This window comes from Streptomyces sp. DS1-CR2 (assembly GCF_055760475.1).
In genome coordinates, this window is sequence record NZ_CM147085.1 from 6168283 (window position 1) to 6225953 (window position 57671).

Genomic DNA, 57671 nt, shown 5'->3' on the forward strand with positions numbered 1-57671 from the left:
CGACGCGGCCGTGGTGGCCGCGCCGGACCGCAGGGTCGTCGTGAGCACGGACATCCTCCTCGAGGGGCGGCACTTCCGCCGCGACTGGTCCACGGCCTACGACGTCGGGCGCAAGGCGGCCGCGCAGAACCTCGCGGACATCGCCGCCATGGGCGCCGTCCCGACCGCGCTCCTGCTCGGCCTCGTGGTCCCGGCCGAACTCCCCGCCAGCTGGCCGAACGAGCTGATGGACGGCCTGCGCGACGAGTGCCAGGTCGCGGGCGCTGCGGTCGTCGGAGGCGATGTCGTTCGCGGTGACACCATCACCGTCGCGATCACCGCGCTCGGCGACATGCGCAACCACGAGCCGGTCACGCGCGCCGGCGCACAGCCCGGCGACGTCGTCGCGGTGACCGGCTGGCTCGGCTGGTCCGCGGCCGGGCACGCGGTCCTCTCGCGCGGCTTCCGCTCGCCCCGCGCCTTCGTCGAGGCCCACCGCCGGCCCGAACCGCCGTACCACGCGGGCCCCGCGGCCGCCGGGCTCGGCGCCACCGCTATGTGCGACGTCAGCGACGGCCTCATCGCCGACCTGGGGCACATCGCGGAGGCCAGCAAGGTCCGTATCGACATCAAGTCCGGCAAGGTCGACGTGCCTTCGCAGATGAACGACATCGGGCAGGCCGTCGGAGTCGACCCCATCCAGTGGGTGCTCACCGGGGGAGAGGACCACGCGATCGTGGCCACCTTCCCGCCGGACGTGAAGCTGCCCGCACGCTGGAAGGTGATCGGCGAGGTCCTCAACCCGTCGGCGCTGCCCCAGGTGACGGTCGACGGCGCGCCCTGGACGAACAAGGGCGGCTGGGACCACTTCGGGGACATCGAGGCCTGACGGGCTCACCGGCTGCGCACGACGGCGGCCGGTGCGTCCAGCAGGGCCGGGTAGTCCTTCAGGTCGAGTGCGGTCGCGGCCTTCTCCGTCAGGCGCTTGAAGAACCCGGCCATCAGGCGGGAGCTGAGCAGCCGGTACATCCGGTCGCGGCTGCGGATCTTCCGCTCGGTGGGCGGGGCGAAGAAGGGGCCCGCGTTGCCCGAGATCTTCTGGCAGCCCTTCGCGAAGTCCCCGATCTGCGCCTCGTAGGCGGCGAACGCGGTGCGGTGATCACCGCCGGACAGCGCCAGTTCACCGGCCAGGACGTACGCGCCGACGATCGCGACGCCGGTGCCCATGCCGCCCATCGTGGCGCCGTACCCGGCGTCGCCGAGCAGGACCACGCGGCCCTTGGTGAGCCGGTCGACGTGGATCTGCGCGATGGCGTCGAAGTACAGGTCGTCCGCGTCCTCCAGCGCCTTGAGGACCCGCGGCGCCTCCCAGCCCATCCCCGCGAACCGCTCCGCGAGGATCCGCTTCTGCTGGTCCACGTCCCTGCGGTCGTGGTCGAGGGGCTCGGAGCGGAACACCAGGAGCGCGCCCGCACGGTCCGGGTCACCGTCGTAGTTGCTGACGGAGACCGCCCGGCCCGGGTCGCTGTACAGCCAGCCGGTGCGGTCGAGGCCCAGGTGGTTGGGGATGCCGAAGCCGGCCACGTAGTGGTCGAGGAAGCGCAGGTACCGCGACTCGTCGCCGAACACGAGACGGCGGGTGGGGGAGTGCAGTCCGTCGGCCGCCACGACGAGGTCGAAGCGGCGGGGCGCCGCGCGCTCGAAGGTGACGTCGACCCCGTCGTCGTCCTGGGTCAGGGTGGCGATCGAGTCACCGAAGACGTACTCCACAGAGTCCCTGCTGTGCTCGTGCAAGATGCGGGAGAGGTCGCCGCGGAAGATCTCCACGTCGCCGCTCATCAGTTCCGCCGGCAGATCGAGGCGCGGGGTGCCGTCGGCGTCGACGACCGTCTGGCGGCCCATGTGGGTCTGGCGCGCGTGGATGTCGGCGTGAATGCCGAGCGCGGTCAGGACCGTGCGGTGCACCCAGCCGCGGAAGTCGACGGCGAATCCGCCATCGCGCAGGGCGGGGGCCTTCTCGACGACGGTGACACGGGCTCCGTGCAGGGACAGGGCGAGGGCGACGGCGGGACCGGCGACGCTGGCGCCGGAGACCAGGACGTCGAGGTGGGACAGTCGGGTCGATGCGTACGCGGTGTGTGTGGTCTTCATGTCCCCGAGCGTCGCGGGCACCCCTGACCGCCCGCTTACCGTCGGCTGACCGCCGCTGACCGCATCGCCCGGCCCTCTTCGAACGCCTTCTCGTACGTCTCCGTAGTGAGCGCCGCACGGACCCGCGCCTCTACGGGGGCGACGTCCGGGTCCCCGGCGAGCGCGCGGCCGCGCAGGCCCGCACCGGCCCCGAGCAGCACCGCGGCCTCGCGCGGATCCTGCGCCACGGAGGCCAACGCCTCGGCCGTATCCGCGAGTTCGAGTCCACGCGTAGGGCCGTCGCAGAGCGCGAGGCCCTGCTCGAACCAGTCGCGGGCCTCGTCGGGCCGGGACGCGGCGAGGGCGGAGCGGCCCAGACCGATGAGGGTCCGCACGGTCTCGCCGACGCTGAACCAGTTCGCTGCGCACAGTTCGAGAGCCGCCTCGTAGTGCACGCGCGCGTGCTCCGTGTCCCCGCCGATCCGCGCCACATCGCCGAGCCCGCGCCGCGCGCTCGCCACCTTGTCGGGGACGGCCGCCGTACGCGCCATCGCGGCAGAGCGCGTGAAGTGGTCGGCGGCGTCCCGGAGTTGGCCCTGATGCAGCAGCACGTACGCGCGCCGGTGCAGCAGATCGGCGGTCTCCTCAGGGGCTTGAAGCGCGGCCACGTGCGCGAGACCCTCGTCAAGGAGCGCCAGGGCCCGCTCCCGGTCGCCGCGCCAGTCCGCGAACATGCCCAGCGGATCAAGGCAGTTGGCCATGCCCCACCGGTCCCCGGTCGCCCGGAAGCCGTCGAGCGCCCGCTCGAAATGCTCCTGCGACGTGACGGGGCGCCCCGCGAACCACTCCTGGAAGCCCAGGCCGACATCGAGCAGCGCGAGCCCCCAGGGCGCCTCGCCGACCTGCCGGCGCACCCGCTCCTGGACGGCGTGCTGCGGCCCGTACGCCACCGACCACAGGACCACCACGAACGGCCGCCGCAGCGCGTGGTCACGGGATGCGAGCACGGCCTCCGCGCGCGCCAGGCGCTCCGGTTCACGCGGGTCGTTGCCCTCGCCCGTGACCGTGTTGATCACGCACAGGACGTACTCCTCGGCAAGGTCCTGCGGCGGCTCGTCCCCGAGCGCCGCGAGCAGCTCGCGCGCCAGCGGCACATGCGCGCCGTGCAGCCCGCGCAGCCGCCAGAACCAGGACAGGTCCGCCATCAGCCGCAGCGCCGCATGCGGGTCCGCGCACACGAGATGGCGCAGGGCCGCCGACAGGTTGTCCTGCTCGGCCCCGAGCGCGGCCAGCCGCGGCAGCTGCCCGCCGCCGCGCAGATACGGCTCCGTCTGCGCCGCCAGTCCCTGAAAGTACGCGGCGTGCGCGTCCCGCAGCCGCGGCAGCTCCCCCTCGGCGGCCAGGTGCTCCGCGCAGAACGCGCGGATGGTCTGAAGCATCCGGTAGCGCCCGCCGGCCGCCTCCAGGAAGGACTTCTCCGTGAGCGAGGCCAGCAGGTCCTCCGGGTACGGCACCCCGCACACGGCCTCGACCGCGGCGAGCGTCGCGCCCCCGGACGACCCTCCGGCGAACACGGCCATCCGCCGCGCGAGATCCCGCTCCTCCTCGTCGAGCAGCTCCCAGCTCCACTCGACGACCGCGCGCAGCGTGCGATGCCGGGGCGCCTTGGTCCGGTCGCCGCGGGACAGCAGCCGGAAGCGGTCACCGAGGCGGGCTGCGAGTTCGTCCACGGTGAGCGTCCGCAGCCTGGCCGCGGCGAGTTCGATCGCCAGCGGCAGCCCGTCGAGGGCCTCGCAGATCCCGTGAACGGCCTCCACGCGCGCGTGCAGATCGGCATCGGGCCGTACTGCGGCCGCCCGGTCCATGAAAAGGCGCGCGGCGGGACCGGCCGCGAGTGGCGGCACCGGGCACAGTGCCTCACCGGTGATGCCGAGCGCCTCCCGGCTCGTGGCGAGGATCCGCAGCCCTGGGCACGCGCCGAGCAGCACGACCGCGGTGCGGGCCGCGTCGTCGACGAGATGCTCGCAGTTGTCGAGCACGAGCAGCACGTCGCGCCCCTCCAGCGCGTCGATCAGCCGCGCGACCGGATCCCCCTGAGGCCCCCGGAACCCCTCACGCATCCCAAGCGCCGTGAGCAGCGCGTACGGCATCTGCTCCCCGTCGGCGAGGGGCGCCAGCTCGGCCCAGCACACGTCGGCTCGCTCCCGCGCGGCCTCGGCCGCGAGCCGGGTCTTGCCCGCCCCGCCGGGACCCGTCAGCGTCACGAGCCGGGACCCCGCGAGCAGCGCGTCGATCCGGGAGAGTTCGTCCGTCCGCCCGACGAATCGGGTCAGCTGCGCGGGAACGCCCCGCCCGCGCGCGGGTTCCCGCCCCCGAAGGAGTTCCAGATGCAGCGCCGAGAGCTCCGCCGACGGATCGGCGCCCAGCTCGTCGGCGAGGACGCGGCGCACCTCCTCGTACACGGCGAGCGCCTCGGCCGGCCGCCCGTCCGCGTGGAGGGCGCGCATCAACTGACCGTAGAGACGCTCGCTGAGGGGGTGTGCGGCGATCAGGTCCCGCAGCTCAGGGACGAGACCGCCACCCGAGCCGAGCGCGAGTTCCGCCTCGATACGGGTCTGGGCGGCGGTGAGCCTGATCTCGTGGAGACGGCTGCCGAAGGCGGCGGGGAGATCGGCGAGCGCGGATCCGCGCCAGAGCCCGAGCGCCTCCCCGAGGAGTGCGGACGCCAGGGAAGGGTCCCCGGACGAGAGCGACCGCTCGCCCTCGGCGGCCAGCCGCTCGAAGCGGTGCACGTCCACGTCGTCCGGGCGGACGGCCAGCCGGTAGCCCGCCGGGGTCGCCTCGATATCGAGACAGAGCCGCTTGCGCAGCCGTGAGACCTGGGACTGGAGCGCGTTCGCGGCGCCGGCCGGGGGCTCGTCCCCGTACAGGCCGTCGATCAGGCGCGCGGCGGGAACGGTCCGGCCCGCCTCCAGGAGCAGCAGCGTCAGCAGCGCGCGCGGACGCGGACCGCCGGGGTCCAGCGGGGTGCCGTCGGGGGCGCGTACGTCGAGGGGGCCGAGGATGCCGAAGCGCATTGGGCCGATTGTGGCAGCCGGGACACTTCCCGACATGAAGAGCGGGGACTCTTCCCGACATAAAGAGCCCGGACTCTTCACGATAATGAGCCCGGACTCTTCACGGCATAAAAAAGGACCGGTCCCCGAGGGGACCGGTCCTTCAAGCAACCAGCTAGGTGGCCGCGCTACGCGTTACGTCAGCGCGAGACCTTGCCGGCCTTGATGCACGAGGTGCAGACGTTGAGCCGCTTCGGCGTCCGCCCGACCACTGCACGCACACGCTGGATGTTCGGGTTCCAGCGACGGGACGTACGGCGGTGCGAGTGCGAAATGTTGTTGCCGAAGCTCGGCCCCTTGCCGCAGACGTCGCAGTTGGCAGCCACGGGTCACTCCAAGACTTCAGATGCACTTACGGTTGATCCCGGCATGCCGGGATCGGATCGGAGGATCTGAGTGGCGGTGCCAGGGGAAGGCCCGATGGATATCGGGCAACCGGAGCAGCATACAACGGCTGCTTCGGTAGAACGAAACTACCATGGTTGACCCGGTTGCCGTCCCGGGCCCTCTTCCGGAAGAACCCCCTCCGGGGTCTACGCTGCGATGCCAGTTCGGCTGCTCTAGGAGGCGCAGGTGCCGCAGGTGCTCGACGTCCACGCGGTGCGCGCCTGGTGCGCGCTGGCCCTGGAGGCGCTCGGGCGGGACCGCGAGGAGATCGACGCGATCAACGTCTATCCCGTCGCGGACGGGGACACAGGCACCAATCTGTACCTGACCGTCGAGTCCGCCGTACAGGCCGTGGAAGCCGTCTTCACGGGTCTCGAACCCGCACCGCCCGCGCTGCCCGACGTCGTCCACGCGATGGCCCATGGAGCCCTGATAGGGGCCCGCGGAAACTCCGGAACGATCCTCGCTCAGCTCCTCCGTGGCATGGCCCAGGTGCTCGCGGGCGACGTCGACGGTGCGGCGGATCACAGCGAAAGGGCCGACGGGGACGGCCTGCGGCGCGCACTGCGCCGGGCCGCCGAGTCCGCCCGGGAGGCGGTCGCGCACCCCGTGGAGGGCACGGTCCTGACGGTGGCCGCCGCCGCGGCGGACGCCGCCGACATCTCCGGCGGGCCGGGCGGCGACTGCGGTGACGTGGCCCGTGCCGCGTACGACGGTGCCCGCGTGGCGCTCGACGCGACGCCGGGGCAGCTCACGGTCCTGGGGCGCGCGGGTGTCGTGGACGCAGGCGGGCGCGGGCTCGTGGCCGTGCTCGGCGCGCTGACCGAGGCGCTGTCGGGCGATCCGGTGGCGCCTTTGGGTGTCCGGGGCGTGCACCACGCGCGCGTGGCCGCCGACCAGCCCCACGAGTGCGCGGACGGCGAAGGGCCCGCCTTCGAGGTCATCTACCTCCTGGAGGCCGACGACCAGGCCGTGGCGCGGCTGCGGACCCGGCTCGACGGCCTCGGCGACTCCCTCGTCGTCGTCGGCGGCGACGGACTGTGGAACGTCCATGTGCACGTCGACGACGCGGGCGCCGCCGTCGAGGCGGGCGTCGAGGCCGGCCGCCCGTACCGCATCCGCATCACGCACTTCGCCGTCGGCGACGCCCATATGACGCAGCACCCCGCCACCGGCTCCGCGCCCACCGGGGAACCCGTCCAGCGGGCGATCGTCGCCGTGGTCCCGGGAGAGGGGCTCGCCGGCCTGTACAGCGAGGCGGGCGCCACGGTCGTACCCGAGCGGCCCGGCGAGGCGCCCGGCAGCGGGGAACTGGTCGAGGCGATCCGGCGGGCGCACGCGCGCGAGGTGGTGCTCCTGCCGAACGACGCCGAGCTGCGCCACACCGCCGCCGCCGCGGCCGAGCAGGCCCGTACCGAAGGCGTGCGGGTCGCCCTGATCCCCACCCGGTCCGCGATCCAGGGCATCGCCGCGCTCGCCGTCCACGAGAAGGAGCGGCGCTTCGACGAGGACGTCGTCGCGATGACGTCGGCGGCCGGCGCGACCCGCTACGCCGAACTGGCCGTCGCCGAGCGGCAGTCGTGGACGATGGCCGGCATCTGCCAGGCCGGGGATTTCCTCGGCCTCATCGACGGGGACGTCGCCGTGATCGGCGAAGACGTCACGCGGACGGCCCGTACGACCCTCGACCGGATGCTGGCCGCGGGCGGCGAGATGGTCACCCTCGTCCTCGGCGACGACGTGCCCGACGAGGTCGCCGAGCGGCTCGAACGGCACGTACGCGAGACGTATCTGGCCGTCGACACCGTGGTCTACCGGGGCGGGCGGAACTCGGCGCTCATGCTCATCGGCGTGGAGTGAGAGCGCACCTGTCGACCAGCCTGAGCATCAAGATCAGTGGCGTGGTGTGCAGTGACTCCGCCGTCGCGTGGACGCGATGGCTTTTCACTTATGCGCTGATGCGGATGCATGACGGACAAGCCCTGCCCGGTGCCCGAGAGGCATGCCGCGACTCCGGTGCCTTGCCGACGCCCGTACCCCCGGATTGCGGGATCGAGAGCCGCCGATGTCAGAGCCATGGTGTGAAATGAATTCCGTGCCCGCGCTCGAAGAACCGCTGAAGAAAGCGCTCGGTCCCGCCACCGCGAAGGTGATGGCCGAGCACCTAGGCCTGCACACGGTCGGTGACCTGCTCCACCACTATCCGCGCAGATACGCGGAGCGCGGCGAGCTCACCCGCCTCGCCGACCTGCCCCTCGACGAGCACGTCACCGTGGTCGCCCAGGTGGCGAGCGCCCGCATCCTGAAGTTCAACGGCGGCACGGGCCAGCGCCTCGAAGTGACCATCACGGACGGCAGCGGCCAGCTCCAGCTGGTCTTCTTCGGCCGCGGCATCCACAAGCCGCACAAGGACCTCCTGCCCGGCACGCGCGCGATGTTCGCGGGCAAGGCCTCCGTCTTCAACCGCAAGATGCAGCTCGCGCACCCGGCGTACGAGCTGCTGCGGGCCGACACCCTGGACGCAGGCGGGGCCGACGAGGCGATCGGCTCCTGGGCCGGCGCCCTCCTCCCGATCTACCCGGCCACCGCCAAGCTGGAGTCCTGGAAGATCGCCAAGGCCGTCGACATGGTGCTGCCCAGCGCCCAGGAGGCCCTCGACCCCCTGCCGGACTCCCTGCGCGAGGGCCGCGGCCTCGTCCCGCTGCCCGAAGCACTCCTGAAGGTCCACCGGCCCGACACGAAGGCGGACATCGCCGACGCCCGCGCCCGCCTCAAGTGGGACGAGGCGTTCGTCCTCCAAGTCGCCCTCGCCAGGCGGCGGTTCGCCGACGCGCAGCTGCCCGCCGTGGCCCGCGTCCCCCGCCAGGACGGCCTGCTCACGGCGTTCGACGCGAAGCTCCCCTTCACCCTCACCGACGGCCAGCAGAAGGTCTCCAAGGAAATCTTCGACGGCCTCGCCACCGAACACCCGATGCACCGCCTGCTCCAGGGAGAGGTCGGTTCCGGGAAGACCATGGTCGCCCTGCGCGCCATGCTCGCCGTCGTCGACGCGGGCGGACAGGCCGCGATGCTCGCGCCGACCGAGGTCCTCGCCCAGCAGCACCACCGCTCCATCACCGAGATGATGGGCGAGCTCGCCGAGGGCGGGATGCTCGGGGGCGCCGAGCACTCCACCAAGGTGGTCCTGCTCACCGGTTCCATGGGCGTCGCGGCCCGCCGTCAGGCCCTTCTCGACCTCGTCACGGGCGACGCGGGCATCGTCATCGGGACGCACGCCCTGATCGAGGACAAGGTCCAGTTCCACGATCTGGGTCTGGTCGTCGTCGACGAGCAGCACCGCTTCGGCGTCGAGCAGCGCGACGCCCTGCGCGGCAAGGGCAAGCAGCCCCCGCACCTGCTGGTCATGACGGCCACCCCCATTCCCCGTACGGTCGCGATGACGGTCTTCGGCGACCTGGAGACGTCCGTCCTCGACCAGCTGCCCGCGGGGCGCTCGCCGATCGCCACCCATGTCGTGCCCGCCGCCGACAAGCCGCACTTCCTCGCGCGCGCCTGGGAGCGCGTACGCGAGGAGGTGGAGAACGGGCATCAGGCGTACGTCGTCTGCCCCCGCATCGGCGACGAGGAGGAGCAGGGCGGGAAGAAGGGCAAGGGGGCCAAGAAGGAGTCCGCCGAGGACGCGGCCGAGAAGCGGCCTCCGCTCGCCGTTCTGGAGGTGGCCGAGGAGCTGGTCCACGGCGCCCTGCGCGGGCTGAAGGTGGAGGTTCTGCACGGCAGGATGCAGCCCGACGACAAGGACGCGGTGATGCGCCGCTTCGCCGCGGGCGAGACGGATGTCCTGGTCGCGACCACGGTCATCGAGGTCGGGGTGAACGTGCCGAATGCCACAGCCATGGTGATCATGGACGCCGACCGCTTCGGCGTCTCCCAGCTCCATCAGCTGCGCGGCCGTGTCGGCCGTGGCTCGGCGGCGGGCTTGTGCCTTCTCGTCAGCGAGATGCCGGAGGCCAGCCCGGCCCGCGCCCGCCTCGGCGCCGTGGCCGCCACGCTCGACGGTTTCGAGCTCTCCCGTATCGACCTGGAGCAGCGCCGCGAGGGCGACGTCCTCGGGCAGGCCCAGTCCGGGGTGCGCTCGTCCCTGCGCATGCTCGCCGTCATCGAGGACGAGGAGATCATCGCCGAGGCCCGCCAGGAGGCCACGGCCGTCGTCGCCGCCGACCCGGATCTGGAGCACCTGCCGGGCCTGCGTACGGCCCTGGACGCGCTCCTGGACGAGGAGCGCGAGCAGTACCTCGACAAGGGCTGACAAACTGGAGGTCCCCGCACGTCCCCTCAACCCCTTCCCCTTCTCCACTAGGACTCAGATGACCCGCGTGATCGCCGGCCGGGCCGGCGGACGTCGCCTGTCCGTCCCGCCGGGCAACGGCACCCGCCCCACGTCCGACCGGGCGCGCGAAGCCCTCTTCTCCACCTGGCAGTCGCTGCTCGGCGGCGACCCCCTGGACGGCGAGCGCGTGCTCGACCTGTACGGCGGCTCGGGCGCCGTGGGCCTGGAGGCGCTGTCGCGCGGCGCGGGGCACGCGCTCCTGGTGGAGGCCGACGCCCGCGCGGTCCGCACGATCCGCGAGAACGTGAAGTCTCTCGGCCTCCCCGGCGCCGAGGTCAGAGCGGGCAAAGCGGAACAGATCGTTCATGGTCCGGCTCCCGCCACCCCGTACGACCTGGTCTTTCTCGACCCGCCGTACGCCGTCTCCGACGACGATCTTCGGGAGATTCTGCTCACACTCGCCTCCGGGGGCTGGCTCGCGGACGAAGCGCTCGTCACCGTGGAGCGAAGCACCAGGGGCGGCGTTTTCCCATGGCCGGACGGATTTGAGGCACTGAGGTCCCGTCGCTACGGCGAGGGAACGTTTTGGTACGGTCGCGCCGCCCTGAAGAGCACCGTCACGTGCGAGGACGCACCGTGACCGGACCGGAGAGCGAGGGACTCACGTTGCGCCGCGCCGTCTGTCCGGGGTCGTTCGACCCCATCACCAATGGCCACCTCGACATCATCGGCCGAGCTTCCAAGCTGTACGACGTCGTGCACGTCGCGGTGATGATCAACCAGTCGAAGAAGGGCCTCTTCGAGATCGAGGAGCGGATCGAGCTGATCCGCGAGGTCACCGCCGAGTTCGGCAACGTAGAGGTCGAGTCCTTCCACGGACTGCTCGTCGACTTCTGCAAGCAGCGCGACATCCCGGCCATCGTGAAGGGCCTGCGCGCCGTCAGCGACTTCGACTACGAGCTGCAGATGGCCCAGATGAACAACGGCCTCACGGGCGTGGAGACCCTCTTCGTCCCCACCAACCCGACGTACAGCTTCCTGTCCTCGTCCCTGGTCAAGGAGGTCGCGGCCTGGGGCGGCGACGTCTCCCACCTGGTGCCGCCGGCGGTCTTCGAGGCGCTCACCCAGCGCCTCCCCAAGAAGTGACATCCGGGCGCCAGTTGGCCGTACAGTCGCCTTGTCCGTCTCCAACACCCCTGTAGAGAGTGGCGAGCACACGGTGGACGTGCAGAAGAAGCTCGACGAGATCGTCGCCGCGGTCGGCAATGCCCGGTCCATGCCCATGTCGGCCTCGTGCGTGGTCAACCGCGCCGACCTGCTCGCGATGCTCGAAGAGGTGCGCCAGGCACTGCCCGGCTCCCTCGCGCAGGCCGAGGAGCTGATCGGCGGGCGCGAGCAGATGGTCGAGCAGGCGCGTCAGGAGGCCGACCGGATCATCGAGACGGCGCACGCCGAGCGCGGTTCGCTGATCTCCGACACCGAGGTCGCCCGCCGCTCCCAGGACGAAGGGGAGCGGATCCTCGCCGAGGCCCGCAAGGAGGCCGAGGAGATCCGCGCGGAGGCCGACGACTACGTCGACTCCAAGCTCGCCAACTTCGAGGTCGTCCTCACCAAGACCCTCGGCTCCGTGGGCCGCGGCCGCGAGAAGCTCCTCGGCACCGGCCCCGGCGTCGACGCCCAGGGCTACGAGGACGAGGACGCCCCCGAGCGCAGCCACGACCCCGAGACCCTGCGCCGCGACGCCGACGCGTACGTGGACGTGAAGCTCGGCGCCTTCGAGGCGGTCCTCGCCAAGACCCTCGAGGCGGTCGGCCGTGGCCGGCACACGCTCCAGGGCCGGGTCGCCAGCGACGAGCTGGGCACCCTCGGCGCGGACGGCGCGGGCGGCCGGCACACGAGCGACGCCGACTACCTCGCCGGACTCGCGGAGATCGGCAACGCCCCCGCGGAGCCGGACCGGGAGGTCCCCCAGGCCCCGCAGATCCAGACCCCGCAGATCCCGGCCCAGCAGCCGGTGTACGCAACGCAGCAGCAGGACCCGCAGCAGGACCTGTACGGGTACCAGCAGCACCAGCAGCAGCCCTACGGCCAGCAGGATCCGTACGCGGTGTACCAGCAGGACCCGTACGCGTACCAGCAGCAGGACCCGTACGCCTATCAGCAGCACCCGCAGCAGGGCTACGACCAGGGTCAGGCCGGCTACGCGCAGCCGCAGGTGGCGCACGAGCCGGCGGCGCTCGACGAGACCAGCCTTTTCGACACGAGCATGATCAGCACGGAGCAGCTGAGGCAGTACGAACAGGGGCGCTGACTCCGGATTGGGCCGTGAGCGAAAGGTCCAGTATCCTGGTTCTTCGGTCGCGCGTACGTCCGCGATCACAGCTGCCCGGGTTCATTCGGGGCAGCGATCCCCTTGAGCAGCTTGAACAACGTGAGCATCGAAGACCGAAGGCAGGACCAGCCCTGAGTACGCACCTCGACCACCGCAACCCTCTCGTGTTCGATACGCACGAGCTGGGACGGCGTCCTGGTGCCCAGCAGCGGCTGACCCGCACGGTCGACGCCCCCAAGGACTTCGGTATCGAAGGGGTCGTCGGAGTGCCGGAAGGCGCGCCGATGGAGCTCGAGGTCCGTCTCGAGTCGGTCATGGAAGGGGTGCTTGTCACAGGCACCGCCCGTGCATCGGCTCAGGGGGAGTGCGTAAGGTGTCTGGAGCCGCTAGGCCTTGAGGTCGACGCGGATTTCCAGGAGATGTTCTCGTACCCTGACGCCGACGACCGGGGCCGCACCGCGGAACCGGCCGACGACGCCGAGGAAGACGAGGACAGGCTCTTTCTCGAGGACGGCATGTTCGACCTCGAGCCTGTGCTGCGTGATGCGGTGGTGCTCGCACTGCCGATGCAGCCGGTGTGCCAGGACGACTGCCCGGGTCTGTGCTCCCAGTGCGGAGCTCGGCTCGCGGACGATCCGGACCACCACCACGACGCCGTCGACATCCGTTGGGCGGCACTGCAGGGACTCGCCGGGACCATCCAGGACGGCGAGAAGGACGAGATGAGCGGCGCCGAACCTGGCGTCGACGAGAAGCAGGAGAAGTAGCCGTGGCTGTTCCGAAGCGGAAGATGTCGCGCAGCAACACGCGCCACCGCCGGTCGCAGTGGAAGGCTGCGGTCCCCACTCTGGTTTCGTGTGAGCGTTGCCAGGAGCCCAAGCTGCAGCACATCGCGTGCCCCGCTTGCGGCACTTACAACAAGCGCCAGGTCCTCGAGGTCTGAGCGGCTGGTGAGAGGCGCAATGTCTGAGTCGAACAAGACGGACAATGCCTCGTCCCACACGCTTCTGGAAGGGCGGCTCGGGTACAAGCTCGAGTCCGCCCTTCTGGTGCGTGCACTGACCCACCGCTCGTACGCGTACGAGAACGGCGGTCTGCCGACGAACGAGCGGCTCGAGTTCCTCGGGGACTCCGTGCTCGGCCTCGTCGTCACGGACACGCTGTACACCACCCACCCCGACCTGCCCGAAGGCCAGCTGGCCAAGTTGCGGGCCGCGGTGGTCAATTCGCGTGCACTTGCGGAGGTCAGCCGTGGGCTCGACCTGGGTTCCTTCATCCGGCTCGGCCGGGGTGAAGAGGGCACGGGCGGCCGGGACAAGGCATCCATCCTCGCCGACACGCTCGAAGCGGTGATCGGCGCCGTCTATCTCGACCAGGGGCTGGACGCGGCGGGCGAACTCGTCCACCGTCTCTTCGATCCCCTGATCGAGAAGTCCTCGAATCTGGGTGCGGGCCTGGACTGGAAGACCAGTCTCCAGGAGCTCACCGCGACCGAGGGGCTCGGCGTTCCCGAGTACCTGGTCTCGGAGACCGGCCCCGACCACGAGAAGACCTTTACTGCTGCCGCCCGCGTCGGAGGCGTCTCGTACGGCACCGGCACCGGCCGCAGCAAGAAGGAAGCGGAGCAGCAGGCCGCTGAATCGGCATGGCGCGCGATCCGCGCGGCTGCCGACGAGCGCGCCGAGGCGGCGAAGACGGCTGACGCCGTCGAGGCCACCGTGGCAGCCGAGGGGAACGCCGACTCCTCCTCGGCGTCGGCCTGACGCCCGCATCCGAACTGTCCGGTGCCGACCGTCCTGAGGGGCGGTCGGCATCGTTCGTTTCGCATCTGAGCCCTCACAAGGAGACACCGTGCCCGAGCTGCCCGAGGTCGAGGTCGTACGGCGCGGACTCGAGCGCTGGGTCGCCCACCGCACCGTCGCCGACGTCGAGGTCCTGCACCCGCGCGCCGTGCGCCGCCACATCGGGGGCGGCGAGGACTTCGCGAACCGGCTGAAGGACCAGCGCATCGGCGTACCCGAGCGGCGCGGCAAGTATCTGTGGCTGCCGCTGGAGCCGACGGGCGGCGCCGTCCTCGCGCACCTCGGGATGAGCGGACAGCTCCTGGTGCAGCCGGCCGAGGCGCCGGACGAGAAGCATCTGCGCATCCGCGTCCGCTTCGCCGACGAACTGGGTACGGAGCTGCGCTTCATCGACCAGCGCACCTTCGGCGGCCTCTCGCTGCACGAGACCGGCCCCGACGGGCTGCCGGACGTCATCGCGCACATCGCGCGCGACCCACTGGACCCGAAGTTCGACGACGCCGCGTTCCACGAGGCGCTGCGCAGGCGCCGTACGACCGTCAAGCGGGCCCTGCTCGACCAGTCGCTGATCAGCGGCGTCGGCAACATCTACGCGGACGAGGCGCTGTGGCGCTCAAAGCTCCACTACGAGCGGCCGACCACCGGATTCACGCGCCCGCGCACCGCCGAACTCCTCGGCCACGTACGGGACGTGATGAACGCGGCCCTCGACGTCGGCGGAACCAGCTTCGACAGCCTCTACGTGAATGTGAACGGCGAGTCCGGCTACTTCGACCGCTCGCTCGACGCCTACGGGCGCGAGGGCGAGCCGTGCCGACGCTGCGGCACGATCATTCGCAGGCGCCCCTGGATGAACCGCTCCAGCTACTTCTGCCCGCGCTGTCAGCGGCCGCCGCGCGCCCCGTCCGCGTCGTAACGGGCGCGCGACGCGAGCACGTCGTCCATCCGGCCCTCGACGAACTGGATGAGGGCCAGGAGCCGTTCGGAGACCTCGCGCCCGAGCGGTGTCAGCTCGTAGTCCACGCGTGGCGGGTTGGTCGGCTGCGCCTCGCGGTGCACCAGGCCGTCGCGCTCCAGCGCGTGCAGGGTCTGCGACAGCATCTTCTCGCTCACGCCGTCCACGCGGCGCCGCAGTTCGTTGAAGCGGAAGCTGCCCTCGTGCAGCGCCCCGAGCGTGAGCGCTCCCCAGCGGCCCGTCACGTGCTCGAGGGTGCCGCGGGACGGGCACTGCCGGGAGAACACGTCGTACGCGAGGTCGCTGCCGCTCGATTCCATGCGGCAAGCGTACTCCGGTGCAGCGCGAACCTCTGGGGTGCGCTAACCAATGGTTAGTGCGAGCTGGTGCCGGCCGGTGCGGTCAGAAGCCGAAGTCCTGCGTCCACCACGGGCCGCCCGACCCGAAGTGCACGCCGACGCCGAGCGTCTTGTAGTCGCAGTTGAGGATGTTCGCGCGGTGGCCGGGGCTGTTCATCCAGGAGTCCATGACGGACTGGGCGTTGGCCTGGCCCCGGGCTATGTTCTCGCCGCCCAGGTCCGTTATGCCGGCCTTCTTCGCACGGTCCCAGGGCGTCGCGCCATCCGGATCCGTGTGGTCGAAGAAGCCCCGCGCCGCCATGTCCTCGCTGAAGTTCCCGGCGAGGGCGGCGAGGCCGCCGTCCGCGGTCACCGGCCTGCAGCCGGCCTTGGCCCGCTCCGTGTTGACCAGCGCGAGCACCTGGGCCTCGGCCGACGCCTCGCCGGACGGGGCCTTCAGGCTCGGCGCCGCAGCCGGGGGCTTCGTGGTGGCGGTCTTCGACGGGGTCGCGGTCTTGGGCGAGGTCGCCGCACCGCCGGAACCGGAATGCGAAGCGGAACTGGAGGACTTGCTCGGCGAAGCCGTCTTTGACGGGGTCGAAGACGGCTTCGAGGAAGACTGCGAAGGCGAAGCGGAAGGAGAGTCCGAGCGCTCGGCGCCGCGGCTCGCGGAGGACGGGGCGCGGTCGGCGCTGCCGTCCGTTCCGCCCTGCGTCTCGAGCCCCGAAGGGGAGTCGGCGGCGCGCACCTTGTCGGCGCCGTTGCCGCCGCCCAGCGAGTAGTTGTCCATGCCGGGGACCACCCCGGAGGCCACCGCGACGGCGCCCATCGCCACGGCGGCGGAGACTCCGAGGAGCCCCGTCCGCACCGGCCTGGCGACGCGCTTCCTGCGGCGGTGCGAGCCGCCCGGGCTCCCGGAGGGCGTGTACGCGCCTGCGGGCTCGCCCGGGTAGGCGTCGTCGGACGCCCGGTCCAGGTCGTTCGCCGTGGCGTGCGGGCCCGTGTGGTACGGGGAGGCGAATCCGTCGGGTGTGTACGTCTCCGCGTGCGCGCCGTCGTACGAGCCGTTGTGCCCGGCCTTGTACGTACCGTCGTGCCCCGCATACGAACCGACCGTGCTGTCCGTGGCGCGACCCGTGGCGGCGCGGCCGGCGTCGGCGCGTCGGTGGCGTCCCATCCTGTGGCCTTCCTCGTCCTCGCTGTGGGTAATGCGACTCACCCGTACGGGTGAGTCGCATTGGTCCGGGACGGTACCCCAAGACGCAAGGGGGCGAAGTGCTCCGAGGGCAATTGGCCGGTTAGCGTGCCCCTATGAACGAAGACGTACGCATCACCGTCTGGGTGCGCGGACGCGTCCAGCGTGTGGGTTTTCGCTGGTTCACGCGGGCGAAGGCTCTGGAGATCGGCGGCCTGAGTGGCTTTGCTCTCAATTTGGACGACGGCCGGGTCCAGGTCGTCGCGGAGGGCTCACGCGCGAGCTGTCAGGGCCTTCTCGACTGGCTCCGCGACGGCGACACACCCGGGAGGGTCGACGGAGTCACCGAGATCTGGGACGCCCCGCGCGGTGGATACGCCGACTTCGCCATTCGCTGAGAAGGGCGCGCAGGTCAGGCCCTCAAGAGGTGTTCATGGCATGCGCAGGGCAACTGCGCGGGGCATGAATGACCTGGTGGTTGCCAATAAGCGCTCGTCGTGGCAGGCTCGCGAAGTAAGGATGATCTCCAGCCCCCAGGGGCCCGAAGTGAGGCCGCGCCGAAGTTTTCACGGTGCCGGGCCCCCGGGCTCACCCGTCAATACGGGGTGTGATCGTGTTGACCGTCAAACTTTTTGGTGAGACTCTGGAAGCCCCGCGCACCTTAGCTGTTTGGCATGTATGAACGGCAGCAAAACAACGAGTGCCAGGCACCGCGGGTGCGATTCCCTCACGACCCACACCGCTTCGGTCGGTCACTCATTGTGGAGGACCATCCATCATGGCAAAGGCGCTTCTCGGTTACGTCGGCGGTTCCGACCCGCGACTCCTCGCCGAGATGCGACGGCTCCAGCAGCGCGTCCAGGACCTCGAGTCCGAACTCGTTCGGATCCAGTCCGAGAACGACGCGCTAGCGGCTGCCGCTTCTCACGAATCGCTCCTCGAGAGCATCGACGTACCCCAGGCGGAGCCTGCGCTCACCTGACCACATCCCGCACACGACACCCATGGTCAGGCAGCCCTTTCATCAAGCCGCTTGATCAAGGATTGCTCAGATCTGCAAGGGACGCTTTTCGCGTCCCTTCTTTCTGACTTTCCGCTCCCCGTGAGCCACTCCGTGCCGTGCCCCCTCGAATGCCCCGCCGCTGCTCCGCGCGTCGACGTCTTTCTTTAACGTCTGATGTGCCCTGCACCTTCCTGGGCGAAACCGCGGGTTCATGGAGTGAGACACGCGCGGCGGGTAGAGTCCGGCGGCGTGCACCTCAAGGCCCTGACCCTGCGCGGGTTCAAATCGTTCGCCTCGGCCACCACATTGCGGTTCGAGCCGGGCATCACCTGCGTCGTCGGCCCCAACGGCTCGGGCAAGTCCAATGTCGTGGACGCCCTCAGCTGGGTCATGGGCGAGCAGGGTGCGAAGTCGCTGCGCGGCGGCAAGATGGAGGACGTCATCTTCGCCGGCACGACCGGGCGCCCGCCGCTCGGCCGCGCCGAGGTGTCGCTGACCATCGACAACTCCGACGGCGCGCTGCCCATCGAGTACGCCGAGGTCACCATCACGCGGATCATGTTCCGCAACGGCGGCAGCGAATACCAGATCAACGGCGACACGTGCAGGCTGCTCGACATCCAGGAGTTGCTGTCCGACTCCGGTATCGGGCGCGAGATGCATGTCATCGTCGGACAGGGCCAGCTCGACTCCGTGCTCCACGCCGACCCGATGGGGCGCAGGGCGTTCATCGAGGAGGCCGCCGGCGTCCTCAAGCACCGCAAGCGCAAGGAGAAGGCGCTGCGGAAGCTGGACGCGATGCGAGCCAACCTCGCGCGCGTGCAGGACCTCAACGACGAATTGCGGCGGCAGTTGAAGCCGCTCGGGCGCCAGGCCGCCGTCGCGCGCCGCGCCGCCGTCATCCAGGCCGACCTCCGCGACGCGCGGCTGCGCCTCCTCGCCGACGACCTCGTACGGATGCGGGGTGCGCTGCGCGCCGAGATCGAGGACGAGGCGGCGCTCAAGGAGCGCAAGGACGCCGCCGAGGCCGAGCTGAAGAAGGCCCTCCAGCGTGAGGCGCTCCTGGAGGCCGAGGTCAGGCAGCTCACGCCGCGGCTCCAGCGCGCCCAGCAGACCTGGTACGAGCTGTCGCAACTGGCCGAGCGGGTGCGCGGCACCGTCTCGCTGGCCGACGCGCGGGTCAAGAGCGCGACGTCCGCCCCCGCGGAGGAGCGACGCGGGCGTGACCCCGAGGACATGGAGCGCGAGGCCGCCCGGATCCGCGAGCAGGAGGCCGAACTGGAGGCCGCGCTCGAAGCCGCCGAGCGTGCTCTCGACGACACGGTGGCCCACCGGGCCGACCTGGAACGGGAGTTGGCGGCCGAGGAGCGCCGGCTCAAGGACGCCGCCCGGGCCATCGCCGACCGGCGCGAGGGGCTCGCGCGGCTGAACGGGCAGGTCAACGCCGCCCGTTCCCGGGCCGCCGCGGCGCAGGCCGAGATCGACCGGCTGGCCGCCGCGCGGGACGAGGCGCGGGAGCGGGCCGTCGCGGCGCAGGAGGAGTACGAGCAGCTCAAGGCCGAGGTGGACGGCCTCGACGCCGGGGACGCGGAGCTCGGGGACCGGCACGACGCGGCCAGGGCCGCCCTCGCCGCCGCGGAGTCCGCGCTGACGGCGGCCAGGGAAGCCCTGACGTCCGCGGAACGCAAGCGGGCCGCCGTCTCCGCCCGGCATGACGCGCTCGCGCTCGGGCTGCGCCGCAAGGACGGCACCGGCGCGCTGCTCGGGGCCCGCGACCGACTGACCGGAGTCCTCGGCCCCGCGGCCGAACTGCTCTCCGTCACCCCAGGCTTCGAGGTCCCGGTCGCCGCGGCGTTCGGCGTCGCGGCGGACGCCATCGCCGTGACCACCCCCGCCTCCGCCGCGGAAGCGATCCGCCTCCTGCGCAAACAGGACGCGGGGCGCGCGGCGCTGCTGCTGGCGGGGGACGATTCCGCTTGGGCCGGGGGTGAGGGCGCGTCCGCTTCGGGCGGGGGCGTGGGTGCGTCGTCGGCCGGGGGGTCGGTCGGTGGTGGGTCTGCGGATGGTGGGCCTGGGGCTGGTGGTGACGACGGCGTTTCCGCGGCGGCGGCCGGCGGCATGTCTGCCTCGGCCGGGGGTTCCCCTGGTGGCGGGGCCGGGGGTGGTGGTGACGGCACTGGTGACGTACAGCGTGGTGGCTCCCATCCGGCCAGTGCCGCGTCGGCGACCGGGGCGGGCGGTGTCGGTGAGGGGCTCGGTGGCCTTGGGCGTGCGTACCCGGGACGGGCTGCGCGGGGTGGGGACGGGCCGCCGCTCGTGGCCGATTTCGTGCGCGGGCCCTGCGAGTTGATGCCTGCCGTGCGGCGGCTGCTGCGGGGGATCGTGGTCGTCGGGACGCTCGAGGATGCCGAGGATCTTGTCTACGTGCGGCCCGAGCTGACCGCCGTCACCGCTGAAGGGGACCTGCTCGGGGCGCACTTCGCGCAGGGCGGTTCCGCCGGTGCGCCCAGTCTTCTCGAGGTGCAGGCCTCCGTCGACGAGGCCGCGGGCGAGCTGGCCGAGCTCGGGGTGCGGTGCGAGGAGCTGGCCGAGGCACAGCGCGCCGCGGTGGCCCGGCGCGCGGACGCCGCCGCTCTCGTGGAGGAGCTGGGAGAGCGGCGCCGGGCCGCCGACCGCGAGAAGTCGTCCGTGGCGCAGCAGCTCGGCCGCCTGTCCGGACAGGCGCGAGGCGCGGCCGGGGAGGCCGAGCGCAGCGCCGCCGCGGCCGCCAAGGCGCAGGACGCGCTGGAGAAGGCCGTCATGGACGCCGAGGAGCTGGCCGAACGGCTCGCCGTCGCCGAGGAGATGCCGGCCGACGAGGAGCCGGACACCGCGGTGCGCGACCGGCTCGCCGCCGACGGGGCCAACGCCCGCCAGACCGAGATGGAGGCCCGGCTCCAGGCGCGTACGCACGAGGAGCGCGTGAAGGGCCTTGCCGGACGCGCCGATTCGCTGGACCGGGCGGCCCGCGCGGAGCGCGAGGCACGCGCGCGTGCGGAGCGGCAGCGCTCCAGGCTGCGCCACGAGGCGGCCGTGGCCGAGGCGGTGGCCTCCGGCGCCCGGCAGTTGCTCGCCCACGTCGAGGTATCCGTAGGACGGGCCGAGCAGGAGCGGGTGTCCGCCGAGAGCGCCAAGGGCGAGCGGGAACGGGAACTGGTCGCCGAGCGGGCCCGCGGCCGGGACCTGAAGGCGGAGCTCGACAAGCTGACGGACTCGGTGCACCGGGGCGAGGTGCTCGGCGCCGAGAAGCGGCTGCGGATCGAGCAGCTGGAGGCCAAGGCGCTGGAGGAACTCGGCGTCGAACCGGCGGGACTCGTATCGGAGTACGGGCCGCAACAGCCCGTACCGCCCTCGCTTCCGGCCGAGGGCGAGGAGCTGCCCGACGACCCCGAGCACCCGCGCAATCAGCCGCGGCCGTTCGTGCGCGCGGAGCAGGAGAAGCGGCTCAAGTCAGCCGAACGGGCGTATCAGCAGCTGGGAAAGGTGAATCCGCTGGCTCTGGAAGAGTTTGCCGCGCTGGAGGAGCGCCACAAGTTCCTCAGCGAGCAGCTCGAGGACCTGAAGAAGACGAGGAGCGATCTCCTTCAGGTGGTGAAGGAAGTCGACGAGCGCGTCGAGCAGGTCTTCACCGAGGCGTACCGGGACACGGCCCGAGAGTTCGAGGGTGTCTTCAGTCGGCTCTTCCCCGGCGGCGACGGACGGCTGATCCTGACCGATCCCGACAACATGCTCACCACGGGCGTCGACGTGGAGGCCCGCCCTCCGGGCAAGAAGGTCAAGCGGCTCTCGCTGCTCTCCGGCGGCGAGCGCTCTCTGACCGCCGTGGCGCTGCTCGTCTCGATCTTCAAGGCGCGGCCCAGCCCCTTCTACGTGATGGACGAGGTCGAGGCCGCTCTCGACGACACCAACCTCCAGCGCCTCATCCGCATCATGCAGGAGCTCCAGGAGGCCTCCCAGCTCATCGTGATCACGCACCAGAAGCGCACGATGGAGGTCGCCGACGCGCTCTATGGGGTGTCGATGCAGGGCGACGGGGTGTCGAAGGTGATCAGCCAGCGGCTGCGCTGACCGCGCGCCGGGCCCCCCGGACACCGGTCACCGGCCGCCCGTACATCGTTCACCGGCGCGGCATCAGCCGCGGCATCAGCCGCGGCGTCGGCCGCGAGATCAACCGCAAGATCACTCACAGGCAATTGTTCAAGAGTTGAATGATGTCCGTGACCAGGGCGTCTGAAATTCACAGTTACCCCCCTCTTGACTTCGAAACTTGAAGGCATAGTCTCTGCAACGTTGCTTTTACCTTCAGGTGGTGGGCGGCGTGAAGTTGTGCGCCACTGGAAGGGCTCTCACCCCCACCCCCGGCACCGCTGCCGGTGGCCCGAGGAGTACACGTGACCAGCACAGCGAAGCCGCCAAGCGCCCGAGAGGCTCACCCCGACCATCTCGGCCATGTCATCTTCATCACGGCGGCGGCCGCGATGGGCGGCTTTCTCTTCGGCTACGACAGTTCCGTGATCAACGGAGCCGTCGAGGCCATCCGTGACCGGTACGACATCGGCTCCGGAACGCTCGCCCAGGTCATCGCCATCGCCCTGATCGGCTGTGCGATCGGCGCGGCCACCGCCGGCCGGATCGCGGACCGCATCGGCCGTATCCGCTGCATGCAGATCGCGGCCGTCCTCTTCACGATCAGCGCCGTCGGCTCCGCACTGCCCTTCGCCCTCTGGGACCTGGCCTTCTGGCGGATCGTCGGCGGCTTCGGCATCGGCATGGCCTCCGTCATCGGCCCGGCGTACATCGCCGAGGTCTCGCCGCCCGCGTACCGCGGCCGCCTCGGCTCCTTCCAGCAGGCCGCGATCGTCGTCGGCATCGCCATCTCGCAGCTCGTCAACTACGGCATCCTGCAGGCCGCCGGCGGCGACCAGCGCGGTGAGGTCATGGGCCTCGAGGCCTGGCAGGTCATGCTCGGCGTGATGGTCATCCCGGCCGTTCTCTACGGCATGCTGTCCTTCGCGATCCCCGAGTCGCCGCGCTACCTCGTCTCGGTCGGCAAGGAGGCGAGGGCCAAGGAGATCCTCGCGGAGGTCGAGGGCACGAAGGTCGACCTGGACGCCCGCATCGCCGAGATCGAGCACGCGATGAAGAGCGAGCACAAGTCCACCTTCAAGGACCTGCTCTCCGGCAAGGGCATCGGCGGTCTCTACTTCAAGCCGATCGTCTGGGTCGGTATCGGCCTCTCGGTCTTCCAGCAGTTCGTCGGCATCAACGTCGCGTTCTACTACTCCTCGACGCTGTGGCAGTCGGTCGGCGTGAACCCGACGGACTCGTTCTTCTACTCGTTCACCACGTCGATCATCAACATCATCGGCACCGTGATCGCGATGCTCCTGGTGGACCGCGTCGGTCGTAAGCCGCTGGCCCTGGTCGGTTCGGTCGGCATGGTCATCGGTCTCGCGCTGGAGGCCTGGGCGTTCTCGTACGACCTGGTGGACGGCAAGCTGCCGGCCACGCAGGGCTGGGTCGCCCTGATCGCGGCCCACTTCTTCGTCCTGTTCTTCGCCCTGTCGTGGGGTGTCGTCGTCTGGGTCTTCCTCGGCGAGATGTTCCCGAACAAGATCCGCGCCGCGGCGCTCGGTGTGGCCGCCTCCGCGCAGTGGATCGCCAACTGGGCCATCACCGCGAGCTTCCCGTCGCTGGCCGACTGGAACCTCTCCGGGACGTACGTCATTTACACAATCTTCGCCGCGCTCTCGATCCCCTTCGTGCTCAAGTTCGTGAAGGAGACCAAGGGCAAGGCGTTGGAGGAGATGGGTTAAGTCCCCGCTGCCATCTCCTCACCCTCGTCACTGCCCCGGCTCAGACCGCACGGTCTTCGAGCCGGGGCAGTACGTTTTCGCAGAACAGGTGCAGGCTGCGCCAGCCCTCGTCGACCGGCATACCGCCGGACAGCGGGTGCAGCACATAACTGTCGAGGTCCTGCTCCACGCACTCGTCGGGCGTGAGGATCCGGTAGACGCCCTCGGCGCGCAGCTCGTCGACCGTCGTGGCCCCCGATTTCACCGCCGACTTGATGTCGCCGGACTGCCAGGACGCGTACGTCCGCGCCTCGTGCAGGAAGTGCTCTCCGTGCTCGGCCCACACGCGGTCGGGGTCCTCGGCGACGTGCAGCAGCGGGGTGACTGCCGCGGGCATCATGGTCCAGCCCTCGGTGCCGTGCTCGACGAGCTGTTCCTTGTAGTACGCCTCGAGTTCGGGCAGATGCGCGCTCGGGAAGAACGGCAGGCCGAGGCGGGCCGCGCGCCGCGCCGCCGCCCGCGAGGACCCGCCGACCAGGAGCAGCGGGTGGGGCTGGGTGAACGGGCGCGGCGTGACGCGGACCGTGCGGCCGCGGAAGTCGAACTCCTCGCCCGTCCACGCCTTGAGCAGGGTGTCGAGGAGCTCGTCCTGGAGCTTGCCCCGCCGCTTCCACTCGACGTCGAACTGCCCGTATTCCTCGGGCCGGTAGCCGATCCCGGCGACGGTGACGAGCCGGCCGCCGCTGAGCAGATCGAGTACGGCGATGTCCTCCGCGAGGCGCAGCGGATCGTGCAGCGGGCCGATGATCGCGGAGACCGTGACGGCGATGCGCCGGGTCGCGCCGAAGACGGCGCCCGCGAAGGTGAAGGGCGACGGAAGCCAGTTGTTGGCGACGCCGTGGTGCTCCTCGGTCTGGACGGTGGAGATGCCGCGGTCGTCGGCGTACGCCGCCATCTCGACGGCCGCCCTGTACCGGGCGCTCAGCGATTCGGGCGTCGCCGCGGGGTCCACGAGGTTGAAGCGCACGACCGTGACGGGCATGAGAAGTCCCCCTTCACAGGGCGGAGTTGGGCCGCTGGTGAAGGGGGACGGTAGCTGACGGAGCGTCAGACAGCCAGGGTCTCGCGCTCCTCTTCGGCAAAGTCCTCGGACGGGACGGCGGCGGGTTTCGGCAGGGCCACGTACAGCAGGCCGGAGATCACGATCGTGGCGACCCAGCCGAGGCCGTACTCGCCGATCGGGTTGTTCGCGGCGAGCGGGCCGGTGAACCAGTCGGACGTGGTGAACATCAGGCCCCCGAGGAGGCCGATCGCCCAGGAGGCGGCGGCTGCCGGGCTGAAGCCGCCCGTGTACCAGTAGGCGCTGGTGCGCGTGGTGTCGACGAGGGCCTCGGCGTCGTACTCCTTGCGCCGCAGCATGTCGGCGCCGAAGACGCCGACCCAGGCCGAGAACGCCACCGCGAGCAGCGACAGGAAGGCGATGAACGAGCCCATGAAGCTGGTCGCGACGAGCATCAGGATGCCGCCGAAGATCAGCGAGATGAGCGCGTTGATCGAGACGGCCCAGTGGCGCGGGACCTTGAAGCCCAGGGTCTGGGCGGTGAAGCCCGCCGAGTACATCGACATCGAGTTGATCAGCAGCATGCCGACCAGGGCGATCAGGAGGTACGGGACCGCGATCCACAGCGGCAGGATCTCGCCGAGGAAGGAGACCGGGTCGGCGGCCGAGGCCAGGTCGGGCGTGGAGACCGCCATGACGGCGCCCATCAGGACCATCGGCAGGACGACGATGCCGGCGCCGCCGACCGAGTTGCGCACGATCGCGACCGACGAGGCCGTGCGTGGCAGGTAGCGCGTGAAGTCCGGCGACGAGGGGATCCAGCTGACGCCGCCCGCGGCGATCAGGCCGATACCGGCGACCATGAGCGACATCTTGCCCGCGGGCTGGTCGAAGACGCGGGTCCAGTCGGTATTGGCGATCAGGTAGGCCAGTACGAGGACCGAGAAGAGACCGAAGAGGTACGTCGCGTACTTGTTGCACTTCTGCACGGCGTTGATCCCGAGGCCGGAGATCACGAACGTCGTGACGACGAAGAGCAGCAGCGTGACGATCACCAGGACGTTGTTGCTCTTCACGCCGAAGAGGATGTCCAGGACGGTCAGTACGGCGTAGGCGCCGGTCACCGCGTTGATCGTCTCCCAGCCCCAGCGGGCGACCCAGATGAGCGAGCCCGGCAGCAGGTTGCCGCGCTGGCCGAAGACCGCGCGCGACAGGGCCATACCCGGGGCACCGCCGCGCTTGCCGGCGATGCCGATCAGGCCGACGAGGCCGTACGAGACAATGGGGGCGGCGATCGCGACGACGAGCGCCTGCCAGAAGTTGAGCTTGTACGAGACGACCAGGCTCGCGCCCATCGTGAGCAGCAGCACACTGATGTTGGCGGCGACCCAGGTGGGGAACAGCTCACGGGTCCTGGCGGTGCGCTCGGACTCGGGGACGGGCTCGATGCCGCGGGTCTCGAGTGCGCCTTCGGATTCGGCGGTCTTGCTCATGCGGTGGGGTTCCGTGCCTCTCGCTCGGCCCCGTGGGTGTGGGTGGGGGAGCCGGTGGGGGGTGTGGGGAGGGGACGCTGGGGACTCTACGCGCGTTGCATCATCCTCTTCCATCGTACTTTAGTCCGAGTAATCCACTCAAGTGGCTTATGTTCTTTGGAGGAACATACAAGGAAGGGCGTGTGACGGTCCACGAAATGGGCCATCACACGCCCTGGGTGCGCTGTGCGCACCCGGACTCGTATCCCGCGTATCGGTGGTACTGATACTGGACGAGTTGTGACTCCGCCCAGGGGCTTCTCGTCGACGCGCGATCGGACGACGGACCAGCCCGGCCCGCAGGGCACGCAGCCCTGCACGGACAGCGAAGGGGTATGGCGCCTGGTCACGCCATACTGGTGTCGTTATGGAAATCGTCATCCTTGCTGTAGTCATCGCCGTGGTCGTGATCGGCGCACTCGGCGGGCTCGTGGTCGGCAGCCGCAGAAGGAAGCAGCTGCCCCCGCCGCCCCCCTCCGTGCCCGACATCACCGCCCCTCCGGCCGAGCCGCACGTCGGCGAAGAGGCCGAGACACCGCGCGACGAACCCCGCCGCACGATCGAGGAGGTCGACCTCCCGCTCGTCGAGCCGGAGCCGTCCGCGCCCATCGCGGTGGAGGAGCCCCCGGCTCCGGCCGCGCCCGAGATCGAGATCCCCGAGCCGACCGCGGGGCGCCTCGTGCGCCTGCGCGCCCGGCTCTCCCGCTCGCAGAACGCGCTCGGCAAGGGGCTGCTCACGCTCCTGTCGCGCGAGCACCTGGACGAGGACACCTGGGAGGAGATCGAGGACACCCTGCTCACCGCCGACGTCGGCGTGCAGCCCACGCAGGAGCTCGTCGACCGGCTGCGCGAGCGCGTCAAGGTGCTCGGCACCCGCACGCCCGACGAGCTGCGCACGCTGCTGCGCGAGGAGCTGCTGCAGCTCCTCGTCCCGGAGTTCGACCGCGCGGTCAACACCGACTCGCCGCTCGACACCCCGGGCATCGTGATGGTCGTCGGGGTCAACGGCACCGGCAAGACCACCACCACCGGCAAGCTCGCCCGTGTCCTGGTGGCCGACGGCAGGAACGTGGTGCTCGGCGCTGCCGACACCTTCCGCGCCGCCGCCGCCGACCAGCTCCAGACCTGGGGCGAGCGCGTCGGTGCCCGCACCGTGCGCGGCCCCGAGGGCGGCGACCCCGCGTCCATCGCCTTCGACGCCGTCAAGGAGGGCATCGAGGAGGGTGCCGACGTCGTCCTCATCGACACCGCGGGCCGCCTGCACACCAAGACCGGCCTCATGGACGAGCTCGGCAAGGTCAAGCGCGTCGTCGAGAAGCACGCCCCGCTCGACGAGATCCTGCTCGTCCTCGACGCGACGACCGGGCAGAACGGCCTGGTACAGGCCCGCGTCTTCGCCGAGGTGGTGGACATCACCGGCATCGTGCTCACCAAGCTCGACGGCACGGCCAAGGGCGGCATCGTCATCGCCGTGCAGCGCGAGCTGGGCGTGCCGGTGAAGCTGATCGGCCTGGGCGAGGGCCCCGACGACCTGGCTCCCTTCGAACCGGAGGCGTTCGTGGACGCGCTGATCGGCGAGTAGCCGTACGGACGTCTCTTCACACAGGGAAGCGCCCGCTCCTCAGGGAGCGGGCGCTTCCCTGTGCGCGGGCCGTCGCTAGGGGTCTGTCTTCACATTCCCGCCTGCTCCCGGGCGGACGACGGGAAATGAAGGACAGGCCCTAGACCGCCGGGGAGCGATGGGCCACGTACGCCAGGGTGCCGAGGATGAGGCGGGCCTGCGGGGGCTGGGTCGCCGAGTCGAGTCCGGGGGCGCGCAGCCACCGGACCGGACCGAGGCCGCCGCGGTCGGAGGGCGGGGCGGTGATGTGGGTACCGGGGCCGAGCGCGTGCAGGTCGAGGGCCGCGTCGTCCCAGCCCATCCGGTAGAGCAGCGAGCCGAGTCCGGCGGCGGAGCCCGGCGCGACGAAGAAGTGGGCGCGTCCCTCGGGCGTCGCTGTCACGGGGCCGAGCGGCAGGCCCATCCGCTCCAGGCGGACGAGCGCGCGACGGCCGGCCGCCTCGGGTACGTCGATGATGTCGAACGCGCTGCCGACGGGCAGCATCACCGCGGCGCCGGGGAACTGCTCCCAGGTCTCGGTCACTTCGTCGAGCGTGGCCCCCGCCGGGACGGTCGGCGCGTGGTCGATGGGGTGGGCGCCGGGTTGGATGCAGTCCGCCCTGCCGCACGAGCAGGCGCCGCCCGAGGCGCGTGCCCCCGGCACCGCTTCCCAGCCCCAGAGCCCGGTGAACTCGGCCACCGAGGTGCAGTCCGACGCGCGGCCTGCAGCGCGGCCGCGGCGCCGCGCACCGGACCGGATGTCGAGAATCCCGCGGCTGCCGCCGATCGTGAAGCCCATGCCCCCTCCAACGGGTCCTGCGCACCGGTGGTTACGAGACGGAATCGGATCGTGACCCTCTGCTTCCGCGGGGCCGTGAACCACCGACTCGGGGCGGCGCTCCGTAGCTTCGGTAGTGGTGCGCCCGGTGCCGCACGCCCCGGCGTACACCGCTCCGCCCACTTTCGGCCGTCCTATGTCAAGTGAATCGTGTGTCGCGCTCCCCTAGTTCATTCGAAGGGGTGGCGAATGGTGGCGTTTCCGGGTTCGCCATGGCCGGAGGGGTGATCGTAGGATTACTTTCAGTACACAAGCCCCTGGGATGTGAGCACTCTTGGGTATGCCGGAGGCAAGTCGGTTTCCTGTTCGAGGAGTGACAACCACCGGACGGGCGGCCGCAGTTGACGGCATGCTGGTAGGGCTTGACGCACATCGCACCCCGCAGCAGCGGGGTGGCGAAGAGGTGGCTTCAGGGATGGAGGCGTTCCAGTGGGCGGCAGCGACGGAAGCGTGACGAACGCTGAGAAACGCCCCAATGAGCTGCTGAGCTCGTGGTTCCTGCGCAGCGGCTGGTCGAAGGGCGAGCTGGCGCGCCAAGTGAACCGCAGGGCACGGCAGTTGGGCGCCAATCACATCTCCACGGACACCTCGCGCGTGCGCCGCTGGCTCGACGGCGAGAACCCGCGCGAGCCGATCCCGCGGATCCTGTCCGAGCTGTTCTCCGAGCGCTTCGGCTGCGTCGTCGCGGTCGAGGACCTCGGCCTGCGCGCCGCGCACCAGTCGCCCTCCGTGTCCGGCGTCGACCTGCCCTGGACGGGTCCGCAGACGGTGGCGCTGATCGGTGAGTTCTCCCGCAGCGACCTGATGCTGGCGCGCCGCGGATTCCTCGGCAGCGCCCTCGCGCTCTCCGCGGGCCCCGCGCTCATCGAGCCCATGCAGCGCTGGCTCGTGCCCGCGCCCGGGACGCCGGCGGTGGAGCCCGACCCGGCGGCCCTGCGCCGCGGGAACCGGCTCTCGAAGCCGGAGCTCGACCTCCTGGAGTCGACGACGGTCATGTTCCGGCAGTGGGACGCGCAGTGCGGCGGCGGGCTGCGCCGCAAGGCCGTCGTCGGCCAGCTGCACGAGGTGACCGACCTGCTCCAGGAGCCCCAGCCGGCGGCCACGACGAAGCGGCTCTTCAAAGTCGCGGCCGAGCTGGCCGAGCTGGCGGGCTGGATGAGCTACGACGTGGGCCTCCAGCCCACCGCCCAGAAGTACTTCGTCCTCGCCCTGCACGCGGCCAAGGAAGCCGGCGACAAGCCGCTCGGCTCGTACGTCCTGTCCAGCATGAGCCGGCAGATGATCCACCTCGGCCGGCCCGACGACGCGCTGGAACTCGTCCATCTCGCGCAGTACGGCAGCCGCGACTGCGCCAGTCCGCGCACCCAGGCCATGCTGTATGCGATGGAGGCCCGCGCATACGCGAACATCGGGCAGCCCGGCAAGTGCAAGCGGGCCGTCCGTATGGCGGAGGAGACCTTCCACGACGCCGACGACTGGGACGACCCGGACCCCGACTGGATCCGCTTCTTCTCCGAGGCCGAGCTGCACGGGGAGAACTCCCACTCGTACCGCGACCTCGCCTATGTGGCGGGCCGCAGCCCCACGTACGCCTCGATGTCCGAGCCCGTCATGCGGCGCGCCGTCGAGCTCTTCGAGAAGGACCCCGAGCACCAGCGGTCGTACGCACTGAACCTGATCGGGATGGCCACGGTGCATCTGCTCCAGCGCGAGCCCGAGCAGTCCACGGTGCTCGCCGAGCAGGCCATGATCATCGCCAAGAAGGTGCGCTCCGAGCGGGTCAACACCCGTATCCGCAAGACCGTGGACACGGCGGTCCGTGAGTTCGGGGACGTCGCCGAGGTCACGCACCTCACCGAACAGCTCGCGATCCATCTGCCGGAGACCGCCGAAGCGGTCTGAACCCTTGTCCCCGGCCGCGGCCGGCCCTCCCGGACTGCCCGACTCGGCTCCCCCATTGCCAGGTCAACCGGACGGCCGCCGCGGCCGGTCTTTGTTGGTTGCGCCACGATAACGATCGCCTCACCCCGTATCAGGCAGTTCATTGACGCGTAACACGCACGACCTCTTCGTCACTGCGGCGAAACATCGAGGGGCGTCCACGGAAACGGCGCTGCACCATTCTCTTGGCGCATAACCGGCCCACCCCTCTTGACCGCACAGGCTTCGCCCGCACCGGGCCGTACCAACGACGAGGAGACGCCGATGCCCCCAGGCATCACGCTAGCCGCAGACACGCCCACGCTGTCTGCCGCCAATACAGGGTTCATGCTGATCTGTTCCGCCCTGGTGATGATCATGACGCCGGGACTCGCCTTCTTCTACGGAGGCATGGTCCGCGTCAAGTCCACCCTGAACATGCTGATGATGAGCTTCATCAGCCTCGGGATCGTCACGATCCTGTGGGTCCTCTACGGCTTCTCCGCCGCCTTCGGCACCGACCACGGCAGCCTGATCGGCTGGTCCTCGGACTACGTCGGGCTCAGCGGCATCGGCCTGACGCAGCTGTGGGACGGCTACACCATCCCGATCTACGTCTTCGCCGTGTTCCAGCTGATGTTCGCGATCATCACGCCTGCCCTGATAAGCGGCGCGCTCGCCGACCGCGTGAAGTTCAGCGCCTGGGCGCTGTTCATCACCCTGTGGGCGACGCTCGTGTACTTCCCCGTCGCGCACTGGGTCTGGGGCACCGGTGGCTGGGCGTTCGACCTCGGCGTCATCGACTTCGCCGGCGGCACCGCGGTCCACATCAACGCGGGTGCGGCCGCTCTCGGTGTGATCCTTGTGATCGGCAAGCGCGTCGGCTTCAAGAAGGACCCGATGCGGCCCCACTCGCTGCCGCTGGTGATGCTCGGCGCCGGTCTGCTGTGGTTCGGCTGGTTCGGGTTCAACGCGGGCTCGTGGCTCGGCAACGACGACGGTGTCGGCGCGCTGATGTTCGTCAACACGCAGGTCGCCACCGCCGCCGCCATGCTCGCCTGGCTGATCTACGAGAAGGTCCGGCACGGCGCGTGCACCACCCTCGGCGCCGCCTCCGGCGCGGTCGCGGGCCTCGTCGCGATCACCCCGTCCGGCGGCTCCTGCTCGCCGCTCGGCGCGATCGCCATCGGCGTCATCGCCGGTGTCCTGTGCGCCATGGCCGTCGGCCTCAAGTACAAGTTCGGCTACGACGACTCGCTCGACGTCGTCGGCGTCCACCTCGTCGGCGGTGTCATCGGCTCGCTCCTCATCGGCTTCTTCGCCACCGGCGGCGGCCAGTCCGACGCCAAGGGCCTCTTCTACGGCGGCGGCCTGACCCAGCTGTGGAAGCAGCTCGCGGGCGTCGGCGCGGTCCTCGCGTACTCGCTCGTCGCCTCCGCGATCCTCGCCTTCCTGATCGACAAGACGATCGGCATGCGGGTCAGCGAGGACGACGAGGTCTCCGGCATCGACCAGGTCGAGCACGCCGAGACCGCGTACGACTTCAGCGGCGCGGGCGGCGGCACGGTCCTGCGCTCGGCCGCGCCGGGCCCGGGCGGCGCCGTCCACGAGTCAGCAGATCAGACCAAGAAGGTGGACGCATGAAGCTCATCACCGCGGTCGTCAAGCCCCACCGGCTCGACGAGATCAAGGAAGCCCTCCAGGCCTTCGGCATCCAGGGCCTGACCGTCACCGAGGCCAGCGGCTACGGCCGCCAGCGCGGCCACACCGAGGTCTACCGCGGCGCCGAGTACACCGTCGACCTCGTACCGAAGATCCGCATAGAGGTCCTCGTGGAGGACGACGACGCCGAACAGCTCATCGATGTCGTGGTCAAGGCCGCCAGGACCGGCAAGATCGGGGACGGCAAGGTCTGGGCCGTCCCGGTGGAGACCGCCGTCAGGGTCCGCACCGGTGAGCGCGGGCCGGACGCGCTGTAAACGGAACAGAGGAGTCGCTGGGTGACGAGTATGGATGTGCAGACCGGAAAAGCGGACGACGACGATTCAGCACCCAGCGGCTATGCGGCGGCCCGGCTGCGCCTCCTCCAGGACGAGGCGCAGTCCGGGCCGCCGCGCCGTTCGGCCCTCGCCGGGCTGACCGACGACTGGCTCGCCGACCTGTTCACTGCCGGGGCGCGCGAGCTGACAGGGGTGTCACTCGTCGCCGTCGGCGGCTACGGGCGCGGGGAGCTCTCCCCGCGCAGCGACCTCGACCTGCTGCTCCTGCACGACGGCAGTGCCGGCCCCGGCGCCATCGCCTCCCTCGCGGACCGCGTCTGGTACCCCGTATGGGACCTGGGGCTCGCCCTCGACCACTCCGTCCGTACTCCGGCGGAGGCGCGTAAGACGGCGGGCGAGGACCTCAAGGTGCAGCTCGGCCTCCTCGACGCCCGGCACATCGCCGGCGACCTCGGCCTGACGGCGGGCCTGCGCACCGCCGTCCTCGCCGACTGGCGCAACCTGGCGCCCAAACGCCTGCCCGAACTGCGCGACCTGTGCGACGAACGGGCCGAACGCCAGGGCGAGTTGCAGTACCTGCTCGAACCCGACCTCAAGGAGGCCAGGGGTGGCCTCAGGGACGCCACCGCGCTGCGCGCCGTCGCCGCGTCATGGCTCGCCGACGCCCCCAGGGAGGGCCTCGCCGACGCGCGGCGCAGACTCCTCGACGTACGGGACGCCCTGCACCTGGCCACCGGCCGCGCCACCGACCGCCTCGCCCTCCAGGAACAGGACCAGGTCGCCGCCGGACTCGGCCTCCTCGACGCCGACACCCTGCTCCGCCAGGTCTACGAGGCCGCGCGCACCGTGTCGTACGCCAGTGACGTCACCTGGCGCGAGGTGGGGCGCGTGCTCAAGTCGCGGGCCGTGCGGCCGCGGCTGCGCGCCATGCTGGGCGGCGGGAGCAAGCCCGTCACCGAGCGGTCGCCGCTCGCCGAGGGGGTCGTCGAGCAGGAGGGCGAGGCGGTCCTCGCCCGCGCGGCCAGGCCCGAGCGCGACCCGGTGCTGCCGCTGCGCGCCGCCGCGGCCGCCGCCCAGGCCGGCCTGCCGCTGTCCCTGCACGCCGTCCGCAGGATGGCCGCCGCCGCGCGCCCGCTGCCCACGCCGTGGCCCGCCGAGGCCCGCGAGCAGCTCGTGACGCTGCTCGGCGCGGGCCGGCCGACCGTCGAGGTCTGGGAGGCGCTGGAGGCCGAGGGCCTGATCACGCGGCTGCTGCCCGACTGGGAGCGGGTGCGGTGCAGGCCCCAGCGCAACGCCGTGCACACCTGGACGGTCGACCGGCACCTCGTCGAGACCGCCGTGCGCGCCGCCGAACTCACGCGCCGCGTCGGCCGCCCCGACCTGCTGCTCGTCGCCGCGCTCCTGCACGACATCGGCAAGGGCTGGCCCGGCGACCACTCCGTGGCCGGCGAGATCATCGCGAAGGACGTGGCCGCCCGCATCGGCTTCGACCGCGCGGACGTCGCCGTCGTCGCCACCCTCGTACGCCACCATCTGCTGCTCATCGAGTCGGCGACGCGGCGCGATCTGGACGACCCGGCGACGGTGCGGGCCGTCGCGGACGCGGTCGGGTCCGTGGGGACGCTCGAACTGCTGCATGCCCTGACGGAGGCGGACGCGCTCGCCACCGGGCCCGCGGCCTGGTCCTCGTGGCGCGGGTCGCTCGTCACCGACCTGGTCAAGCGGGTCGCCGCCGTCCTCGCGGGGGAGGATCCCGGCGACGGCGACGTCCCCGCCGCGGCCGAGCCGACCGCCGAACAGGAGCGGCTGGCCGTCGAGGCCTTCCGCACGGGCGGCCCGGTGCTGTCCCTGCGCGCGCAGACCGAGGCCCCCGCCGACCGGGACGCGGAGGGCACCGGGGCCGCGCCCGCCGATCCGGAGCCCCTCGGCGTCGAACTGCTGATCGCCGTCCCCGACCAGCCCGGCGTGCTGCCCGCCGTCGCCGGGGTGCTCGCCATGCACCGGCTCACGGTCCGCACGGCGGAGCTGCGCGCCCTCGACCTGCCCGCCCAGATGCCGGGCTCGGTCCTGCTCCTCGACTGGAGGGTCGCCGCCGAGTACGGGTCCTTGCCCCAGGCCGCACGGCTGCGCGCGGATCTCGTACGGGCCCTCGACGGCTCCCTGGACATCGCCGCCCGGCTCGCCGAGCGGGACGCCGCCTATCCGCGGCGCCGCGGCACCGTCGCGCCGCCGCCCCGGGTGACGGTCGCCCCCGCCGCCTCGCGGCACGCGACGGTGATCGAGGTGCGGGCACAGGACGCACCGGGCCTGCTGCATCGCATCGGCCGGGCGCTCGATTCGGCGGACGTACGGGTGCGGTCCGCGCATGTGTCGACCCTCGGGGCGAACGCGGTGGACGCGTTCTATGTCACGCGGGCCGAGGGGGAGCCGCTCCCCGCGGCGGACGCGGCCGCTGTGGCGGGCGCGCTGGAAGGGGCGCTGCGGGGGTAGCGGGGCCGACGGGGAGACCGGCTCTTTTGTGGCGCCGGTCTCCCCGGGGCGCTTCGTACGGCCTCGGGAGCGCTTCGTACGAATGGGGTGGAGACCCCACTGGACACCTCCGGATACCCTGGAGGACGACCTGTCCGCCCGCCCTTCAACCCGAGGATTCGCGACCGCCGTGTTCGACACTCTTTCCGACCGCCTCGCAGCGACATTCAAGAACCTCCGCGGCAAGGGGCGCCTCAGCGAGGCGGACATCGACGCCACGGCGCGCGAGATCCGTATCGCCCTGCTCGAAGCGGACGTGGCCCTGCCCGTCGTCCGCGCCTTCATCAAGCAGGTCAAGGAGCGTGCGGCCGGCGCGGAGGTCTCCCAGGCGCTGAACCCCGCCCAGCAGGTCATCAAGATCGTCAACGAGGAGCTCATCGGCATCCTCGGCGGCGAGACCCGGCGCCTGCGGTTCGCCAAGAACCCGCCCACCGTGATCATGCTCGCGGGTCTCCAGGGTGCCGGTAAGACGACCCTCGCCGGAAAGCTCGGCCACTGGCTGAAGGGGCAGGGCCACACGCCGCTGCTCGTCGCCTGTGACCTCCAGCGCCCGAACGCCGTGAACCAGCTGTCCGTCGTCGCCGAGCGCGCCGGCGTCGGCATCTACGCCCCCGAGCCGGGCAACGGCGTGGGCGACCCGGTTCAGGTCGCCAAGGACTCCATCGAGTTCGCCCGGCAGAAGCAGTACGACGTCGTCGTCGTCGACACCGCCGGCCGCCTGGGTATCGACCAGGAGCTGATGCAGCAGGCCGCGGACATCCGCGACGCCGTCTCGCCCGACGAGGTCCTCTTCGTCGTCGACGCCATGATCGGTCAGGACGCGGTCAACACCGCCGAGGCCTTCCGTGACGGCGTCGGCTTCGACGGCGTGGTGCTCTCCAAGCTCGACGGTGACGCCCGTGGTGGCGCCGCCCTGTCGATCGCGCACGTCACCGGCCGTCAGGTCATGTTCGCCTCGAACGGCGAGAAGCTGGACGACTTCGACGCGTTCCACCCGGACCGCATGGCGTCCCGCATCCTCGGCATGGGCGACATGCTCACGCTGATCGAGAAGGCCGAGCAGACCTTCTCGCAGCAGGAGGCCGAGAAGATGGCCTCCAAGCTGGCCTCCAAGAAGGGCCAGGACTTCACGCTCGACGACTTCCTGGCCCAGATGGAGCAGGTCAGGAAGATGGGCTCCATCTCCAAGCTGCTCGGGATGCTGCCCGGCATGGCGCAGATGAAGGACCAGATCAACAACCTCGACGAGCGCGACGTCGACCGCACGGCCGCCATCATCAAGTCGATGACCCCGGCCGAGCGCGCGGACGCCGCGATCATCAACGGCTCGCGCCGTGCCCGTATCGCCCGTGGTTCGGGCGTCGAGGTCAGCGCGGTGAAGAACCTCGTCGAGCGGTTCTTCGAGGCCCGCAAGATGATGTCCCGCATGGCGCAGGGCGGCGGCATGCCGGGGATGCCCGGGATGCCGGGCATGGGCGGCGGCCCCGGCCGGCAGAAGAAGAAGCAGAAGCAGGCCAAGGGCAAGCAGCGCTCCGGCAACCCGATGAAGCGCAAGCAGCAGGAAGAGGAAGAGGCCGCGCGCCGCGAGGCCGCCGGCCAGAGCGGCAACGCGTTCGGACTGCCCGCCGCCGACCAGGACAAGAACTTCGAACTGCCCGACGAGTTCAAGAAGTTCATGGGCTGACCGGCCACTTCGTAGACATGTGTAAGGGGCGCCCGCCGTTGCGGGCGCCCCTTACACATGGGCGGGTCACGCGGCTCGCGCCGCCGCCCGACTGATCTCCGTGCCGTTCGCGAGCCGGCTGCTCGGGCCGGCCGGCGTCGCGGGCATGCAGGGGCGTGGTGCCGGTGAGCGAGTGGCCCGGCTCGCCGTGGGTCGCTCCGTGCCCGGCGAGGAGTGGGAGGCCGGCCATGACGCGGCGTCCTCGGCCCCGAAGGAGTCGGCGAGCATCGCCTCGGCCTTGGCGGTCGTGCGGGGCCGGCCGAGCCCCGGCACGACGCCCGCGTCGGCGCTGAACAGCTCCTCGCCGGCGAAGTGCGCGGCGGTGCACTCGATCAGGCGGAACTGCCGGGCCATCGCCTCGTCGACCGGGATCGTGGCGAGGGGACAGGTCTCGGGGAGCGCGGGTGCGGCCGAGTGGGTGGGCGTCATCGTCAGATCTCCTCCACGCTCGCGCCGGTCAGGAAGCGCAGCGGATTGCGGCGCGTCATCAGGTCCACCAGGCCGTCGTCCACGCCCGCGGCACGGGCCCGGGGCAGGAACGACCGGAACAGATGCCCGTAACCCTGACCGCCCTCGCGCTCCAGACGGCCGTGGCGCGAGATGTCGCAGCTGAGCAGGACACGGTCGGCGTTGGCCGGCCTCCAGGAGGGCGAGCAGCAGCCGCAGCCGGACGTCGTCGCTCTGGTAGTTCTCCTTGCCGACCGTGTCGAACGCGACGTACGCGCTGCTCGCGGCCAGCTCCTTGTGCACGGCCGGATCGTCGAGGAGGTCCTGGTGGCCGACCGAGATCCGGTGCGGGGCGAGGCCCTCGCCGGTGAGCAGCTCCAGCTGGGCGAGCCCGCCGCGGCCGAGCTGCGCGTGCGTGGCGACCGACAGGCCGGTGGCGACGGCGGCCCGCGCCGCCGCCCGCAGCGAACGCGACTCCGGCTCGCTGGGTACGTCGCCGTGGCTGCCGACCTCGCCGAGCACGCCCGGCCGGATGCCGCTTACGCCGAGACCGCCGTCGACCTCGCGGACCAGCGTGTCGGCCAGCTGCCCGACCCCCGCGCCGGCCAGCTCGGGCGTGTGGAACCGCTCGTAGTACCAGCCGGTGGCCGCGACGACGGCGACCTGCGCGTCCCGGGAGATCCGGGCCAGAGCGCGCGGGTCTCGCCCCATGCCGCGGCAGCTCAGCTCGATCACCAGGGAGAGGCCGAACTCCTCGCGCAGGGCGGTCAGTTCGGCTGTGACGGCCGGTCCGTGCGCCACGGCGTCGAGGACCGCTCCGCCGTTGCCGTGCCGGTCGAGGTCGAGCACCAGATGCTCGTGGGCCAGGGCCGGGCCGCGTACGGCGGTTGTGGGGAGCGGGCCGGTGACGGTGTGGATGAGGGGCGGGGTGTGCATGGTGCGGTGGGTTTCCTTCCTGGCGTACGGACCCGGCCTCAGCTCTTGATCGGGGTGAACAGGTCCAGCCAGTACAGGAGGTTGAGCTGGATGCCGCCGACGATCACCGCGGCGGGAGCGGCCGCCATCCGGACGACCGGCCGGCCCATCGCCTCGTTCAGCAGGCAGAGCCCGCCGACGACGAGGATGCCGAGACCGGCGCCCATGGCGTTGGCGGCCATCAGCGAACCGAAGAGGATCGCCAGTTGGAGCGTGTCGGTGATGGCGCTGCGCAGGTGCTCCGACGAGTCGCGCACGCTCGGCAGCCTGCCGAGGAACGTGCCGGTCACGAGGGGGCGGGCCGAATCCGTCAGGCGCCACCCCCGCCGGTTCAGTACGACGGCACGCGCTCGCCCCGCAACACCTCGGCCTGCAGTGACGTCACGGTCGACAGGTCGACCGCGTCCCGTGCGGCGGAGAGTGCCTTCGCGCCCTCGGTCCTGCCGATGATCGCCGCGCTGGAGTTGCGCACGGACAGGTCGCGGGTGACCTCGTCGCCCAGCGGCAGCACCTCCCCGCCCATCCCTGTCCGGCCCTGCACCTCGTCGAGATTCCAGACGGTGGCGTCGGCCAGGTTCTGCGCGAACAGATCCCGCAGCTGCATGTACGAGGACTCGACCCACTTGATATCGGTGCGCCCGGCGAACGCGCGCTCGGCGAGCATCCGCTGGTCCTCGGAGGTGCGGTCCACGGCGACCCGCAGGCCGGGCGCGTCGAGCGAGGCGCCCTCGCGCAGCAGCAGCCCGTGCGCTCCGACGTACGTGGCCGGGCCCAGGTCGGCGACCAGCTCCACCGGATGCTCCTCGATCAGCCGATCGGCGGCGAACCGCGAGAGAACCACGAGGTCGACCTTGCCTTCGAGCAGGGCGGTGGTCCGGGCGCCCGCGCCACGCATGAACGTGATCGCGAAGGGGGTGCCCGCCTCCTCGAAGGCCGTACGCAGGCCGGTGGCCAGGCCCTCGTAGCGGCGGGAGTGAGGGAGAGGCATCGCGGCGAGCAGGGTGCCGAGGCCGGAGAGGCGCCACAGTACGGAGCGCTCGGAGCGGACCAGGAAGGTGCCGAGGTGGCCGCGCGCGGCGGTCTCGATGGCGCCGGACTCCTCCAGGAGCCGCAGGGCGGCCTGAACCGTGCCGTTTCCGCATCCCAGTTCCTCGGCGAAGTCGCGGACCCGGGGCAGCCGTGTGTCGGGCTCGTGGTTGAGCAGCAGGACCGCGAGCCGGCGGGCCGCGAGGCCGTTGCGCGTAAGGAAACGCTCGTCGAAACCGTTCACCGATCGGACAGTAATCAGGATTCTGGATACTGGCAAGGGTCCCGGATATGTGCGGTCATGGGCGGGAGGCGTGACGGCAGGAGGAGAGCAGGCGTGGCCAGTCCCGTACCCCCGCGCGACCGCACCGACCAGCCGTGGCGCTCCGAGGGAGCCCCGCCTCCAGAGCCCACGAAGCCGCCCCGGAAGAAGATGCCGGGCGGCTGGGGCAGTCTCATCCTCACTGCCCTGATCGTCTACGTCATCGCCAACCTCGTGCTGTCGTTCTTCAGCAAGGGGCACGAGCCGACGATCTCGTACACCGAGTTCAGCAAGCAGGTCGCCGACAACAACGTCACCAAGATCTACTCCAAGGGCGACGCGATCCAGGGCCAGCTCAAGAAGGAGCAGCCCACGCCCGACGGCAGTGACAGCTCGAGCAAGAACTACACCAAGTTCAAGACTCAGCGGCCGTCCTTCGCGGACGACGACCTCTGGGCGAATCTGGAGAAGCACAACGTCGTGGTGACGGCCTCACCGGTCGTCCAGGAGCGCAGCTTCCTCGCCAACCTCCTCATCTCGCTCGCCCCGATGTTCCTGCTCGTCGTGCTGTGGATCTTCATCGCGCGGCGGATGCGGCAGGGCATGGGCGGCGGCATGGGGGGAGGCATGCTCGGGCGCAAACAGCCGCCCAAGCCGGTCGAGCTCGAGCCCGGCATGCAGCGCACCACGTTCGCGGACGTCGCCGGCATCGACGAGGTCCAGGGGGAGCTCAGCGACGTCGTCGATTTCCTCAAGAACCCCGACGCCTACCGCGAGATGGGCGCGAAGATGCCCCGCGGCGTCCTCCTCACGGGCCCGCCGGGAACCGGCAAGACGCTCCTGGCCAGGGCCGTCGCGGGCGAGGCCGGTGTCCCGTTCTTCTCCGCGTCCGCCTCCGAGTTCATCGAGATGATCGTCGGAGTCGGCGCCTCGCGCGTACGCGAACTCTTCGCCGAGGCCCGCAAGGTGGCGCCCTCGATCATCTTCATCGACGAGATCGACACCATCGGCCGGGCCCGCGGCGGCGGCTCCGCCATGGGCGGCCACGACGAACGCGAGCAGACCCTCAACCAGATCCTCACCGAGATGGACGGCTTCTCGGGATCCGAGGGCGTCATCGTCATCGCGGCCACCAACCGCGCGGACGTCCTCGACCCGGCCCTCACCCGCCCCGGCCGCTTCGACCGCGTCGTGAGCGTCAGCCCGCCCGACCGCGGCGGCCGCGAGGCGATCCTCAAGATCCACACCCGGCAGATCCCGCTCGCCCCGGACGTGGACCTGCTGCAGGTCGCCCGCACGACCCCGGGCATGACCGGCGCCGACCTCGCCAACCTCACCAACGAGGCCGCCCTCCTCGCCGTCAAACGCCAGCAGAAAGCCGTCACGCAGAGCGACCTCTCCCAGGCGCTGGAAAAGGTCCAGCTCGGCGCCGAACGGCCCCTCGTCATGCCGGACGAGGAGCGCCGCCGCACGGCCTACCACGAGAGCGGCCACGCCCTGCTCGGCATGCTCCAGCCCGGCGCCGACCCCGTCCGCAAGGTCACCATCGTGCCGCGCGGCCGCGCGCTCGGCGTCACCCTCTCCACGCCCGACGTCGACAGATACGCCTACACGGAGGAGTACCTGCGGGGCCGCATCATCGGCGCGCTCGGCGGCATGGCGGCCGAACACGTCGTATACGGGGTCGTCACCACCGGCGCCGAGAACGACCTCGAACAGGTCACGAACATCGCGCGCGGCATGGTCGCCCGCTGGGGCATGAGCGACCGCATCGGCCGCCTCTCCGCCCTGCCGAGCGACGCCCAGCAGGCGTACGGGCTCTCCGCCGCGCCGCACACGCTCGACACCATCGACCACGAGATGCGCCGCATCGTCGACGAGTGCTACGAGGAGGCCTGCACCAAACTCCGCGACCACCGCGGCCAGTTGGACGCCCTGGCCACGGCGCTCCTCGCGAACGAGACCCTCGACGAGGCGGAGGCCTACCGCGTCGCCGGCATCATCCGCCTCACCAAGGACGAGGAGGCGCAGGGGAGTCGGGGGATTCAGGACACGGACGGCCAGGAGACGGCGACGGACCAGTAATGCCCGTCACGGAGTGCGCGCGACCACGTAGCGGAACACATTCGGCATCCACACCGTCCCGTCCCGCCGCTGATGCGGATGCAGCGCCTCCGTCATCTCCTTCTCGACCTGGGACCGGTCCGTCGCGCCGATCGCCGCGTCGAACAGCCCCGTCGACAGCAGCCCGCGCACGGCGCTGTCCACGTCCGCGTAGCCGAACGGACAGGCGACCCGGCCAGAGCCGTCCGGCCTGAGCCCCGCCCGGTGTGTGACCTCCTCCAGGTCGTCGCGGAGCGCGGGCCGCCAACTGCCCGGACTGCGCAGCGGATCGGCGAGCTTCGTCGCGACCCGCAGGACCGACGACGTCGCGCACCGCTCCGGCGGACCCCAGCCGGCCAGCACCACGGGAGTACCCCGCTCGGCGAACGGCGACGCCGACTTAAGGAGCGCGCCGAGCCCCTCGGAGTCACCTGCCGTGCAGCCGATCGGCTGGAACGCGGTGATCAGGTTGTACGGCGGATCGTCCGGCTGTGCCGCGTCCTCGGGGCCCCCTTCGGCCAGTCGCGTGCCGCCACACGCGCGCGTGCCCCGCGTCTCGCCCTGGAGACGCTCTCTGGCCAGTGCAAGCCGCTCCGGCGCGGCCGCCTCGACGCCCGTGACCGCCGCGCCCCGCGACGCCGCCATCAAAAGGGCGAGCCCCGAGCCGCAGCCGAGGCCGAGAAGCCGGGTGCCGGTACCGTCGCCGACCTCCAGTCGTTCGTAGACCGCTTCGTAGAGCGGGACCAGCATCCGTTCCTGTATCTCCGCCCAGTCACGCGCGCGTGCGCACAGGTCCACGCGGGGCACGCGCCCCGCGTGGGGGAGGTGCCGCTGCACGAGCGTAGGTGTCATCGAAAGCGCCCCAATCCGCCGAGAGTTACTGCTGTGGCGTGTTCCTGCGGTTCATCCCGCCCCGTACATGTGCGCTCGCAGTTCCCCCGTATGCCAGAGAACTCCGCATCCGTCGTCACGTCTAGGGGGTGTTCCCAAGGGCCTTCGGTCGCCGCGCGCGTCCCGGCGGTGCGCGGCCGTACGGGGGTAATTGCATTGCCTTGCGGGCGTCATCGCGCCGTAGCATGCGCGCCATGGCCAAGACACCCGTTCTCACGCCTCAGGCAGAGGACTTCCCGCGCTGGTACCAGGACATCGTCAACAAGGCCGAACTGGCCGACAACGGTCCAGTGCGCGGCACGATGGTCATCCGACCGTACGGCTACGGCCTGTGGGAGCGGATGCAGCAGGACATGGACGCCCGCATCAAGGAGACGGGCACCCAGAACGCGTACTTCCCGCTCCTGATCCCGCAGTCGTACCTTCACAAGGAGGCCGAGCACGTCGAGGGGTTCGCGCCCGAACTCGCCGTGGTCACGCACGGCGGCGGCAAGGAGCTGGAAGAGCCCGCCGTCGTCCGCCCCACCTCCGAGATGATCATCAACGAGTACTTCGCGAAGTGGGTGCAGAGCTACCGCGACCTGCCCCTCCTCATCAACCAGTGGGCGAACGTCGTCCGCTGGGAGCTGCGCCCCCGACTCTTCCTGCGCACCACTGAGTTCCTCTGGCAGGAGGGCCACACCGCGCACGCCACGTACGAGGAGGCCCGCGACTTCGCGGCCCGCATCCACCGGCACGTGTACGCGGACTTCATGCGGGACGTCCTCGCGATGGACGTCGTCCTCGGCCGCAAGACCGCCCAGGAGCGCTTCGCCGGCGCCATCAACACCCTCACGCTCGAAGGGATGATGGGCGACGGCAAGGCCCTGCAGCTGGGCACAAGCCACGAACTCGGCCAGAACTTCGCCAGGGCCTTCCACACCCAGTACCTGTCCAAGGAGGGCAAGCAGGAGCTGGTCTGGCAGACCTCCTGGGGCTCGACCACCCGCATGATCGGCGCCCTCGTGATGATGCACGGCGACGACAACGGTCTGCGGATCCCGCCCCGGCTCGCCCCCACCCAGGTCGTGGTGCTCGCCATCAAGGGCGACGACGCCGTTCTGGCCAAGGTCCACGAGATCGGCGACGCTCTCACGGCGGCGGGCATCCGCGTCCATGTCGACGACCGCACGGACACCCCGTTCGGCCGCCGAGCCGTCGACTGGGAACTCAAGGGAGTGCCCGTACGCGTCGAGATCGGCCCGCGCGACCTGGAGAACGGCACGGCGATGCTGGCCAGGCGCATCCCCGGCGGCAAGGAGCCGGTCGCCGTCGAGGCGCTTGCCGCGCTGCTGCCCACCGTCCTGGAGGAGGACCAGGCGCTGCTCCTCAAGCAGGCCCGCGAGCGCCGTGAGTCCCGTACGGCCGATGTGACGACGGTCGACGAGGCCGTCGAGGCCGCCACAGCGGGGGGCTGGGCCCGCATCCCGTGGGCCACACTCGGCGAGGCGGGCGAGGCCGAACTGGCCGAGCACTCCGTCTCCGTACGGTGTCTGGTCACCGAGGACGGGGCGGTGCCGGACGCAGATGACGCGACGGGTAACGTCGCCGTCGTGGCACGCGCCTACTGAGCCACCGCACCTGCGAAGCGAGCGGCGCGAGAAGGCCGAAAGGCCCCTTGCGCATCAGAGCGACACAGTCGCCCCGGCGTGCGGACATCGTCCACGCGCCAATCCGAAGGGGCGGCCCGCAGGGCCTCGGTTGAGGGTGGTGAAGGGAGACGGGAGGGCGTACGTACGCCTACGCACCACCTTGGTGTGAGCTGTGAGGCTTCTCCGCAGATCAGCGCACCCGCCCTCGTCCGGACGCATGAGCGGCAACTGACTGGTACGTGCAAATTATTTGAGATGCCCCGGAATAGGAACACAGAGGCATCCCGGCTCGTTGTCACGACGTGAGCACGACACCACCTGTTCTCGCCGCAGAGCTGGCACAGGCGTGGGCCGACATTCAGCGGCACCACCCCGAGCTGCCAGATCTAGCCGCGCCCGAATCCCTGATCGGGGAGTCGTCGTCCGCCTGCGGACACGAGCTCTCCTTCGAGCGACTCCTCCATGAGGCAGTCCATGGCATCGCCGCCGCCCGAGGAGTACGCGACACCTCTCGCGCCGGCCGGTACCACAACCGCAGATTCCTCGCCATCGCCGAAGAGCTGGGCCTCGACCACCCCGAGGAGCCGCACCCCAGCAGCGGCTTCTCGCTGGTGACGCTCAACCCCGAGGCGAAGCAGCGTTACCGGCCGACGATCGAGCGGCTCAAGAGCGCCCTCAAGGCGCACACCGTGGCCACGGCCGCGGACACCAAGCGCAGCTTCCGCGGCCCGGCCGCGCGGCACGGCTCCTCCGGGGGCGGCGTCCGCGTCAAGGCGGTCTGCGACTGCGGGCGCAATGTGCGCGTGGTGCCCTCGGTCCTCGCCCAGGCCCCGATCGTCTGCGGCGGCTGCGGCAAGCCGTTCCGCATCCCGGAGGCCGTCGGCGCGGGTGTCGGGTGATCGCCGGCTGATCTTCGGTGAGGGTGCGCGACCTGCTGCGGGGCGTTCGGACCAGGTTCGGCCGCCCCGTCGGCGTATGGCACAATGGCTAGCTGTACTCGACAGCCGCATAGGAACCCTCTCGCCTCCGGCTGACGCGTCCATAGGGCACTCCGAGTACCGCAACCCCACGTGGCATCCCGTTGTGCCCAACCACGTCAAGACCAGGAGACACCACTCCAGTGGCAGTCAAGATCAAGCTGAAGCGTCTGGGCAAGATCCGTTCGCCTCACTACCGCATCGTCGTCGCCGACTCCCGTACCCGCCGTGACGGCCGGGCCATCGAGGAGATCGGCCTGTACCACCCGGTACAGAACCCCTCGCGCATCGAGGTCAACTCGGAGCGTGCCCAGTACTGGCTGTCCGTCGGCGCCCAGCCGACCGAGCCGGTCATGGCCATCCTGAAGCTCACCGGTGACTGGCAGAAGCACAAGGGCCTCCCGGCCCCCGCGCCGCTGCTCGTCGCGGAGCCCAAGGACAAGCGCGCCGCGTTCGAGGCCTTCACCAAGGGTCTCGAGGGCGACGACGCCAAGGGTGAGGCCATCACCCCGAAGGCCAAGAAGGCTGACAAGAAGGCGGACGAGGCCCCGGCTGATTCGTCGGCGTCGGCCGCTGAGTCCACCGAGGCCTGAGCATGCTCGAGGAGGCTCTTGAGCACCTCGTGAAGGGCATCGTCGACAACCCCGACGATGTGCAGGTCGCCTCGCGCGACCTGCGCCGTGGGCGCGTACTCGAGGTCCGGGTTCACCCCGATGACCTCGGAAAGGTGATCGGCCGTAACGGCCGCACCGCGCGTGCCCTGCGTGCCGTCGTGGGCGCCATCGGCGGCCGCGGTGTCCGCGTCGACCTCGTCGACGTGGACCAGGTTCGCTGAGCCGGACCAACGGTTCGGCGACAAACGAAGCACCGGCTCGGGCCGGGGAGGGCCTCAGGGCCGTCCCCGGCCCGTGGCCGTATGACAGGAGAGTTGTTCACGTGCAGCTGGTAGTCGCGCGCATCGGCCGCGCCCACGGCATCAAGGGCGAGGTCACCGTCGAGGTACGCACCGACGAGCCCGAGCTGCGGCTCGGCCCCGGTGCGGTGCTCGCCACCGACCCCGCCTCCACGGGGCCGCTGACGATCGAGACCGGCCGCGTGCACAGCGGCCGCCTCCTGCTGCGCTTCGAGGGCGTACGCGACCGTACGGCCGCCGAGGCCCTGCGTAACACGCTCCTGATCGCCGAGGTCGACCCGGAGGAGCTGCCGGAGGACGAGGACGAGTTCTACGACCACCAGCTGATGGACCTGGACGTGGTCACCACGGACGGCGTCGAGGTCGGCCGGATCACCGAGATCTCGCACCTGCCCTCGCAGGACCTGTTCATCGTGGAGCGCCCCGACGGCAGCGAGGTGATGATCCCCTTCGTCGAGGAGATCGTCACCGAGATCGACCTCGAGGAGCAGCGGGCGATCATCGACCCGCCGCCCGGTCTCATCGACGACCGTGCCGAGATCGTCTCCAGCCGCGACGCCGACGAGGGCTCTGACGCGGAAGCCGGCAAGGGCTCCGAGGGGGACGGCGCCTGATGCGGCTCGACGTCGTCACGATCTTCCCCGAGTACCTCGACCCGCTGAACGTCTCCCTCGTCGGCAAGGCCCGCGCGCGCGGGCAGCTCGACGTACGGGTGCACGACCTCAGGGAGTGGACGTACGACCGTCACAACACGGTCGACGACACCCCGTACGGCGGCGGCCCCGGCATGGTCATGAAGACCGGCCCCTGGGGCGACGCCCTCGACGACGTGCTCGCCGACGGCTACGAGACCGGGTCCCACGGCCCCGCCCTCGTCGTCCCCACGCCCAGCGGACGCCCCTTCACCCAGGAACTCGCCGTCGAGCTCTCCGAGCGCCCGTGGCTGGTCTTCGCGCCCGCGCGCTACGAGGGCATCGACCGCCGCGTCATCGACGAGTACGCGACCCGGATGCCGGTCTACGAGGTCTCCATCGGCGACTACGTGCTGGCCGGCGGAGAGGCCGCCGTACTCGTTGTCACGGAGGCCGTCGCGCGGCTGCTGCCCGGGGTCCTCGGGAACGCCGAGTCCCACCGGGACGACTCCTTCGCGCCCGGCGCCATGGCCAACCTCCTCGAAGGGCCCGTCTACACCAAGCCCCCCGAGTGGCGCGGACAGGGCATCCCGGACGTGCTGCTCAGCGGCCACCACGGCAAGATCGCGCGCTGGCGCCGGGACGAGGCGCTGCGGCGCACGACCCGCAACAGGCCCGATCTCGTGGAGCGTTGCGACCCCTCGGTCTTCGACAAGAAGGACCGCGAGATGCTCTCCATCCTGGGGTGGCGGCCGGGCCCCGACGGCCGATTTGGGCGAGACCCCGAAGCCGTGGAACAATAGGTCGCTGCTGTACGTCCAGCGTGCGCCCCTGCCACAGGGGGAACGACGCCCGCCCGACGCGATCAGCTACCGAATCCTCATTTCGAACACTCCCGCCGATGACCTGTGGCATCGGTGAAGAAAGCAGACGATCATGTCTCACCTGCTCGACTCCGTCGACAGCGCGTCGCTGCGCAGCGACATCCCGGCCTTCCGCCCGGGTGACACCGTCAACGTCCACGTCCGCGTCATCGAGGGCAACCGCTCCCGTGTGCAGCAGTTCAAGGGCGTAGTCATCCGCCGCCAGGGCGCCGGTGTCCGCGAGACCTTCACGGTCCGCAAGGTCTCCTTCTCGGTCGGCGTCGAGCGCACGTTCCCGGTGCACACCCCGATCGTCGAGAAGATCGAGCTCGTCACCCGCGGTGACGTGCGTCGCGCGAAGCTCTACTACCTGCGCGACCTGCGCGGCAAGGCCGCGAAGATCAAGGAGAAGCGCGACAACTGAGCTCGCGCACGGGGTCACAGTCGAGCCGGATAGCATCTGGCCTCGATGGACACCGAAGCACAGACAACGGAACGCGATCGCGCCTCCCAGCCCTCCGTACACGAGGGCGAGGAGGAGCGGTCGCGTTTCGCGTTTGTGTCGCGGGCCGCGTCCTGGCTCCCCGGCGGCCGCCTGACCCTGTCGGCGCTGCTCTGCCTCGTGTCGCTGCTCCTGCTGAGCATCTTCGTGATGCAGCCCTTCCAGATCCCCAGCGGTTCCATGGAGCCCGCATTGAGGGTCGGGGACCGCGTTCTCGTAAACAAGTTGGCGTACCGTTTCGGTGCTGAGCCGCAGCGGGGCGACGTCGTGGTCTTCGACGGGACCGGGTACTTCGGTGACGCCGACTACATCAAGCGGGTCGTGGGCGTGGGGGGAGACCATGTGGTCTGCTGCGACAGCAAGGGGAGGATCGGGGTGAACGGCGAACCGGTGGACGAGCGTTCGTTCCTGTACCCCGGGAACACCCCCTCGAAGGTCCCCTTCGACCTCGTCGTGCCCGACGGCACCCTCTTCCTGCTCGGTGATCACCGGGGCGATTCCCGGGACTCACGCGACTACCTGGGCGCGCCCGGCGGCGGCATGGTCCCCGTGGGCGAAGTCATCGGCAGGGCCCAGTGGATCGCCTGGCCGACGGGCCACTGGGGCTCCCTGTCCCGTAACGACGTCTACGCGCGCGTGCCAGCACCCGGCGGTGCTCATGGGTAACCGCGGACGCTCCCACTCGCACTCGCGCAGGGGCGGCGGCGACACCCGCCTGCCCACCGGGACGCGCCGCGCCGGCACCCCGCCGCCGCCGGGCCGTGCCGAGCGGCGCAGGCTGGCTCGCAAGGTCAAGCGACGCCGACGTCGCTCCGCGCTCAAGGAGATTCCGCTCCTCGTAGGCGTGGCGCTGCTGATAGCACTCGTCCTGAAGACGTTCCTCGTCCAGGCCTTCGTGATCCCGTCCGGCTCCATGGAGCAGACGATCAGGATCGGCGACCGGGTCCTGGTCGACAAGCTCACCCCGTGGTTCGGCGCGAAGCCGCACCGCGGCGACGTCGTCGTCTTCAAGGACCCCGGCAAGTGGCTGGAACAGGAACAGGGCGCGAAGAAGGACGCCCCCGTCGGCGTCAAGCAGGTGAAAGAAGGCCTCACCTGGATCGGCCTTCTGCCCTCCGACGACGAGCGCGACCTCATCAAGAGGGTCATCGCGGTCGGCGGTGACACCGTCAAGTGCTGCGACAAGCAGGGTCGCGTGACGGTCAACGGGACTCCCCTGAACGAGCCGTACATCCACCCCGGAGACGTGCCGTCGAAGTTCGAGTTCGAGGTCAAGGTGCCTACGGGGCGCCTGTTCGTGATGGGTGACCACCGCTCCAACTCGGCCGACTCGCGCTTCCACCGCACCGAGGCGTTCAGCGGCACCGTCTCGGAGAAGTCGGTCGTCGGCCGCGCCCGCGTCATCGCCTGGCCGGTCGGTCACTGGACCACGCTCCCGGAGCCGGACACCTACGCGACGGTGGCCGCCGCGCAGAACAGATCGGCCGCGGCCCGGCAACCGTCGCATAGGGTGGCCTCCGAGGATCTGAACGGATCGATCCCTCTCCCGAGCCCTGCGGAACTCCCGCTCGTTATGGGAGTGGTGGGCCTGCATCGCGTATGGGACGACAGGCAGCGGCACGGAGTGAGGAGTGGATGTGGGGGACTTGGCGGTCGGCGCACGGTCAGGGCAAGGGCCCGACGAGCAGCCCGGGCGATCCGACGACGGAGCGGCATCGGCCGCGACGGGCGCCGTGAACCTCGACAGTGGCGCCGCGAACGGCGACGGGCACGGTGGTGGACGGGGCGACGGCCCTGGTGACGCCCACGGTGACGGCGGCAGGGCGGGAGGCCGGGCGAAGAAGCCCCGCTCCTTCTGGAAGGAGCTTCCGCTCCTGATCGTCATCGCGCTGGTCCTGGCGCTGGTGATCAAGACGTTCCTCGTGCAGGCGTTCTCGATTCCGTCGGCGTCGATGGAGAACACCCTGCAGATCGGCGACCGCGTGCTCGTCGACAAGCTGACGCCGTGGTTCGGCTCCGAGCCCGGGCGCGGCGAGGTCATCGTCTTCCACGACCCGGACGGCTGGCTGAAGGACGAGCCGACGGCCGAGCCGAATCCGGTGCAGCGGGTCCTCGGCTGGATCGGCCTCATGCCGTCCACGAACGAGAAGGACCTCATCAAGCGCGTCATCGGCGTCGGCGGCGACACGATCGAGTGCAACGGTACGGGACCGCTCATGGTCAACGGCAAAGCGCTGAACGAGCCGTACGTCTACCCGGGGAACACCCCGTGCAGCGACGACAATGTGGGCGGCAAGTTCAAGATCACCGTACCCATTGGCAAAGTTTGGGTCATGGGTGACCACCGCCAGGACTCCATGGACTCCCGGTACCACCAGCAGGACAGCAACCAGGGCTTCGTCCCCGTGGACAACGTCGTGGGCCGCGCGATCGTGGTCGCCTGGCCGCCCACCCGCTGGACGACCCTGCCTGTGCCGGACACCTTCGACCAGCCGGGCCTGAGCGCCGCGATGGGAGCGGCCCCGGGCGCGCTCGGGCTCGCGGGCGCCGCGCCGCTCGTGCTGTGGCGCAGGCGTCGGCTTACCCAGGGGAACACCAGGGTTTCTGAGGTGAAGACCGCCGGGTAGGGTGCCGTCCCAGATCGCCGATCTTCCACGGCGAGTCTCCGAGGCGGGGAGCAACTGGGATGAGCAGGACACGTCGTACGGACGAGGGCCATGGCCGGCTCGGCAGCACGCTGTCGGGGTTGGCCGTGGCCCTCGGCTGTGTGCTGTTCCTGGGCGGGTTCGTGTGGGGCGCCATCGTGTACCAGCCGTACACCGTGCCCACCGAGTCGATGACGCCGACGATCGGCGCGGGCGACCGGGTCCTCGCGCAGCGCATCGACGGCAGTGAGGTCAAGCGCGGCGACGTCGTCGTCTTCACGGAGTCTGCGTGGGGCGACATGCCCATGGTGAAGCGCGTCGTCGGCATCGGCGGCGACAAGATCGCCTGCTGCGAGGCCGGCAAGCTGACCGTCAACGGCAAGGAGATTGCCGAACCGTATCTCCCCAAGGGACAGGGCCCCTCAGCCACGGGTATCCCCACCACCACGGTCCCTGAGGGCCGCCTCTTCCTGCTCGGCGACGAGCGCAGCGGCTCTCTCGACTCCAGCGTCCACATCGGCGACTCCAGCCACGGAACGGTGCCGCGCAGCGCGGTTGCCGCCCGGGTCGACGCGGTGGCCTGGCCGATGGACGGCATGCTCGCGCGACCCACCGGCTTCGAGGCGCTGCCGGGCGGGCTCTCCCAGCCGGGTCCCCTGAAGCTGGTCCTGGCCGCCGTGGTCGCGGGCGCCGTGCTGGTGCTCGGCGGTGCCGCGTACGGGCCGATCGCCAAGCGCACGAGCAAGGGCAGCGGCCGCTCGCGCGCGTCGGCGGGGGAGCGGGCCCTTGCGGGCTGAGCCTCCCGGCGCCGGCCGGGAGCTGCGGAAGGTCGCACGGGTCGTACTGCTCGATCCCGACGACCGCATTCTGCTGCTGCACGGGCACGAGCCGGGGGACACCGCCGACGACTGGTGGTTCACCCCGGGCGGCGGCGTGGAAGGCGACGAGACCCGTGAGCAGGCCGCGCTGCGCGAGCTCGCGGAGGAGACCGGCATCACGGACGTCGAGCTCGGCCCGGTCCTGTGGCGCCGCACCTGCTCCTTCCCGTTCGACGGGCGGCGCTGGGACCAGGACGAGTGGTACTTCCTGGCCCGTACGACGGCCGCGGTGGCCGGGGCGGAGATCGCCGGGGCGGGCCTGACCGAGCTGGAACGGCGCAGCGTCGCGGGAGCACGTTGGTGGACGTGCCGGGAACTGACCGAGGCACATGAGACGGTGTATCCGACCAGGCTCGCCGGGCTGCTGGAACGGCTGCTCGACGAGGGTCCCCCGAGTCGTCCCGAAGTCCTCGACACGGAAATCGTCTAGAGGCGTACGAGGCTGACGCACAATAGGGGGACGCACGGCTGAAGGGGAACATGCCATGAGCGCCGAGGACCTCGAGAAGTACGAGACCGAGATGGAGCTGAAGCTCTACCGGGAGTACCGCGACGTCGTCGGTCTGTTCAAATACGTGATCGAGACCGAACGGCGCTTCTATCTCACCAACGACTACGAGATGCAGGTGCACTCGGTCCAGGGTGAGGTTTTCTTCGAGGTATCCATGGCGGATGCCTGGGTGTGGGACATGTACAGGCCCGCACGGTTCGTGAAGCAGGTCCGGGTGCTCACGTTCAAGGACGTGAATATCGAGGAGCTGAACAAGAGCGATCTGGAGCTGCCGGGAGGGTGAGCCGGGGCTCTCCGGGTGGGTGAGCTCGCTGGATTGGGTGGCCGGGTTATCCACAACCCGTGAGTAGTTCACCAAGATCCACTTCTTCGGCGCCCATGCCTCAGCGTGGGCGTCGGAGGTGGTGCCGACATGAACGCGTCCAAGGCACGCAGCGCACTCGGAAAGTACGGCGAGGAGCTGGCTGCACGGCGGCTGGCCGAGTCCGGAATGACGGTCATCGAGCGCAACTGGCGCGCGGGCAGGGCCGGTGAGATCGACATCGTCGCCCGGGAGGGCGACGCGCTCGTCGTCTGCGAGGTGAAGACCCGCAGAGCGGGCGGCCCCGCAGGGTCCTTCGAGCATCCGATGGCCGGGGTCACCCCCGTCAAGGCCCAGCGGCTGCGCGACCTGGCGGAGCGCTGGGTCCAGGAACACGGGGGAGCGCCACCAGGCGGCGTACGCATCGATCTGGTCGGGGTCCTTCTGCCGGAGCGCGGCGCCCCCGTCGTCGAGCACGCGCGGGGTGTGGCCTGATGGGATTCGCGCGCACATGCTCCGTGGCCCTCGTCGGGGTCGAGGGGGTGGTTGTCGAGGTCCAGGCCGACCTGGAGCCCGGGGTCGCCGCATTCACACTGGTCGGACTGCCCGACAAGAGCCTGTCGGAGAGCCGCGACCGGGTCAGGGCGGCGGTCGTCAACTCCGGCGGGGAGTGGCCGCAGAAGAAACTCACGGTGGGGCTCAGCCCGGCGTCCGTGCCGAAGAGCGGCAGCGGATTTGACCTGGCCATCGCCAGCGCCGTGCTGGGAGCGGCCGAGCGGATCGATCCGAGGGTCCTCTCCGAGGTCGTGATGATCGGCGAGCTGGGACTCGACGGCCGCGTACGGCCCGTTCGCGGGGTGCTCCCGGCCGTCCTCGCGGCGGCCGACGCGGGCTACGAACAGGTCGTGGTCCCGGAGTGCTCGGCCGGCGAGGCCGCGCTCGTCCCGGGCGTCTCCGTCCTCGGCGTACGGAGCCTGCGGCAGCTCGTCGCGGTCCTGACGGACGAGCCGGTCCCGGACGAGCCGCCCGACGAGACCGGACGCCCCGACCCGATGCTCGCGGGCCTGAGCATCCCGGGCCAGGGCCTCGGCGTGGGTCTCGCCGGGATGCCGCACGACGCCCACATCCTCGATCTGGCCGATGTCGTCGGCCAGCGCGCCCCACGCACGGCGATCGAGGTCGCCGCCGCCGGGGCCCACCACGTCCTCCTCCAGGGACCGCCAGGTGCCGGAAAGACCATGCTCGCCGAGCGGCTGCCGCTGGTCATGCCGCCGCTCACCCGCGAGGAAGCCCTCGAAGTGACGGCCATCCACTCGGTGGCGGGCATGCTGCCGCCGGGCAAACCGATGGTCGACGCCGCCCCCTACTGCGCGCCGCACCACTCGGCGACGATGCAGTCTCTCGTCGGCGGGGGACAGGGGATGCCGCGGCCGGGCGCCGTGTCGTTGTCCCACAGAGGGGTGCTTTTTCTTGACGAGGCGCCGGAATTCAGCGGCCAGGCACTCGACGCGCTGCGCCAGCCGCTGGAGTCGGGCCACGTGGTCATCGCCCGCAGTGCCGGGGTGGTGCGCCTGCCCGCCCGCTTTCTGATGGTCCTGGCCGCCAATCCGTGCCCGTGCGGCAACCACTCGCTCGTGGGCGGCGGCTGCGAGTGCCCGCCGGCTGCGGTCCGCCGCTATCAGGCGCGCCTGTCCGGGCCGCTGCTCGACCGGGTCGACCTCAAGGTGGACGTGGAGCCCGTCACACGTGCGGAGCTGACTGGGAGCGGTGCACAGGGTGAGACCACCGTCGTCGTCCGCGAGCGGGTGCGGGCCGCCCGGGAGAGGGCCGCGGCACGGCTCGCGGACACGCCCTGGCGGACGAACAGCGAGGTGCCCGGGCACGTCCTGCGCACCCGGTGGCCCGCCGCGTCGGGGGCCATGGACGAGGTCGAGACCGACCTGGAGCGAGGCTTCCTGACCGCCCGCGGCGTCGACCGTGTGCTGCGGGTGGCCTGGACTGTGTCGGACCTCTGCGGCCAGGACCGGCCACGCGCACAGGACGTGGCGCTCGCCCTTCAGCTGCGCACCGGGATCTCGCGCGGTGTGGCCATGGCCCTCGGGGGGTCGGCATGAGCGGAGCGGAGGTCTCCGACGGGATCCGGCTCGCGAGGGCCGCCCTCACCAGGATCGTCGAGCCCGGAGACGAGACGGCGGGGCGGTGGCTGAGGGAGTTCGGGGCGGTGGAAGTCGCGCGGCGCATCGTCGAGGACGGGGAGCCGCTGCCCGGGGTGAGCGAGGGCCGCTGGGCGGGGCTGCGGGCCAGAGCGGCCGACGTGCTGCCCGAGCGTGACCTGGAGCTGGCGGCGGGCGCGGGCGCGCGGATCGTGTGTCCCGGGGACGCGGAGTGGCCGGGCCAGCTGGACGATCTCGGCGACGCGCGGCCCGTCGCCCTATGGGTGCGGGGGCGGCCGTCCCTGCGGATATGGGCGCTGCGGTCCGTCGGCGTCGTGGGGGCGCGGGCCTGCACGGACTACGGGGCACGGGTGGCGGCGAGCCTCGGTGCGGGGCTCGCCGAGCGCGGCAGTGTCGTCGTGTCGGGCGGGGCGTACGGGGTGGACGCGGCCGCGCATCGCGGGACCCTCGGTGCGAGCGGTGCCACGGTGGCGGTCCTGGCCTGCGGGGTCGACCGGCCCTATCCGCGCGGCCACGTCCAGTTGATCGAGCGGATCGCGGAGCAGGGGCTCGTCATCGCGGAGTTGCCGCCCGGTGATCATCCGACGCGGAGCAGATTCATCCTCCGTAACCGCGTGATCGCCGCGCTCACCCGCGGGACCGTCGTCGTGGAGGCCGCCTACCGCAGCGGTGCTCTCGGTACGGCGCGGTGGGCGCAGCGCCTCGGCCGTCACACGATGGGGGTTCCCGGGCCGGTCACGAGTACCCGCTCCCAAGGGGTGCACGAACTACTGCGCGGGGAAGCGGTTCTCGTCACCGACGCGGCGGAAGTCATGGAGCTGGTCGGGGACATGGGGGACCTCGCCCCGGCGCGGCGCGGACCCGTACTGCCGCACGACCTGCTCGCGCCGGGTGCAGCGGCGGTCCTGGCAGCGCTGCCCGCCGGCGGAACTGTCGGGGCGGGGGACATCGCCCGGGCCGCGGGCACCGGAGTCGACGACGCGATCGGGAGGTTGTACGAACTGCGCTCACTGGGGTTCGTCGAACGACACAGCGATGGCTGGCAGTTGACACGCCAGGCGATCCAGCCTGTCTTGCCGGAAGGAGATGATCGGTGACGGAGGGTGTTGCGCCGTCCGGATGACGGCCGAACCCCTTGGCATTACGGGGCGTTGGCGTTTCGGCCCGGTCACGTACAGCGACGGATGTGACCCCGCAAGTCGCCCAACGGAACGTATCTGCGCACGTGCGATCCCATAGTCTTCGCACACTGCGACACTCCAGTCACGCTACGCTCACCAGGATTCCGGCTCGTTCGGTTCAATCCGGACTCGGCCCGGCAACGAAGAGCAACCACGATCAGATGGGCAACCGAGCATCAGACAGATAACTTGGGATCTTTACCATTAGTCCGGCGCCAGGCGCACAAATCCCCAGTTCATGGCAGAACGGCACAAGGCGACGAATGCCCCAGCACACCTCCGGGTCTGACCGGGCTGCGGTTCCCCCCGCTGCCCGTGGCAGCGTGCGGTCTCCTGCTCCCTCGTCGCTCGAGGAGCTGTGGAGGTCGTACAAGACGACGGGCGACGGGCGACTGCGAGAGCAGCTCATCCTGCACTACTCGCCGCTGGTCAAGTACGTCGCGGGCCGTGTCAGCGTCGGGCTGCCGCCCAATGTCGAACAGGCCGACTTCGTGTCCTCGGGGGTCTTCGGACTGATCGACGCGATCGAGAAATTCGACATTGAGCGCGAGATCAAGTTCGAGACGTACGCGATCACACGGATCCGCGGCGCCATGATCGACGAACTCCGGGCGCTCGACTGGATTCCTCGCTCCGTGCGGCAGAAGGCGCGCAACGTCGAGCGGGCCTACGCCACGCTCGAGGCGCAGCTGCGGCGGACTCCGTCGGAGAGCGAGGTGGCCGCAGAGCTCGGCATCAGGGTCGAGGAACTGCACGCGGTCTTCAGCCAGTTGTCCCTCGCGAACGTGGTGGCCCTGGAAGAGCTGCTGCACGCCGGTGGCGAGAGCGGCGACCGGCTCAGCCTGATGGACACGCTCGAGGACCACACCGCCGACAACCCGGTCGAAGTCGCCGAGGACCGGGAGCTGCGGCGGTATCTGGCCCGAGCGATCAACACGCTGCCGGAGCGCGAGAAGACCGTCGTGACGCTCTACTACTACGAGGGCCTCACCCTCGCGGAGATCGGCAATGTGCTCGGCGTGACCGAGAGCCGCGTCAGTCAGATCCACACCAAGTCCGTCCTCCAGCTCCGCGGGAAGCTGGCCGGCTTCCGGCGCTGACGATGCGTAATCGTCCCTGCCGGGCCGTGCGTGGGGCAGGATGGGCAGGACGACTCCCGCGGCGCGCCTCCCGTCCGTAAAGTGGTGACGTGCCAAGGATTCGAGCGGCCTCAGTGGCCGAGCACCGGTCGATGCAGCGCGGCGCCCTTCTGGACGCGGCGCGCTCCCTGCTGTCCGAGGGCGGGACGGAGGCGCTGACCTTCCCCGCGCTCGCCGAGCGCACCGGGCTCGCCCGGTCCTCCGTGTACGAGTACTTCCGGTCGCGGGCCGCGGTCGTCGAAGAGCTCTGCGAGGTCGACTTCCCCGTCTGGGCGGCGGAGGTCTCCACGGCGATGGAGCGCGCCGGGACCCCCGAGGGCAAGGTCGAGGCGTATGTGCGGGAGCAGCTCTCGCTGGTGGGCGACCGCCGGCACCGCGCCGTCGTGGCCATCTCGGCGAGCGAACTCGACTCAGGGGCGCGCGAGAAGATCCGCGCCGCCCACGGCGGGCTGGTCGCGATGATCGTCGAGGCGCTCGCCGACATGGGCCACACGGAACCGCGCCTCGCGGCGATGCTCCTTCAGGGGGTAGTGGACGCCGCGGTCCGGCGCATCGAACTGGGCGCGGCAGAAGACCCCTCAGCCATCACCGAAGCGGCCGTGAGCATGGCCCTCCGGGGCGTCAGCGGCTGATCCAGGGCGCGAGCCCTTAGGGCCTGTCTTTACTTCCCGCCTGCCCCGCGGCGTCTGGCACGCACTCCCCCAAGCTCTCGGCTTCGCTCGAGCAGGGCGGACCCGCGTCGGCGTTGTCGTCGGTTGCCGACTCCCCCAAGCTCTCGGCTTCGCTCGAGCAGGGGGTACCCCCATCGCGTCGACGCCCTCCTCCGCCTTGCAGCTGCATGCACCAGACGCCGCGGGGCCTGCCTTCGGGCGGGACGAAGGGAACTTGAAGAAAGGCCCCAGGGGCCGGCGGGACCAGCGCAAGCGGGATCGGCCCCGGCGCGGTACCCATCGCCGTACCGGCGCCGGCCGTCGCCCCGGCCGGCAGCAGCGGTGAGAACGTCCCCGGTGCGCCAGCCAT

Annotated in this window: 49 protein-coding genes and 4 pseudogenes (1 of these 53 running past the window's edge); 39 read left to right on the forward strand and 14 right to left on the reverse strand. The window is 70.8% G+C overall.

What is annotated here, in order from left to right:
- A protein-coding gene (locus ACY0PA_RS29435) for a thiamine-phosphate kinase (RefSeq protein ID WP_100595034.1) crosses the window boundary here: on the forward strand, positions 1–868 show its 3' portion. It extends 98 nt beyond the left edge of the window; the window shows 868 of its 966 coding nt (coding positions 99–966); its start codon lies off the left edge, out of view; the stop codon is at positions 866–868.
- A gap of 5 nt (positions 869–873) precedes the next feature.
- On the opposite strand, the gene ACY0PA_RS29440 is transcribed toward ACY0PA_RS29435, so the two are convergent.
- The 3 genes from ACY0PA_RS29440 to rpmB form a co-directional block, all read right to left on the reverse strand.
- On the reverse strand, positions 874–2130 hold the full coding sequence (locus ACY0PA_RS29440) for an FAD-dependent monooxygenase (RefSeq protein WP_473080560.1): 1257 nt from the start codon (positions 2128–2130) through the stop codon (positions 874–876).
- Positions 2131–2165: 35 nt separating this feature from the next.
- Entirely contained in the window at positions 2166–5186 is a 3021-nt protein-coding gene (locus ACY0PA_RS29445) for an AfsR/SARP family transcriptional regulator (RefSeq protein ID WP_473080561.1), read from the reverse strand.
- Between the two features lie 179 nt (positions 5187–5365).
- Entirely contained in the window at positions 5366–5551 is a 186-nt protein-coding gene (gene rpmB / locus ACY0PA_RS29450; RefSeq protein WP_003951095.1) for a 50S ribosomal protein L28, read from the reverse strand.
- 247 nt (positions 5552–5798) lie between these two features.
- Here rpmB and ACY0PA_RS29455 point away from each other — a divergent pair, with 247 nt between their 5' ends.
- The 9 genes from ACY0PA_RS29455 to mutM all read left to right on the forward strand — a co-directional run bounded on the left by ACY0PA_RS29455 (position 5799) and on the right by mutM (position 14989).
- Positions 5799–7472, forward strand: coding sequence for a DAK2 domain-containing protein (locus ACY0PA_RS29455; RefSeq protein WP_473080562.1), 1674 nt, complete (start codon positions 5799–5801; stop codon positions 7470–7472).
- 226 nt (positions 7473–7698) lie between these two features.
- Positions 7699–9918, forward strand: coding sequence for an ATP-dependent DNA helicase RecG (recG, locus tag ACY0PA_RS29460; protein WP_473080563.1), 2220 nt, complete (start codon positions 7699–7701; stop codon positions 9916–9918).
- Between the two features lie 58 nt (positions 9919–9976).
- Positions 9977–10579 (forward strand): 16S rRNA (guanine(966)-N(2))-methyltransferase RsmD, encoded by a 603-nt coding sequence (gene rsmD, locus ACY0PA_RS29465; protein ID WP_473080564.1) that lies wholly within the window; start codon positions 9977–9979, stop codon positions 10577–10579.
- A gap of 26 nt (positions 10580–10605) precedes the next feature.
- On the forward strand, positions 10606–11085 hold the full coding sequence (coaD, locus tag ACY0PA_RS29470) for a pantetheine-phosphate adenylyltransferase (protein WP_227300596.1): 480 nt from the start codon (positions 10606–10608) through the stop codon (positions 11083–11085).
- Between the two features lie 73 nt (positions 11086–11158).
- Positions 11159–12250: an ATP synthase F0 subunit B gene (locus ACY0PA_RS29475; protein WP_473086471.1), complete on the forward strand. Its 1092-nt coding sequence runs from the start codon at positions 11159–11161 to the stop codon at positions 12248–12250.
- A gap of 152 nt (positions 12251–12402) precedes the next feature.
- Positions 12403–13038, forward strand: a complete 636-nt coding sequence (locus ACY0PA_RS29480) for a YceD family protein (protein ID WP_326778516.1) — start codon at positions 12403–12405, stop codon at positions 13036–13038.
- A 2-nt stretch (positions 13039–13040) separates the two neighbouring features.
- Complete coding sequence (rpmF, locus tag ACY0PA_RS29485) at positions 13041–13214, forward strand: 50S ribosomal protein L32 (protein ID WP_030361955.1); 174 nt, start codon at positions 13041–13043, stop codon at positions 13212–13214.
- 19 nt (positions 13215–13233) lie between these two features.
- A complete protein-coding gene (rnc, locus tag ACY0PA_RS29490; protein ID WP_100595043.1) occupies positions 13234–14034 on the forward strand; it encodes a ribonuclease III in 801 nt (266 codons plus the stop codon).
- Positions 14035–14122: 88 nt separating this feature from the next.
- Positions 14123–14989, forward strand: coding sequence for a bifunctional DNA-formamidopyrimidine glycosylase/DNA-(apurinic or apyrimidinic site) lyase (gene mutM, locus ACY0PA_RS29495; protein ID WP_473080565.1), 867 nt, complete (start codon positions 14123–14125; stop codon positions 14987–14989).
- Here mutM and ACY0PA_RS29500 read toward each other — a convergent pair.
- Positions 14956–15348, reverse strand: a complete 393-nt coding sequence (locus ACY0PA_RS29500; RefSeq protein ID WP_326773929.1) for a winged helix-turn-helix transcriptional regulator — start codon at positions 15346–15348, stop codon at positions 14956–14958. The two genes, mutM and ACY0PA_RS29500, sit on opposite strands and share 34 nt — an antisense overlap.
- Before the next feature lie 82 nt (positions 15349–15430).
- The gene (locus ACY0PA_RS29505) at positions 15431–16543 is read right to left on the reverse strand and encodes a CAP domain-containing protein (protein WP_473080566.1); all 1113 of its coding nucleotides are present in this window, start codon (positions 16541–16543) and stop codon (positions 15431–15433) included.
- A 134-nt stretch (positions 16544–16677) separates the two neighbouring features.
- Between ACY0PA_RS29505 and ACY0PA_RS29510 the strand changes: the two genes are divergently transcribed.
- The 4 genes from ACY0PA_RS29510 (at position 16678) to ACY0PA_RS29525 (ending at position 23419) form a co-directional block, all read left to right on the forward strand.
- Positions 16678–16959, forward strand: coding sequence for an acylphosphatase (locus ACY0PA_RS29510; protein WP_454406909.1), 282 nt, complete (start codon positions 16678–16680; stop codon positions 16957–16959).
- A gap of 380 nt (positions 16960–17339) precedes the next feature.
- A complete protein-coding gene (locus tag ACY0PA_RS29515) occupies positions 17340–17543 on the forward strand; it encodes a hypothetical protein (protein ID WP_116509408.1) in 204 nt (67 codons plus the stop codon).
- A 270-nt stretch (positions 17544–17813) separates the two neighbouring features.
- Positions 17814–21671 (forward strand): AAA family ATPase, encoded by a 3858-nt coding sequence (locus ACY0PA_RS29520; protein WP_473080567.1) that lies wholly within the window; start codon positions 17814–17816, stop codon positions 21669–21671.
- A 323-nt stretch (positions 21672–21994) separates the two neighbouring features.
- Entirely contained in the window at positions 21995–23419 is a 1425-nt protein-coding gene (locus tag ACY0PA_RS29525) for a sugar porter family MFS transporter (RefSeq protein WP_473080568.1), read from the forward strand.
- A gap of 40 nt (positions 23420–23459) precedes the next feature.
- On the opposite strand, the gene ACY0PA_RS29530 is transcribed toward ACY0PA_RS29525, so the two are convergent.
- Together ACY0PA_RS29530 and ACY0PA_RS29535 are read right to left on the reverse strand one after the other, a co-directional pair.
- Complete coding sequence (locus ACY0PA_RS29530) at positions 23460–24440, reverse strand: LLM class flavin-dependent oxidoreductase (RefSeq protein WP_473080569.1); 981 nt, start codon at positions 24438–24440, stop codon at positions 23460–23462.
- 65 nt (positions 24441–24505) lie between these two features.
- The gene (locus ACY0PA_RS29535) at positions 24506–25951 is read right to left on the reverse strand and encodes a cytosine permease (protein WP_473080570.1); all 1446 of its coding nucleotides are present in this window, start codon (positions 25949–25951) and stop codon (positions 24506–24508) included.
- A gap of 406 nt (positions 25952–26357) precedes the next feature.
- Between ACY0PA_RS29535 and ftsY the strand changes: the two genes are divergently transcribed.
- The gene (gene ftsY, locus ACY0PA_RS29540; protein WP_473080571.1) at positions 26358–27572 is read left to right on the forward strand and encodes a signal recognition particle-docking protein FtsY; all 1215 of its coding nucleotides are present in this window, start codon (positions 26358–26360) and stop codon (positions 27570–27572) included.
- A 139-nt stretch (positions 27573–27711) separates the two neighbouring features.
- On the opposite strand, the gene ACY0PA_RS29545 is transcribed toward ftsY, so the two are convergent.
- Positions 27712–28389, reverse strand: coding sequence for a bifunctional DNA primase/polymerase (locus tag ACY0PA_RS29545; RefSeq protein ID WP_473080572.1), 678 nt, complete (start codon positions 28387–28389; stop codon positions 27712–27714).
- A gap of 468 nt (positions 28390–28857) precedes the next feature.
- Here ACY0PA_RS29545 and nsdA point away from each other — a divergent pair, with 468 nt between their 5' ends.
- From nsdA to ffh, 5 genes are all read left to right on the forward strand, one after another.
- The gene (nsdA, locus tag ACY0PA_RS29550) at positions 28858–30330 is read left to right on the forward strand and encodes a transcriptional repressor NsdA (protein ID WP_473080573.1); all 1473 of its coding nucleotides are present in this window, start codon (positions 28858–28860) and stop codon (positions 30328–30330) included.
- 303 nt (positions 30331–30633) lie between these two features.
- Positions 30634–31992, forward strand: a complete 1359-nt coding sequence (locus ACY0PA_RS29555) for an ammonium transporter (protein ID WP_473080574.1) — start codon at positions 30634–30636, stop codon at positions 31990–31992.
- Positions 31989–32327: a P-II family nitrogen regulator gene (locus ACY0PA_RS29560; protein WP_100595057.1), complete on the forward strand. Its 339-nt coding sequence runs from the start codon at positions 31989–31991 to the stop codon at positions 32325–32327. The genes ACY0PA_RS29555 and ACY0PA_RS29560 overlap by 4 nt, the downstream gene beginning before the upstream one ends.
- 30 nt (positions 32328–32357) lie before the next feature.
- Positions 32358–34838: a [protein-PII] uridylyltransferase gene (locus ACY0PA_RS29565; protein ID WP_473086472.1), complete on the forward strand. Its 2481-nt coding sequence runs from the start codon at positions 32358–32360 to the stop codon at positions 34836–34838.
- 169 nt (positions 34839–35007) lie between these two features.
- Positions 35008–36561, forward strand: coding sequence for a signal recognition particle protein (gene ffh / locus ACY0PA_RS29570; RefSeq protein ID WP_473080575.1), 1554 nt, complete (start codon positions 35008–35010; stop codon positions 36559–36561).
- Between the two features lie 112 nt (positions 36562–36673).
- Here the strand turns inward: ffh and ACY0PA_RS29575 are convergent.
- The 5 genes and pseudogenes from ACY0PA_RS29575 to yhfZ form a co-directional block, all read right to left on the reverse strand.
- A pseudogene (locus tag ACY0PA_RS29575) lies at positions 36674–36829 on the reverse strand (YhfX family PLP-dependent enzyme); the annotation flags it as partial.
- Positions 36793–37029, reverse strand: a pseudogene (locus ACY0PA_RS29580) (aminotransferase); the annotation flags it as partial. The pseudogenes ACY0PA_RS29575 and ACY0PA_RS29580, both read right to left, overlap by 37 nt.
- A 2-nt stretch (positions 37030–37031) precedes the next feature.
- Positions 37032–37983, reverse strand: a pseudogene (locus ACY0PA_RS29585) (phosphotriesterase family protein).
- Positions 37984–38021: 38 nt separating this feature from the next.
- Positions 38022–38306: pseudogene (locus ACY0PA_RS29590) on the reverse strand (YhfT family protein); the annotation flags it as partial.
- Positions 38307–38353: 47 nt separating this feature from the next.
- Complete coding sequence (yhfZ, locus tag ACY0PA_RS29595; protein WP_473080576.1) at positions 38354–39292, reverse strand: GntR family transcriptional regulator YhfZ; 939 nt, start codon at positions 39290–39292, stop codon at positions 38354–38356.
- A 93-nt stretch (positions 39293–39385) separates the two neighbouring features.
- On the opposite strand from yhfZ, the gene ftsH reads away from it, so the two are divergent.
- Positions 39386–41395 (forward strand): ATP-dependent zinc metalloprotease FtsH, encoded by a 2010-nt coding sequence (gene ftsH / locus ACY0PA_RS29600; RefSeq protein WP_473080577.1) that lies wholly within the window; start codon positions 39386–39388, stop codon positions 41393–41395.
- A gap of 6 nt (positions 41396–41401) precedes the next feature.
- On the opposite strand, the gene ACY0PA_RS29605 is transcribed toward ftsH, so the two are convergent.
- Positions 41402–42265, reverse strand: coding sequence for an SAM-dependent methyltransferase (locus ACY0PA_RS29605; RefSeq protein WP_473080578.1), 864 nt, complete (start codon positions 42263–42265; stop codon positions 41402–41404).
- Between the two features lie 233 nt (positions 42266–42498).
- Between ACY0PA_RS29605 and proS the strand changes: the two genes are divergently transcribed.
- The 18 genes from proS to ACY0PA_RS29695 all read left to right on the forward strand — a co-directional run bounded on the left by proS (position 42499) and on the right by ACY0PA_RS29695 (position 57283).
- Positions 42499–43914: a proline--tRNA ligase gene (gene proS, locus ACY0PA_RS29610; protein ID WP_473080579.1), complete on the forward strand. Its 1416-nt coding sequence runs from the start codon at positions 42499–42501 to the stop codon at positions 43912–43914.
- Between the two features lie 323 nt (positions 43915–44237).
- On the forward strand, positions 44238–44834 hold the full coding sequence (locus ACY0PA_RS29615; RefSeq protein WP_266559563.1) for a hypothetical protein: 597 nt from the start codon (positions 44238–44240) through the stop codon (positions 44832–44834).
- Positions 44835–45055: 221 nt separating this feature from the next.
- Positions 45056–45505 (forward strand): 30S ribosomal protein S16, encoded by a 450-nt coding sequence (rpsP, locus tag ACY0PA_RS29620; protein WP_453720805.1) that lies wholly within the window; start codon positions 45056–45058, stop codon positions 45503–45505.
- Between the two features lie 2 nt (positions 45506–45507).
- A complete protein-coding gene (locus ACY0PA_RS29625; protein WP_473080580.1) occupies positions 45508–45747 on the forward strand; it encodes an RNA-binding protein in 240 nt (79 codons plus the stop codon).
- A gap of 101 nt (positions 45748–45848) precedes the next feature.
- Positions 45849–46439 carry a ribosome maturation factor RimM gene (gene rimM / locus ACY0PA_RS29630; RefSeq protein ID WP_473080581.1) on the forward strand — a complete coding sequence of 197 codons (591 nt, stop codon included), beginning with the start codon at positions 45849–45851 and terminating at the stop codon, positions 46437–46439.
- Positions 46439–47260, forward strand: a complete 822-nt coding sequence (gene trmD, locus ACY0PA_RS29635; RefSeq protein ID WP_473080582.1) for a tRNA (guanosine(37)-N1)-methyltransferase TrmD — start codon at positions 46439–46441, stop codon at positions 47258–47260. The genes rimM and trmD overlap by 1 nt, the downstream gene beginning before the upstream one ends.
- 133 nt (positions 47261–47393) lie before the next feature.
- Positions 47394–47744: a 50S ribosomal protein L19 gene (gene rplS, locus ACY0PA_RS29640; protein ID WP_054235359.1), complete on the forward strand. Its 351-nt coding sequence runs from the start codon at positions 47394–47396 to the stop codon at positions 47742–47744.
- 45 nt (positions 47745–47789) lie between these two features.
- The gene (lepB, locus tag ACY0PA_RS29645; RefSeq protein WP_473080583.1) at positions 47790–48488 is read left to right on the forward strand and encodes a signal peptidase I; all 699 of its coding nucleotides are present in this window, start codon (positions 47790–47792) and stop codon (positions 48486–48488) included.
- Positions 48481–49623: a signal peptidase I gene (gene lepB, locus ACY0PA_RS29650; protein ID WP_473080584.1), complete on the forward strand. Its 1143-nt coding sequence runs from the start codon at positions 48481–48483 to the stop codon at positions 49621–49623. The genes lepB (ACY0PA_RS29645) and lepB (ACY0PA_RS29650) overlap by 8 nt, the downstream gene beginning before the upstream one ends.
- Positions 49556–50449 (forward strand): signal peptidase I, encoded by an 894-nt coding sequence (gene lepB / locus ACY0PA_RS29655; RefSeq protein ID WP_473080585.1) that lies wholly within the window; start codon positions 49556–49558, stop codon positions 50447–50449. Before lepB (ACY0PA_RS29650) ends, lepB (ACY0PA_RS29655) begins: the two co-directional genes overlap by 68 nt.
- Before the next feature lie 59 nt (positions 50450–50508).
- A complete protein-coding gene (lepB, locus tag ACY0PA_RS29660) occupies positions 50509–51264 on the forward strand; it encodes a signal peptidase I (protein WP_473080586.1) in 756 nt (251 codons plus the stop codon).
- Positions 51254–51775 carry an NUDIX hydrolase gene (locus tag ACY0PA_RS29665; RefSeq protein WP_473080587.1) on the forward strand — a complete coding sequence of 174 codons (522 nt, stop codon included), beginning with the start codon at positions 51254–51256 and terminating at the stop codon, positions 51773–51775. The genes lepB (ACY0PA_RS29660) and ACY0PA_RS29665 overlap by 11 nt, the downstream gene beginning before the upstream one ends.
- Positions 51776–51830: 55 nt before the next feature.
- On the forward strand, positions 51831–52139 hold the full coding sequence (locus tag ACY0PA_RS29670) for a DUF2469 domain-containing protein (RefSeq protein WP_003965949.1): 309 nt from the start codon (positions 51831–51833) through the stop codon (positions 52137–52139).
- Positions 52140–52268: 129 nt separating this feature from the next.
- The gene (locus ACY0PA_RS29675) at positions 52269–52652 is read left to right on the forward strand and encodes a YraN family protein (RefSeq protein ID WP_473080588.1); all 384 of its coding nucleotides are present in this window, start codon (positions 52269–52271) and stop codon (positions 52650–52652) included.
- A complete protein-coding gene (locus ACY0PA_RS29680) occupies positions 52652–54271 on the forward strand; it encodes a YifB family Mg chelatase-like AAA ATPase (RefSeq protein ID WP_473080589.1) in 1620 nt (539 codons plus the stop codon). Before ACY0PA_RS29675 ends, ACY0PA_RS29680 begins: the two co-directional genes overlap by 1 nt.
- Positions 54268–55428 carry a DNA-processing protein DprA gene (dprA, locus tag ACY0PA_RS29685; protein ID WP_473080590.1) on the forward strand — a complete coding sequence of 387 codons (1161 nt, stop codon included), beginning with the start codon at positions 54268–54270 and terminating at the stop codon, positions 55426–55428. The genes ACY0PA_RS29680 and dprA overlap by 4 nt, the downstream gene beginning before the upstream one ends.
- 347 nt (positions 55429–55775) lie before the next feature.
- Entirely contained in the window at positions 55776–56612 is an 837-nt protein-coding gene (gene whiG / locus ACY0PA_RS29690; protein ID WP_473080591.1) for an RNA polymerase sigma factor WhiG, read from the forward strand.
- A gap of 113 nt (positions 56613–56725) precedes the next feature.
- Complete coding sequence (locus ACY0PA_RS29695; RefSeq protein ID WP_366119838.1) at positions 56726–57283, forward strand: TetR/AcrR family transcriptional regulator; 558 nt, start codon at positions 56726–56728, stop codon at positions 57281–57283.
- Positions 57284–57671 lie beyond the last annotated feature (388 nt).

Bases quoted from the DNA above. Each gene is read 5' to 3' on its own strand.
- ACY0PA_RS29440 (WP_473080560.1), bottom strand. From the start codon at position 2,130: ATGAAGACCACACACACCGCGTACGCATCGACCCGACTGTCCCACCTC.
- ACY0PA_RS29445 (WP_473080561.1), bottom strand. From the start codon at position 5,186: ATGCGCTTCGGCATCCTCGGCCCCCTCGACGTACGCGCCCCCGACGGC.
- recG (WP_473080563.1), top strand. From the start codon at position 7,699: ATGAATTCCGTGCCCGCGCTCGAAGAACCGCTGAAGAAAGCGCTCGGT.
- rsmD (WP_473080564.1), top strand. From the start codon at position 9,977: ATGACCCGCGTGATCGCCGGCCGGGCCGGCGGACGTCGCCTGTCCGTC.
- rnc (WP_100595043.1), top strand. From the start codon at position 13,234: ATGTCTGAGTCGAACAAGACGGACAATGCCTCGTCCCACACGCTTCTG.
- ACY0PA_RS29500 (WP_326773929.1), bottom strand. From the start codon at position 15,348: ATGGAATCGAGCGGCAGCGACCTCGCGTACGACGTGTTCTCCCGGCAG.
- ACY0PA_RS29505 (WP_473080566.1), bottom strand. From the start codon at position 16,543: ATGGGACGCCACCGACGCGCCGACGCCGGCCGCGCCGCCACGGGTCGC.
- ACY0PA_RS29510 (WP_454406909.1), top strand. From the start codon at position 16,678: ATGAACGAAGACGTACGCATCACCGTCTGGGTGCGCGGACGCGTCCAG.
- ACY0PA_RS29515 (WP_116509408.1), top strand. From the start codon at position 17,340: ATGGCAAAGGCGCTTCTCGGTTACGTCGGCGGTTCCGACCCGCGACTC.
- ACY0PA_RS29530 (WP_473080569.1), bottom strand. From the start codon at position 24,440: ATGCCCGTCACGGTCGTGCGCTTCAACCTCGTGGACCCCGCGGCGACG.
- ACY0PA_RS29535 (WP_473080570.1), bottom strand. From the start codon at position 25,951: ATGAGCAAGACCGCCGAATCCGAAGGCGCACTCGAGACCCGCGGCATC.
- ftsY (WP_473080571.1), top strand. From the start codon at position 26,358: ATGGAAATCGTCATCCTTGCTGTAGTCATCGCCGTGGTCGTGATCGGC.
- ACY0PA_RS29545 (WP_473080572.1), bottom strand. From the start codon at position 28,389: ATGGGCTTCACGATCGGCGGCAGCCGCGGGATTCTCGACATCCGGTCC.
- ACY0PA_RS29555 (WP_473080574.1), top strand. From the start codon at position 30,634: ATGCCCCCAGGCATCACGCTAGCCGCAGACACGCCCACGCTGTCTGCC.
- ACY0PA_RS29560 (WP_100595057.1), top strand. From the start codon at position 31,989: ATGAAGCTCATCACCGCGGTCGTCAAGCCCCACCGGCTCGACGAGATC.
- ACY0PA_RS29565 (WP_473086472.1), top strand. From the start codon at position 32,358: ATGGATGTGCAGACCGGAAAAGCGGACGACGACGATTCAGCACCCAGC.
- ACY0PA_RS29605 (WP_473080578.1), bottom strand. From the start codon at position 42,265: ATGACACCTACGCTCGTGCAGCGGCACCTCCCCCACGCGGGGCGCGTG.
- proS (WP_473080579.1), top strand. From the start codon at position 42,499: ATGGCCAAGACACCCGTTCTCACGCCTCAGGCAGAGGACTTCCCGCGC.
- ACY0PA_RS29625 (WP_473080580.1), top strand. From the start codon at position 45,508: ATGCTCGAGGAGGCTCTTGAGCACCTCGTGAAGGGCATCGTCGACAAC.
- trmD (WP_473080582.1), top strand. From the start codon at position 46,439: ATGCGGCTCGACGTCGTCACGATCTTCCCCGAGTACCTCGACCCGCTG.
- rplS (WP_054235359.1), top strand. From the start codon at position 47,394: ATGTCTCACCTGCTCGACTCCGTCGACAGCGCGTCGCTGCGCAGCGAC.
- lepB (WP_473080583.1), top strand. From the start codon at position 47,790: ATGGACACCGAAGCACAGACAACGGAACGCGATCGCGCCTCCCAGCCC.
- lepB (WP_473080584.1), top strand. From the start codon at position 48,481: ATGGGTAACCGCGGACGCTCCCACTCGCACTCGCGCAGGGGCGGCGGC.
- lepB (WP_473080586.1), top strand. From the start codon at position 50,509: ATGAGCAGGACACGTCGTACGGACGAGGGCCATGGCCGGCTCGGCAGC.
- ACY0PA_RS29670 (WP_003965949.1), top strand. From the start codon at position 51,831: ATGAGCGCCGAGGACCTCGAGAAGTACGAGACCGAGATGGAGCTGAAG.
- ACY0PA_RS29675 (WP_473080588.1), top strand. From the start codon at position 52,269: ATGAACGCGTCCAAGGCACGCAGCGCACTCGGAAAGTACGGCGAGGAG.
- ACY0PA_RS29680 (WP_473080589.1), top strand. From the start codon at position 52,652: ATGGGATTCGCGCGCACATGCTCCGTGGCCCTCGTCGGGGTCGAGGGG.
- dprA (WP_473080590.1), top strand. From the start codon at position 54,268: ATGAGCGGAGCGGAGGTCTCCGACGGGATCCGGCTCGCGAGGGCCGCC.
- whiG (WP_473080591.1), top strand. From the start codon at position 55,776: ATGCCCCAGCACACCTCCGGGTCTGACCGGGCTGCGGTTCCCCCCGCT.